Here is a 57,671-nt window from a genome sequence, read left to right on the forward strand (position 1 = left end):
GGTATTATCGGCCATGCCGGATGAAACTGTACCTCCGGTTACTTCTATCTGAGGAACAAGCCCCTGATCTACCATATCCGGATTAATATCCTGGATCAGTCTTTTCAGCATTGTAGCCACTGCTGTGTTGTCGTTATAATCACCGATGCGGATCGGACTCGATAGAAAATCTGGTAATTTAACCGGCAGCGTATTCTTACCTATGGCAATTGCATTTGCAATATCGTAACTCCACTGTGCAGTGTTCAGAGAAATACTGGCTCCGCCTACACCGGCAGAAACATTACTTCCTTCACCATAATTAGGCAACAACACCACACGGTAACTATATACAGCACCGGGGGATAACGGACCAGAGGTCACTTCATTGGTGAAATTACTGTTTGAATACACTTTTATTTCGGAAATAAAATCATCCGAAGAACTGATATTGTTTGTGATCAGTCTTTTGATCCGGTTCAGATTGATATTGGAAGCCGGATCCAGTTCTCCCAGTCCTCCCACCTTTTCGGCAAATACGGGGAATACCGTATTATCGATAGGTTTCTCTTTTACAACCAATTGTTTTGTAGAAATATAAGAACCGGTCTCTTGCTTTGTACAATTGGCCAAAGTCGGTTCATAAGCGAACTGACCGGTCGGTGGAAATGTCACGACCACGTCATACTTTCCGGCCTCCAACAGGTTACTTCCGGTATATTGGACAGAAGCACCGTCTTTAACCAGAAAAACCGAAGCATCATTAAATGAAACTCCGGGCATATCGAGCACCTGTATTTTGGTATACAGGTCGCTGACAGATGTACCATACACATAATTTCCCCAGTTAGCCGGGAACTTCAAATTACCGACAGCCTGACGAGCTTTGATCTCGATCGCCAAGGGCACGGTAACAGTCACAGCCCCTCCTGTAGGTCCATCGACCCGATTGGGAGTTATAGGATTCTGGTCGATCGCCCGGAAAAAGTTAAATGTTCCGGAAGATGCGGTTATATTAAAGGTATAATTATAACTGCCGGCAACCAGATCGCCGGTATGTGCACTTCCGCCACCTCTGACGGTGACATCTGAAACAGTTGCCGATTCGCCACTCTGGTCTACGACATCCTGTATTAAACTTTGGATATGGGATTTTAGCTGTTCTGCATTTGCCTCACTGGTTCCTTCATAATAAGACAAGACATCTTTCACGGGGACATAAATGTCTGCTGCAATCGCCTGTGTAATATACCCTCCCAACAGAAGCACGAATATAAGTAGTCGCCTACTCACATCGATCAAGTATACTTTTTTCATACGCCATTATTTTATTTTGTTTATACTTCAATCAATAGATAGTAAGTGCTTATAATCAAGTTAATTAAAATAATACAAACCCTGACAAATAAACTCCGCCAGGGTTTGTATCCGCTTTCATTCTTCACAGAGCTAAGGCGGAAGAATTTATATTTCATTACTTTAGTATTAATACCCGCATTTTCGCCTTCGCAGGTTAGTTGGTGTCAGGTAGAGACGTTGCAAGCAACGCCTCTACATCCGCCACGCGGCTATTAGAAATTAAATTATTGATTATAAACTTCTTTATATCAATAGTTATTCATTCTTTTACTTAACGACTGCTTTCACAATTGTTCCGTCTTCAAGAGCTACAACCACGATTCCGGAAGGAGCGTTGAATGTAACATTGTCAGAAGTAATGGTCGTGTTAGCAATAGTCTGACCCAATACATTGCTGATAACAACTTTCTTGTTAGTAGCATTCAGGATCGTTACCTTACCCTGGCCACCCAGAACTGTTACGTCAGTTGTATTGATAGATTCGTTAGAAACCGGATTATGTTCTTCTGCTTCATCGAAGTAGATGTCACCAGTAGAGGTAGCAGTCTTAGATGTAGCGAAGTCATAGAAGTCTTCCGACGGAATCATTTCCTCACCACCTACACACTCATTGAATGCACGTACACGTGCAGTGTAAGCAGTCTGCGGGATCAGGTTATGAACAGCTATCGACGTGGATGTTGCAGTAACCTTGAACGATTCTTCACCGTCGAAGTTGACATCATCCTGCCATTCGTAATAAGCTGTAGGCAATGAACCTACTTCAGTTCTCCAGTCACCAGTGTTGAACTCACCACCGTTGATAGGCATACCCTGAACCGGCTTTCTTACCATCCATGTTGCAGGAGTATCGAACAGATAAATGTCGATCTGGTGTTCGTCAGTCTGGAATCCTTCCATCAAACGGATAGTATATTTAACCGGCTTCGTGATGTCTGTAGTCAGTTCCATGTTGTCCATCTGGTGGGCAATCGGAGCATAACCCCAGTTTCTGTCGATCGGTTGCGTATTACCTTGCAGTTCGAAGTTGTCTACACTTACCTTAGTTATCTCTTTCTGAGGTTTACCTGCAGCATCAGTATATTCTTTAGTTACTTCCAACCAGTAGTTAACTTTATTATCACGGTGGATAACATCGCCTGTTGCGTTGAACAATTCAACCCAGATAGTCTTGCTTGCATCGTCAGCACGTACTTCAGACATGAATACATCTTCTGAAGTGAACTTCGGAGTGAAGCGACCTACAGCTACCTGATAGTACTGAGCACCCGGAGTTGCTGTCCATTTGATGCGAGCATCGCTACCACCAACATCACCCGGTTCCATATCTTTGATATACGGCATTTCAAGACCGGCAGTGAATGCCAGCGGCAGATTCTGCTGAACGTCACATACAGCTGCCAGAGACAGTGCATTTTCTACGTCACACAGATCTTCTACATTCGGAGTAGCACGAACAGCGATCTGAGCAGCTACGTCACCACGAAGAACATTCTTAACCAGTTCGCCTGCAGCACCCTTATAGATATAAGGAGCATCTTCTACCGTACCAGCCAGTTCCATGGATTTCTCACGGATGAACAGTTTCACTTCTTTAGCTTTGTTTGTTCCGAATGTGAACAAGTCAGAAGCGCTCAACAAGTTGATTTCCTGTTCTACCTTAGGATCTGTATCTTTTACAGTAGTACCGTAATGAGGCAGGTCACGACCCTGGATATAGAATACAGAATCTTTAGATGCGCCACCATTGACAACACCGAACTGGAATGCATTGATCTTGTTCTTACCTGCAGCATCCGAGCTGAACCATACTTCAGGAACTTTCACGTCACCCTTGATAGTTGCAGTCAATGTATCGTTGATATTGATTCCGTAAGGAGCCCAAATACCGAAGTGTTTCCACTTTTCATCTTCAAATGACAGATTATGTTTGTAATCATCCAAATCGAAGAAGTATACACGGTTCCATCTTTCAACATCAGCACCATGCTGTTGCGGAGCCAGACGGATAGAGTCTTTCGCATAGTAGCGAGCCCACATACCCTTTTCTGAACCACTTGTGATTGTATCGATAGTCATTGCAATACCATCGCGATCTTTCGGATCGAACTTAGCAGAAACAAGAGCCAATACTTCACCGTATTTGTTCGGAGAGATCTGAACTGTAGTACCAACTGTATCAACTTTACCATAAGGTATACCATTCAGGTCGGCAAGAACTGTTACTTCATAATCGAAAGCACCTTTCTTGTTAGAGAATACATCCATATCAACCGGTTCAACAATGTTCAAACCAGAGATAATGAACTGACCGTCGCGTACCGGATAGCAAGTATTTACATAACGAGTTTTGTAATCCTTACGGAACATTTCGTTATAGATCAAGTTAGGAGCAGGAACCCAGTTAGTTCCGGATTCTGATACATATCCACCGTAACCACTATAGTTAGGAATGTTACCGCCACCGCAGTCGTTGCAAGAACCGAACTGCTGAGTCAGGAATGAATAGAAGCTTGTATATGAACCGATGATCTTATCAGCGTTCATTGTAGTAGTCAAACCTCTGTCAGTAGTACCGAATGTATAGAACTCGTTCCAACCCTTCTTGTTGGATGTAGTTACACCGAACTGAGCTACGTGGTTGAATACGTTAGGCGTACCTTCGAAGCAGCAATAATCCCAATATTCTTTAGCGATCGGAAGCAGGTTCACGTCGTTGTAAGGTACATATTTAACAGTCATATCAAGACCGTTTTCTTCCAAGTACTGTACAGCGTAGTCGTTATCCAGGTCAACTTTGTAAATCAAAGTATCACCTGTGCTCATACCGATAAATTTACCCCACTGGTATCCGTCGTATTCTTCGATCGGTTTTTCCTGATTACCTTTCTTCACATATACTTTTGCGAAATCAAGGCTTTCACCAGTGAACATGAACGCATTTGTATGATAAACTGCATCGTCAAAGCTTTCAGTTTTAGAGAACTTTTCTTTGAAGACCTTGATAGAAGCAACTGTACCACCAGCAACATCAGGTTTCAAACCTGTTGCGAAGATCTTAACAGTGTGAGGTCTTGACTCATATTTGTAGTTATCCCATTCGTCGTAAGGAGCGAAGAAGAAGTCTTTACGGTCGATACGTTCGAAATATTTCAGGAATTCAGAGCTAAGAACGCCCATAGCGTGGCTTAACAGAGACTGGTCAGTATCCTGGAACCATACGAATGTATTGTTACCGAAGATCTTGATCGGGCCTGAATAAACTGCACCACCAACCTTATCCATCAGATCCTGTCCGGTGTAAGTATAAGTTGTACCTTTCAATACATCTTCATTTTCAAAATATCTTGCGATAGAAGCATCGTAAGTCAGAGCCGGATTAATAGTATATGTTTCATTTACATACTTAGACTCGTCGTCACCAATATTCACATCACCACGATGATATTTAAAGATAGCATTTACGCTAACGATGTTCGGATAGATATTACCTGAACAGTCGATTACAGGAAGATTTTCAACATAAGAACCGATTTCTTCCGGTTCATCTTCGATACAGCATTCCGGACAACCATGTTCTTCCAACCATGCAGCATAGTCAGTATAGCTATGTCCGTAAACAGACATCGGCAAGTAACGACCCGGCACATAAGTAGAGTCTTTCTTATTCTGATCATTAATGAAGACGATCTTCCAACCCTTGATATTTACATCGTCATCATAACGATCGGTTGAATGCTTCGGCGCTTTTGTGCGGTTAACCAGCAATAATTCACCATAATGCTGTTCATCCATTGTACGACCGTTGTCGAATGAGTTGAAATAAGGCAGATTCTTGAAGCTAACTTTTGCAGTCTTGAAATCCAGATATTCGTCGAAGAACAGATCGTTCAATTCGTTATATTCAGGAACAGAAGTAGCCTGAAGTGCATAACGAGCTGTATCTGAAGCTTCAGCTGTGATAGTAGACCAGATATAGTTAGATTTTTCAAATGCTTTTACTTCCTGCGGAGCGAAGTAATAAGTGAAACGAGCGCTTGATTTGCAATCGCGATCGTCAGTAGCATCTGTCTGAACGAAGAATTCACGAGGGATCAGATAAGTAACTTTCTTATCTTTGCCCGGTGTACCTTTTATAACAACTTTGTAAGCTGGACCAGCTGTCAGTTCATCCATAGATACCCAACCCTGAACTTTCGACATATCGTCTTTCTGGGAGATTTCCATCTTATCAACGATAAACGGATACTCCACGTTCAATTCGTAATATGCCAATTCTTCTTTTGAGTTCTGAGCCTGAGTTTGATCAATAAGAGCCAGAACATCACGATCTGCACCACCGAAAGTTGCAGTATACTCATTATTTGACTTGCTGTTCTCATACAATGTATTCCACAGATCTACTGTTGTTGTCAATGTATCGGTAGCGCAAGAAGTATTACGTCCGGCACCAGCTTCAAATATCTTTGTATTTGCAGCACCGAAAGCAACATCCGGACGATTGAACGCCAATCTTGCATTTGTGAATACTGTCAACGGTTCTGTGTTCTTTGAACCTGTAGATTCAACAGCATCATCAGCAAGTGATTTAGCACCTCTGAACATAACAATAATCATCTTGTTGTCCAAAGAGCCCTGCTGCCATGAATTAGGATTCGTATTATCGGCATCAGAAACATGCGCTTTAATATGATGCGTATGGGCTGTTGCTATTTCATGGTTATTAGCTGTGAAAACTGCACGGTCGCTAACCATCTGACCGATAAATTTACCTGACAAATCATAAACATATACATCATATGTCCAGTCGATCTTACGGTTTACCAGGTCCGTATTACCAAAAGCACGAATATCCATTTCAACGCTTTCAACACCAGTCAAGCCTTTTGTGCTATACAGGAAGTCTACACGTGAACTGGCAGTCTGGTTCTGATAAATACCTAATCCGGTATTGCCTTTGTCATCTGTAAATTTCAGATATTCGGCCGTATTCATTTCTTCGTGATTCTTAATATCCGAATAAGCCATCTCCAGATACTTTCCGGTGAAAGGCTTCAGATAGTTAGGAGCATCACTTGCATCCAGATTGAAGAAGGTTACAAAAACACCGTTCATCAAACCTGCATTCATCTTTGTGAAGTCGATCAACGACTCATAGTTGCCATAAGAAGTCGAATTTGCTTCCCAATGATCGTGAACGTTCACCTTGTCGATCGGTTTCAAATGAGTCGGGCCACTTACCAGACCAGCCTCATTTTCCCACGCACTTTCAGAGTCCACTGTTTCATACCACTTAGCCTTAATATTGGCATAGTCCGGGTCTGCTGCATTCAGCATCGGAGACAAGCCATAAAAAGCCATAGCACATAAAAGAGCGGCCGACCCGCCTTTTACCAAAGTACTTTTTCTCATACGTAAAACATTTAATTAATAAAATTATAATCTATAATCATTTCGATAAAATCTCTCTCATTTAGCTCATTTCAGCTACCTAACCCCGTAGGACACAAGAAAAAGCATTTTAGGGGAACTGCTAAATGCCTGTATCAGGGCATCTTTTTTACCCGTCGATTACCGATTTGACGAGTTTAAACGTTCCTTTTTTCTAGTCATGCGTTTAGGATTCTTTTACTTTTGTAACAGGAAGCGGGTATTTTGTCCCTGTTTTCGTATTGTACTGATAAGAAAGCAGATAGAAAAGTGAAAAAAGTTCTGAAAAGAATTGCAGGTTCAAAAGGAATGCGTATTTTTGCTGCAAGAAAAAAAGGAACGTTTTTTTTAGTCATTGAAAATCAGACCTCACGCCCTGCAATTCATTACATACAAAGAATTCAGATCATTTATTAAATAAGTATTTTGCATTAAACTCCCAAGGGTTGGAAGACCATAAAACTAACGTACGTGTACTTTAATATTAATAAATATATATCCAAAATTATCCATACTTCCAAACTGCATAATTAAAAATTTTCAGCTTTTATATAAATGTAGTACTCACACGTGTCCTCCACTCCCCGATTATCATTTTGTCACTACTATACCGGGTAAATCAGATTAGTATGCCGTATAAATTGAATTACCCTAGCGACTAATATTTTTTAACGTATCATTTAGCTAATCAAAGACGCATATCTTTTTACAATTTGTAAACAGGGAAAACTCCATTTTAAAACTTACCTGTTGTTTAATACAAATCCCTTTCGTATTTTTGTAAGCTACTAGAGAGATAAAAATGAAACAATACTTAGAATTGCTGGATCGCGTATTAGCCGAAGGTGTCAGGAAGGAAGACCGTACCGGGACCGGTACACAAAGTGTTTTCGGCCATCAAATGCGATTCAATATGGAAGAGGGATTTCCTCTGCTTACAACGAAGAAGCTGCATCTGAAGTCGATCATATACGAACTGCTCTGGTTCCTGCAGGGAGATACCAATGCGAAGTATTTACAGGAACATGGCGTGCGTATCTGGAACGAATGGGCGGACCCTGACGGAAACCTGGGACATATCTATGGATTCCAATGGCGCTCGTGGCCGGATTACAAAGGAGGTTCCATCGATCAGATCAGTGAAGCAGTCGAAACGATCAAACATAATCCGGATTCCCGACGGATCATTGTCAGTGCCTGGAATGTGGGTGACCTTGAAAACATGAACCTTCCTCCGTGTCATGCATTTTTTCAGTTTTATGTGGCGAACGGACGCCTGAGCCTACAATTGTATCAGCGCAGTGCCGACATATTCCTGGGTGTACCTTTCAATATAGCTTCTTACGCACTGCTATTGCAGATGATGGCACAGGTTACAGGACTGAAAGCCGGAGATTTCGTTCATACGCTGGGCGATGCCCATATTTACAGCAATCATATTGAACAGGTAAAACTACAGCTTACCCGCGAACCGCGTCCTCTCCCCCGGATGGAGATTAATCCGGATGTAAAAAGCATCTTCGATTTCAAATACGAAGATTTCAACCTGACCGGTTATGACCCGCATCCCCATATAAAAGGAGAAGTGGCCGTATAAACGGTGATACTTATTTAATTCGGAATATAAACATGACTAATAAATCGATAAGTTTATGAGTACAATTTCAATCATTGCCGCAATTGCAGAGAACAACGCGATTGGTAAAAACAACAAGTTGTTATGGCGTCTGCCTGCCGATATGAGACGTTTCAAAGATTTGACCACCGGCCATGCCGTGATCATGGGACGTAAAACATTCGAATCTCTGCCCAAAGGACCGCTTCCCAACCGGAAGAATGTAGTCCTGACAACCTTGCCGGAAGCAGGTTTTGTAAACTGCTTTGCCTGCGAATCAATGGGCGCTGCATTGGATATCTGCGAAAAAGAAGATGAAATATTCATCCTCGGCGGCGCTTTGGTTTACCGCCAGGCATTACGCATCGCAGACAGGATGTACATCACACGCGTACATGGAGAGTTTAAGGATGCCGACACATTTTTCCCTGTCGTAAACTGGGATATGTGGGAAGAAGTGGAACGCCAGGAATTTCCTGCCGACGCTAAACATGCTTATCCATATACCTTCCTGACTTACGTCCGTAAAAAATAATTTTATCCCGTATTTCGGGTTCATGGATTCATATAGTAGCATAATCTTTGATAATATGCATTGTACTATATGAATCCATGTTCTTTTTTAACCTCCACCTGACAGCCTCCATTATTACACCTTATTAACAATAGGTTTACATCTTTTCACCCTTTCTTTGTATCTATATAGCAAAGGACGTTGTTTAACATGTAAACCCATTACAGATATGAAGATAAAAGCTATTATTGTTTCCGCATTGATACTCTGCTGTTTGTCAGCAGCTATCATGTATACAACAGCGGCACAATCGAAAAATGAAAGCAAAATGATTACCGAAGCCATTCAAGGTAAGAATACACCGCAACTGATCAAAGCATTGATCAGCCGGATGAAAGAACAGCTGGACGTGAATGAAGATGATTTCCCGGAACTGATCAAGGAAGTAGAAAACTATGCTGCCGGATGCAAAGATCCCGCCTCGACAGCCGTACTCCATTCGATGATTGCCGAAATGTATAATCATTATTATACCATGAACCGCTGGAAGATCAGTCAACGTACCGACCTGGCAGGTTATGCCCCGGAAGATATCCACGAATGGACTTCCAATCTTTTCACCCAAAAGATAAAAGAAGAACTGATTGCTTCACTCGAACCAGCCAAGCTATTACAGGATACACCGGTCTCGGCATTCGATGCTATTCTGGAAACCGGAAAGGACACGCCCGTCCTACGCCCGACATTATATGATTTTCTCGCATTCCGGGCACTGGATATCGCTCCTTCCACCGATATATATAAAGAACTTATCACGTATCTGAATACACAGCCGGACAAAAAAGCAGCTATGCTCGCCAATCTGGATTATCTGCGTTTTCAGTACACTTCCCGCTATTCGGAAAAAGCAAGAGAAGAATATAGCGCTTCGCTGGATAGCCTGCTGGCTATTTATGGAAACAAAGACTATTCCGTAGAAATTGTCGAAGCCAAGCTAAACAGCGGATTGTTCGGGTTCACAGCCGGTATTAATATGGATTCCGTGAGAACTATCGAATATAAACTTTGTAAAGAGACAATCGCCCGTTTTCCCAATTACGAACGGATAGGCCTGATCAAAAACAGGCTGGCAGATATGCAAAATCCGATCTTACAGGTAAATACGGCCAATACCGTATATCCGGGAAAAGACCTGACACTCAAATTGAATTTCCGGAACATCCCGCAGATCACCGCCCGTATATACAAAAGTCTGAAAACTCCGCAACAGACCCTTTTTTATAACGACAGAGATACCGCCAACAAGCCCGGAGCACTGGTTAAAGAAGTGACATTCTCCTTAACGGCTCCCAATACGTATACGCAGCTGGATACCAGCCTTGTGATCCCGATGGATCAAATAGGATTATATGAATGCATCATTACCGTACCAGAAAGCAATATAAAAACAAACAATCTGTTTGAAGTCAGCCGCCTGGCATCCATCTCACGCAACATGCAAAATGGGAATACGGAAGTATTGGTCACCGACTATTTAAGCGGAAAACCGGTAACTGACGCCACTGTTACTTATTATTCAGGCAAACGCCGTGAAATGCAACAGCAAGGAACCGTAAAAACGGATAAAGACGGTATCGCCGTATTCTCACGCAAAGGTGACCTGATGGCTTACCGGGTGAGCCGCCAGGGAGATGCCCAAACTATGTTGACAATGGTTTATCCGAACGGGGAACGGCAAGTCAACCGGACCATCCGCCCGCAACTGGCTTTATTCACAGACCGCGGACTTTACCGTCCGGGACAAACCCTTTATTTCAAAGGTATTGCATATACAAACGAAACAAGCAAACCTCACGCTCTTGAAGGCGAGACGTTCAAAGTAATCCTTCGGGATGCCAACTGGAAAGAAGTGGCGACCAAAGAATTCAAGACAAATAAGTTCGGCTCTTTCAACGGTGAATTTACCTTACCGCAGCAAACACTGAATGGCACATTCACGCTATCTACCGATTATGCCAGTACGAATATCCGTGTCGAAGAATATAAACGTCCGACATTCCTGGTAAATATACTTCCCGTCAAAGGTGAAATATCTTTCGGCGACCTGGTAACCATCCGGGGAAAAGCTGAAACATTCTCGGGCGTTTCGCTGCAAAGCGGTGAAGTGACCTATCGAATCACCAAGCAGCCTCTGTTATTGCGCGGTTACTTCCCCATCAATAATTCATACGAACAGGTGGCGGAAGGCCGAACAACAATGAACAGTGACGGCACATTCTCATTCGACTTCCGACCGGAAGAATCCGGTAACTACCAACCCTACCTGATCTCGGTTACATTGACCGACAGCAATGGAGAGACTCAAGAAGCAAGTTCGACAATAACAGTCGGAAAAACAAGCATCATCCTGACAACTAATATTCAAGGAGAGTTCGATAAAGATTCGGCAGATGTTGTTATCTCTGCCCAAACCCTGAACAGAGAACAGGTTACGCTAGATGGTACTTACACAATAAACAAACTGCAAGATGAGAACAAGGAAACATATTCCGATTATGAATTCGTAGATTACAAAGTCGGGAAACAGGTTACCAGCGGAAATTTCACCTCCGGCAAGCAGATAGATAGAGATGTATTCCGGAAACTGGAATCCGGACGTTACCGCATCAAGATAGAAGCAAAAGACTCGAAAGGACGTCCGGCAACAACAGAGCAGGATTTCATCCTGTATAGCTTGCGCGACAAAAAGCCGCCGGTATTCAAGCATGTCTGGTTGCTGAACGAGAAGACCAGTTGTCTGCCGGGTGAGGAGGCAAAGATACTGTTCGGCACTTCCGATAAGGATGTGCATGTACTATACGAATTATTCCGGAACGGTCAATGTCTCTCACGTAAGTATGTGGTATTGAGTAACGAGAACCACCTCTTCCGTATCCCATTCAATGAAAGTTACGGAGATGGTATCGTGGCTACTTTTACCTTTATCAAAAAAGGTAAGTTATACAGAACCCAGTCAGAGATAAAGCGTCAGCAACCTGATCTCCGGTTAACGATCAAACCGATCACTTTCCGTGACCGCCTGCTGCCCGGCAACCGGGAAACATGGAAATTCAGAATACTGGATACCGACTCCGTACCAGCTATGGCAGAAATGCTTGCCAGCATGTATGATGCTTCCCTGGATAAGATATTACCGTACGGCACATTCAAATGGAACTTCGACCCGCAAAGGTCCGTTTATCTGAATGCCCCGGTATTCAACAATGGTATCAGCCTGGACGATAAATCGTCGTACAAATCAGGAGAACCTGACTTCATTTCAGTTCCGGACTATCAGTATGACCGCCTGGACTGGCAGGGTGTATTGAGTTACAGACAGCAGAGAGCTTACGGATCAGGTATAATGATGAAGTCGGCAGCCGCCCCAATGGCCGCCGAGGCACAAGTTGTCGGCTACAGAAGCAATGATGCAGCGTCCATTACCGGAAATGCAAACATCGTAGACGATGAAGTTGAAGAATCCGGCGAAATGTTATTCAGTTTATCTGACGCTGCATGGGACAAAGCGGAAGCGAAACCCGTACAAGCACAGCCTCAACTCCCGGTACGTGAAAACTTCAACGAAACAGCCTTCTTCTATCCGTCATTACTGACCAATGAAGAAGGAGACGTCATGGTACAGTTCACATTGCCGGAAAGCAATACGACCTGGAAATTCCAGGCATTGGCCAATACGGTAGATATGAAATACGGCCTGCTGACAAAAGAAGTAATCAGCAGTAAACCGTTGATGGTCGTTCCGAACCTACCCCGTTTCATGCGACAGGGAGATGAAGTATCTGTCAGTACGCAGGTGATCAACAATTCCAAGGCATCCATCTCCGGACGTGTCAGCCTCGAGCTGTTCGATCCTGCCACAGACCAGCCGGTTATCTGCCTGACCAAATCGCAGAGGCCGTTCACATTGTCTGCTGACAGTATTACGACCGCCTCATGGACCTTCCGCGTACCGGAGACAACCAATCTGATCGGTTGCCGTATCGTAGCTGATTCCGAATCAGGAAGTGACGGGGAACAACATCTGATCCCGGTTCTGTCCAACCAGATACTGGTAACGGAAAGTACTCCGTTCTATCTGATGGAAAACGGGGAAAAACAAATCCGCCTGTCCGGATCAAAAGCAACAGGCAGCCGTAACCCGTTCAGAATGACACTGGAGTTGACCGGTAATCCGATATGGTACGCCGTACAGGCATTACCAACGCTTACACAACCGGCAAACGATAACATTATTTCCTGGTTTGCCTCCTATTACAGCAATACGCTGGCTAACTATATTGCCACAGCCAATCCGCGCATTCAAAAAGTGATCAGCCAATGGAAAGCACAAGGCGGAACAGCCTCCACGCTTTATTCAAACCTGCAGAAAAACCAGGAACTGAAGAATATCCTATTGGAAGAAACACCATGGGTATTGGCTGCAGAAAATGAAACGGAACAAAAACAACGTCTGTCACTCCTGTTCGACATGAACCGTGCCGCCCAGCAACGTGAAGTAGCATTGCAACAACTGTTGAAACTACAGAACGAAGACGGCGGATGGAGTTGGTTCAAAGGTTTCCCGGCAAGCCGGGAGATCACGCTTTCTATCCTGAAAGGAATGTCTCAACTGGTCGAGATGAGTGCCGTACAATATGGACAACAGGAGAAAGAAATGCAGATGAAGGCTCTTAAATATCTGGACAAACAGATGCAATCCGACTATGAGTCCTTGCAAAAGAACAACAAGAAATGGCAGAGCAGCGTGCCGAACGCTTTACAACTGGAATTCCTGTACGTCCGTAGCTCTTACCGCGATATTCCAGAATTGGGAGATGCCCGTGAAGCGATCCGTTTCTACACGGCACAGGCCGAAAAGACCTGGAACGAACAATCACTCTACGGAAAGGGAGAAATAGCCCTGCTGATGTACCGCAACGGTAAAAAAGAGGTCGCAAATACCATCCTGGCCTGGTTGCGTAAAACAGCAACCACTACAACCGAACAGGGTATGTATTGGGCTAACAACCGGAGAGGAAACAACTATTTCATCTCTCCGATCGAAACACATTGTTTACTGATGAAGGTATTCAATACATTATCACCCGATTCCAAAGACACCGACCGTATGAAACAATGGTTGCTGAACCAGAAACGTACCCAAAACTGGGAATCTGTTCCTGCTACGCTGAATGCCATCTACGCATTGGTACTGACCGGAAGTGACTGGCTGAACGATAACAATACCTGCACCGTTACCTGGGGCGATAAAACATACAGTACTGCCGAAGGAGAAACAGCAACAGGTTATCTGAAGGTTGTACTGGATGAAAAAGAAATTTCATCCGAAAGAAATTCCATTTCCATTCGGAAGGAAGGAAATGCACCTGCCTGGGGAGCTGTCTATGAACAATACTTTGAAAACATCGACAAAGTAGAAAAACAGACAGGTGTACTCAACGTTGAAAAGAAATTATTCATTGAAAGCAACAGCGGTAGCGGTCTGCAGATCACTCCGGTGGAGAACGGAAAACTCCAGCCGGGTGACAAGGTGGTCGTACGCCTGACCATTCGTACCGACCGTGAAATGGATTATATCTTCCTGAAAGACCTGCGAGCCGGTTGTTTCGAACCTGCCAGCCAGGTTTCCGGTACAAAGTTCAGAGACGGAGTGGCTTATTACCAGTCACCGACAGATGTTTCCGAAAATTTCTTTTTCAACCGTTTACCGGCCGGAACCTTCGTGATCGAATATCCGGTTTACGTTTCCCGTACAGGTGAATATGCCGGAGGAATCAGTACAATCCAATGTCTGTACGCACCCGAATTCATATCTCATACGGAAGGGAAAAAACTGACGGTTAATTGAAAATGGAAAATGGAGAATTGAAAATCAGAGGAAGAATATCAAGGGGAAAAGTAGTTTAGATTTCGCCCGTTAACAATTTTCAATTTTCAATTCTCCATTTTCAATTCTAAATCCCTATCTTTGTGACATAAACAATAGCTAAATAAGATGTAAAATGAAACAGATTATTTTTATTTTTATGGCGATCCTGCTTGCAACAGGAATGGCTTCAGCTCAGAAAAAAGCTGTTATTACAGCTGAAGAAACCTCTCATGACTTTGGACAGATAAAAGAAGCAGACGGAAAAGTCACTGCGACATTTGCCGTTAAAAACACGGGAGATGCTCCGTTGGTTATTACCCGCGTTATCGCTTCCTGCGGATGTACGACTCCGGAATGGACAAAAGAACCGATCGCTCCGGGACAGAGCGGAGATATCAAGATAACATACGATCCGAAAGGACGTCCGGGACCGTTCTCTAAAACGATTTCTGTTTACAGCAACGGAAAGACCGGAAGTTTTATCCTGACGATCAGAGGAGAGGTTATTTGATTTTCAACAAGCTAAACTAAAAACAAAGAATGCTGAATATGAAAAGACTGAGCTTTATTCTTTGCAGCATATTCCTGTTCACGGCGCATATAGCTGCACAGAATGGAGCCCAGATAAGTGCAGACGAGCTGACGTACAACTTCGGAACAATCGCCGAAGCTGACGGACCGGCAAGTCATACTTTTGAAATAAAGAACACGGGAGATGGCCCGCTCGTCATCACCCGTGTTACTGCTTCTTGCGGTTGTACACAGCCTGAATGGACAAAAGAGCCGATCGCTCCGGGAAAAACCGGAAATGTCAAGGTTACCTACAATCCCAAAGGCCGCCCCGGTCCGTTCTACAAGACGGTATCCATATTCAGCAATGGAAAGAAAGGCAGCTACACGCTGGCAATCAAAGGAAACGTGACACCGAAACCGCTTATACCGCTTATGATCTTCCCTTATTCGATAGGCGACCTGAAGATGCAGACTAAAACAATACTGTACAGCAGCGTCCGTCCCGACGAAACACTGGGAGAAAAGATCAATGTCAAGAATGAAGGAAAGACTACTCTGACGATCCGTCAGGGCAAAGTGCCTCATTACCTGACCGTCGAGATTCGCCCGACCCAACTGGCTCCGGACGAAGTGGGGGAAATTACTCTGTTATTCGATGCTAAAGCAGTAAAAAGAAAAGGTAGGGTTACGACAGAAATACCTTTGACAATCGAAAGTATCGGACAGAAAAAAGAAGTCGACGGAAAGATACACGTAGCGGCCAATATTATCGACAACTTCGGTAAACTCACTGCTGCAGAAAAGGCACAGGCTCCGGTTGCCCAATTGTCAGGTACATTGCTCGATTTCGGTAAGCTACCGGAAAAAGGTGGGTTCATTCCACTGATCGGAGGCAAAGTGACCGGCACTGTAGAGGTAACGAATACCGGAAAATCCCCGCTTATCATACATAGTTTCACTTGCGATGATGAACGGATCGATATTTCAGGAGGAAAGAAAGAATTAAAACCGGGAACAACGGCTACATTCAAAATATCAGTTCGTCCGAAAGAGATAAAGACGAAACTGGAAGCACTGGTAAATATAGTATGTAATGACCCGAACGGTCCTGTTCGCCTCGTAAAGGTAACAGCAGAAAAATAAAAAGATATGGAACATCCCGAAAACGACGATCTTTACAGAGGATTAAAGGTAAACAAGGGAGTAGCCGATGTACCGACTGTAAACCCCTACCTCAAAAAAAGACTTCAACGTAAAGAATATACCCCTTCCGAGTTTGTCGAAGGGATACTGAAAGGAAATATAACAATCCTCAGCCAGGCGGTTACGCTGGTCGAGAGTGCTAAATATGAACACCAGCAACTGGCACAGGAGATTATAGAAAAATGTCTTCCGTTTGCAGGCAAATCGGTCCGTATCGGTATTACCGGTGTTCCTGGTGCCGGAAAAAGTACCTCTATCGATGTTTTTGGTATGCACCTTATCAAGGAAGGGCGCAAACTGGCTGTACTGGCTATCGATCCGAGCAGCGAACGTTCCAAAGGCAGTATCCTGGGGGACAAGACCCGCATGGAGGCTTTATCACGCGAAAAGAATGCTTTTATCCGTCCTTCTCCATCCGCAGGATCCTTGGGGGGTGTGGCACGTAAAACACGTGAAACGATCGTGCTGTGTGAAGCTGCCGGTTTCGACACTGTATTTGTGGAAACAGTCGGTGTCGGACAAAGCGAAACGGCCGTTCATTCGATGGTCGATTTCTTCCTTCTTATTCAGCTGGCAGGAACAGGAGACGAGTTACAAGGGATTAAACGCGGTATCATGGAAATGGCTGACGGCATTATTATCAATAAGGCTGACGGCGATAATATCGAAAAAGCCAAACTGGCCGCTGCCCAGTTCAGGAATGCGCTACATCTTTTTCCACCTGCCGATTCAGGATGGTTCCCCAAAGTATTGACTTATTCGGGTTACTACAACTTAGGCATCAAGGAGATCTGGGATATGGTCGGCGAGTACATGGAGTTCACCAAAAAGAACGGTTATTTCAACTTCAAACGAAATGAACAGGCCAAGTATTGGATGTACGAAAGTATCAACGATACATTACGGGAAACATTCTATCATAATCCGGCTGTAGAAGGCATGCTGGTACAGACGGAACAGCAGGTGTTGAATAACGAGATCAGCTCGTTCGTTGCAGCCAAAAGGATGATGGATCTGTTCCTCGAAAACTTATCGAAGAAATAAGACCTACCGAATAATAAAAAGAAAGCCCGTCAAATCAAACGATTCGACGGGCTTTTCATATTCTTTCGTCAGTCCGGATCAAATAGAAGACACACGCAGTGTATTCAGCAAATCACGGTTAATCGGTTTGTCATTCTTGATAGCTTTCGAGAATGGAACATATACGATCTGGTCATTCTGGATACCCATCATAACATTACGCTGGTCATCCAGCAAAGCATCGACCGCACCGACTCCCATACGGGTTGCCAGGATACGATCCTGAGCCGTAGGAGAACCACCACGCTGCAAGTGCCCCAAGATAGATACACGTACATCGAATTGCGGATATTCTGTTTTCACACGTTCGGCAACTCCCATAGCTCCGCCGGTCACTTCACTTTCTGCAACCAATACGATACTACTGTTCTTTGATTTACGGAATCCATTTTCGATCATCTCCGCCAACTGGTCTTTTTCCATAGAAATCTCCGGAATGATAGCCGCTTCTGCGCCTGAAGCAATAGCACCGTTCAGTGCAAGGAAACCGGCATCACGTCCCATCACTTCAATAAAGAAAAGGCGATCGTGGGAAGTGGCCGTATCGCGGATCTTATCCACACATTCCATAATTGTGTTCAGGGCCGTGTCATAACCGATCGTTACATCCGTACCATACAGGTCATTATCGATCGTACCCGGAACTCCGACGATCGGGTAATTGAATTCCTGTGCAAAAATACGTGCACCGGTCAATGTTCCGTCACCACCGATAGCGATCAGGGCGTCGATCCCCTCTTCCACCAACTTGTCGTATGCCTGCTTACGGCCTTCGGGAGTTTTGAACTCCATACAACGAGCGGTTTTCAATATTGTTCCACCACGCTGGATGATGTTACTTACATTCTGTGTTTTGAATTCTTCAATCTCACCTGTAATCAACCCTCTGTATCCTCGGAAAATACCTTTAACTCTCATCCCGTTATAGATAGCGGAACGCGTCACTGCACGGATGGCAGCGTTCATTCCGGGAGCATCACCTCCGGACGTTAAAATGCCAATACATTTAATAGTAGACATATCGTCTTTATTTTAAATTATTCGCGGCAAAAATAATAATTATTTGCCAACAATCTTTCATTTTTCCTTAAACTTCATGAAATCTTAACCGTCTGATCAACGGTCTGCATTCAGTTCCCGGATACGGATTGCCACCTCTTCCATTAACCATTTCGGGGTCGATGTAGCTCCGCAAACCCCTACACGGCGGACACCGGCAGGGAGCGGCTCAGTGATCTCTTTCACCTCCGAAATGAAAATGGTATTTGGATTCGCTTTCCGGCATTCTTCTAACAGCATCTTACCGTTTGAACTCTTTTTGCCTGCTACAAAATAGACCCAGTCATGGCTGGATGCAAATGCTTTTATATTCGGTAAACGGTTTGCCACCTGGCGACAAATCGTATCGTAATATTCAAAACGGGTACCTTCCGCCTTTCGCTGATATATCTCTTCCACGATCTTACGGAATCCGTCCAACGACTTCGTTGTCTGGGAAAAGAGACAGATATCACGGCTGAAATCCAGGCGGTCCAGATCTTCAATCTTTTCGATCACGATGGCTGTACCCTCCGTCTGTCCGACCAACCCATTCACCTCTGCATGACCTTTTTTACCATATATCACCAGCTGGGTATTATTCTCACGGGTTGCCTGATAACATTTATGTATCTTTTTCTGCAACTGAAGCACCACCGGACAGGTAGCATCTACAATCGTTATATTATTCTGCTTTGCAATCTCATAAGTGGAGGGAGGTTCGCCATGTGCACGAAGCAAGACTTTCTTTCCTTTCAGTGTAGAAAATTCATCATGTCCGATAGTCCGCAATCCTTGTTCCCGAAGCCGTTCCACCTCCAGGCTGTTATGCACGATATCTCCCAGACAATACAATATATCGGTATTGTCCAATTCACGTTCAGCACTTTCGATAGCTGTAACCACTCCAAAACAAAACCCTGAACCTTTATCTATTTCGACTTCAATCATTCTTAAAAATAACCTATTGTTTCTACCTTCTTATTCGGCAGCAGCTTTATTATATTGAACAAGAAGCCATGCCTTTTGTTCAGCGATAGTCATGTCCGAGTTATCCAGTACGACAGCATCATCCGCCTGACGCAACGGACTCTCTTTACGGGTGGAATCTATATGGTCGCGTGTTTTCACATTATCCAGTACTTCTTCAAAAGAAGCCGCTTCGCCTTTGGCTTTCAATTCATCCAGACGACGTTGTGCACGTACTTCCGGACTGGCCGTTACGTAAATCTTCAATTCGGCATCTGGGAATACTACCGTACCGATATCCCGGCCATCCATGATAATCCCTTTTTCTTTCCCCATTTCCTGCTGCATGGCAACCAGTGCACGGCGGACAAATCCTAAAGTAGCCACCGGACTGACCCATTTGGCAACTTCCATCCCCCGGATTTCCTTTTCAACCTTTACCCCATTCAGGTAAGTGTCCGGACGGCCGGTTTCCGGATTAAAACGGAGTGATATATGGATATCCCCCATCGATGCCTGAAGTTTCTCTTCATCTATCCGACCGTCTTTAAACAAATTATGCTGGATACAATATAGTGTAACGGCGCGATACATGGCACCCGTATCGATATATGTATAACCTATTTCTTTTGCCAAATCTTTTGCCATAGTGCTTTTTCCCGTGGAAGAAACACCATCTATTGCAATTACTATCTTTTTCATGCTTATCGTTATTTATATTTCCTAAGGTTTAAAATCGGCCAATGTCGTCGAAACACTCACCATCATCGACATAGCCGACGGATGGTATTTTGCGAAAGAGACACCGACATCAAACATTTTTATTTTGACTCCGGCACCGGCGGAAAAACCGGCCAGACCGCTTCCGCCTCCCTGCAATTTCATATCCATCTTTGTCTTCGGATTGAAACCGACGCCAATCCAGAAATTTTCGCTAGGTATATAATCGATACCGATCACCAGATGCTTGAATAATGCTTTGGCAAAATTATCACCTTCGTAATCTTTATCGGCATTATCTATATAATCGAATTTCCAACGATTCAGATACATGGCTGTCAGCGACAAACGCAAAGGGGCGTGATTCATCTTTTTGGAAATACCCATCTGGATATCCCACGGCATTTTTTGCCGGTCCTCATAATAGGGCTTCAACTGGGCTCCGATATTTTTCAATACGACACCGAATGAAAATTCTTTTTCCGAATTATAGTAACTTAATCCGGCATCGAAGCATAATCCCAATGACGTATAGGTATCATAATTGGAATAAAGGAACTTCATGGAAATCCCCCCCCGCCAGCGTTCGGACAGATCATAGGAAAAGAAACCGTTCAATGCGATATCGTTCGCAGTAAAATCGCCTGTCGACTGATTGTTTTCATCCATCCCTTTAAATTTCCCGTTATGGAAATAATGGACTCCGGCCCCCCATGCACCACGTTCGCGGAATGCTTTGGTGAACAAAGCGCTTCCCACATTGATATCTGCGATATAGTTCATATAGTCCAGATTGATCATTCCGTCCATTTCACCGCCGAGCAGAGCCGGGTTATGAAAGATAAGGGACGGATCCCGCTCTACCAGCGACACGGTATGCCCTCCCAAAGCATTAGCCCGGGCAGAAGAAGGTAAAGTTAAAAATTCAAATACCTGATCTCCGGATTGAGCCGCGACCGATTGTAAAACGAAAGAAAAGAACAATATAATTAATGTATGTCTCATATTTTCTTAACAAAATGCGTACAAAGATAAAATGCAGTTATAATATATTCCATAAAGAGAAACGGAAAAAACCGAAAAAAGGTATATAAACACAGTTATTTTTATTTTGGTTCAAAAAAAAGTGAAAATATAGAAGTATTTTTCCCTTTTTCAACCAGGATATAAAATAATTTGTATTTTTGCAGCATAGGAAAACACATCTTTAAACATTATAGAAGTATGGAAGTTAAGAAATCACCGAAAGCGGACTTAGAAGGTGGCAAAACACTCGGTATCCTGATGGGTATGGTTGTTGGTTTGGCCGTTTTGTTCGTTGGGTTCGAATGGGGAACCCGTGATATTCAGGTAGTCAAAAATGAAGGCGTAGCTGATATCATCGCTGAAGAAGAAATTGAAATTACAAGACCGGAGGACACGCCTCCTCCTCCACCTCCTCCACCAGCACCGGCTACCGTAGAACAGCTGAACATTGTGGACGATGACGTGGAATTGGACCAAGTGGATATCATCTCATCTGAGGACGACCAGAGTTCTGCACAGGTAGAAGCCTATGTAGCTCCTGCAGTCGTTGAAGAAGAAGAAGAATCTGCTCAACAGATCTTTACCGTTGTAGAAACAATGCCGGAATTCCCGGGTGGACAGGGTGCTTTATTGCAGTTCCTTGCTAAATCCATCAAATATCCGGTTATTGCACAGGAAAACGGTATCCAAGGTCGTGTTACTTGTTCATTCGTTGTTAACAAAGACGGTTCAATCGTTGACGCAGAAGTAATCCGTGGTGTAGACCCTTCTTTGGATAAAGAAGCTCTCCGTGTGATCAACACCATGCCGAAATGGTCTCCTGGTAAGCAGAGAGGTAAACCTGTACGTGTTAAATATACCGTACCCGTTACTTTCAGATTGCAATAATTATTTTTAAACATACTAAAAAAGGCTGCTGTAGATTTGCAGCCTTTTTTATTTCGTCTCATTCCTAATTCAATATTTATATGTTATCCTTCAACGAGATCCTACAAAAAGTAGAACATGAGATTTCACAACTGAGTTTTGAATATCCTCCTAAAAGTTTATATGACCCGATTGAATATATCCTATCGTTGGGAGGAAAAAGGATCCGTCCGGCACTCGCTTTAATGGCCTGTAATCTGTATCAGGAAAATATTGACAATGTCATCTATCCTGCATTGGGTATTGAAGTGTTCCATAATTTCACACTGCTTCATGACGACCTGATGGATAGAGCTGACAAAAGAAGAAACAAGCCTACCGTCCACAAAGTATGGAATGACAATACGGCCATCCTTTCCGGAGATGCCATGCTGATCGCGGCTTATCAGTTGATAGGAAAAACAGAACCCTCCTGCTTAAAAGAAGTATTCGACCTGTTCACCGAGACTGCCCTTGAAATATGCGGAGGACAACAATATGACATGGAATTTGAATCACGGACAGACGTAACCGAACCGGAATACATTGAAATGATCCGGTTAAAAACAGCCGTTTTACTTGCCTGCAGCCTGAAAATCGGAGCTATCATAGGTGGTGCATCCAAAGAAGATGCCGACAATCTGTATGATTTCGGTATAAACATCGGACTCGCATTCCAACTGCAGGACGATTTATTGGATGTGTACGGAGATACTGCCACATTCGGTAAAAATATCGGCGGTGATATCACTTGCAACAAAAAGACTTTTTTATTGATACATGCGTTTGAATTGGCTTCACCTGAACAAAAAGCGACCCTCAACAACTGGATCGGCAAAACACAATTCATTCCTGCAGAGAAAATCGAAGCAGTCACAGCCATATATAATGAATTACATCTGAAAGATATCACCACTGTTAAAATGCAGGGATATTACGACAAGGCAATGGATCATTTATCGAGACTCAACGTAACCCCGGAGAAGTTGACCATTTTGAAAGATGTAAGTAACCGTTTAATGTACCGCCAGTCTTAAAAATGAAACTCATAGATACGCATAACCATCTGTACCTGGAAGAGTTCGACCCGGAACAGGAGGAGTTGGTTCATATTGCCCGGGAATCAGGCATCGACACCATCCTGCTCCCCAACGTAGATGTCGCCACCATTGAACGGATGCACGATTTGTGCGACCGTTTTCCGGATTTTGCCTATCCGATGATGGGCTTGCATCCGACCAGCGTGGACGAACATTACACAGAGAATCTAAAAATAACAGAATCTTATCTGGGAAAACGACCTTATTGTGGTATCGGAGAGATCGGGATCGACCTATACTGGGATAAAACCTACCTGAAAGAACAAAAAATAGTCTTTGAGGAGCAGCTAAAATGGAGCATCGACCTGGATCTGCCGGTAGCGATCCATACCCGTGAAGCTTATCCGGAGGTATTGGATAGCATCCATAAAGTCGGTGCAGACAAATTAAAAGGCGTTTTCCACAGTTTCACCGGTACCATAGATGATCTGGAAGAAATAAAAAAATTAGAACAATTCAAACTGGGAATTAACGGAGTCATTACATTCAAAAACTCCAAACTTTCAGATACGATCAAATGCAGTGACATCAATCACATCGTACTGGAAACCGACGCTCCATACCTGGCTCCGGTACCTTACAGAGGTAGACGAAACGAGCCTGTATACATATGGAAAACGGCTGAGAAGGTAGCGGACACATTCGGCCTTCCGCTTGATGAAACCGTAGAAATTACAAGAAAAAATGCATTGGATTTATTCAAAATTCCAAATAAAAAGGCTTAGTTTCAAAATTTCAGGTCGGAAGCAAAATTTATTACGTCAGATATTGTGTATATGTCAAGCAAAAACTTTAGATTTGTGCACTGAAACGTTTGCATATGGGATTTTTTTCGTATTTTGCGCTCGTTTTAGAGGAGACAAAGGCTGAAAATTGGAGAGATGCTCGAGTGGTTGAAGAGGCACGCCTGGAAAGCGTGTATACGCCTAAAGTGTATCGCGGGTTCGAATCCCGCTCTCTCCGCATAAGTACCATGGGGAATTTATTAACAACAAAAATAAAAACAAATAAGAGAATTATTAATCTTAAAAATTAAACACACAATGAAAAAGTATTTTGCAAAAACATTCTTGGGTATTTGCGCCCTTGGAACTTCTACTGTGGCATTCGCTCAGGACGCTACTGAACAAGTTGTTGAAGGTGGCATGTATCAGGCTTTAAAAGTTAAGTTTATTGAAGGTGGTGCCGACTTCATGAGTTTGGTTGCTATCGCTTTGATTTTCGGTTTGGCTTTCTGCCTTGAAAGAATTATTTATCTGAACTTAGCTGAAACTAATGCAAGCAAATTATTAAAAGGTATTGAAGATGCCCTTGATAAAGGTGATGTAGAAGGCGCAAAAGCTATCGCTCGTGATACTAGAGGTCCTATCGCATCTATCGCTTACCAGGGTTTGATGAGAATCGATCAGGGTATTGATGTTGTTGAAAAATCTATCGTTTCTTACGGTGGTGTACAGGGTGGTCTTTTGGAAAAGAACATGTCATGGATCACATTGTTTATCGCTATGGCTCCGTCATTAGGATTCTTGGGTACTGTAGTAGGTATGGTTATGGCGTTCGACAAAATCGAACAGGTTGGTGATATCAGCCCGACGGTTGTTGCCGGTGGTATGAAAGTGGCTTTGATCACAACTGTAGGTGGTCTTGTTGTAGCTTTGATCCTTCAGGTATTCTATAACTATTTGTTGAGCAAACTGGAAGCTATCCTGAACCAGATGGAAGATGCTTCTATTTCTTTGATCGACATGGTTATCAAATACAACCTTAAATTCAAAAAATAATTCAGACTTATGGCAGTTACTAAAATAAGAAAAGTATCCAGCTGGACATTACTGATTACCTCTATTATCAGTCTTGTTGTATTGGGTATGTTCTACGCAGGAGGCGTCGTTGACCCTTCTGTTGAAATGAAAGAGCCTATCTATACAGGCTTATTGCTTAACTGGACAACTGTATTGTTTTTCATTACAATTGTTAGTACAGTTATATTTGCTCTTTGGCAATTTACGTCATTATTGAAAACCAGTCCGAAATCAGCATTGGCATCATTCATTGTTATCATTTTCTTCGCTGCAATGATGTTCATTACTTATTCTATGGGTGACGCAACACCTTTGAAAGGTTTGAATGCTGACTCACAGGAATACAATATTCCTTTCTGGTTGAAAGTTACAGACATGTGGATTTATTCTTCAGCTATTTTGATGATTTTAATCATCATTGCTGTTGCTGCAGGTTCTGTAAAAAGAATGCTTAATAGATAATAGTAATAACGAATCCGATAAAACAAAAAAAGTGATATGGCAAAAAAGAAAAGAAAAGTGCCCGCAATGAATGCGACTTCTTCAGCCGATATTGCTTTCATGTTGCTTATCTTCTTCCTTATTACTACTTCAATGGACACAGATAAAGGTTTGGCAAGACGTTTGCCGCCTCCTGTACCCAAAGATCAGAAAAAAAATGAAGAGATGGATATCAAAAAGAGAAATATCCTGGTCGTACTGATCAACAGTAACAACCAGATTCTCTGTAATAATGAATTCATTGATATTAAGCAACTGAGAGAAAAGGTTAGAACTTTCATTGAAAATCCTTATAACGACGAGCATATGCCCGAAAAGACTGAAGTGGACGTACCTTACTTCGGAAAGCAGATGGTAACAAAAAATCATGTTATCTCTTTGCAGAACGACCGTGGTACCGAATATCAGGCTTACATCGACGTTCAGAACGAATTGGCTGGAGCCTATAACGAACTGAGAGACGAGGTTTCTAAAAAGAAATTTGGCAAAGCTTTCGCTGATTTGGATGAAGACCAACAAAAGGCTGTGCAGATGATTTATCCTCAAAAGATATCAGAAGCAGAACCTAAAAATTATGGAGGCAAAAAATAATGGGAAAATTTAGTAAAGCGGGCGGAAGAGAAATGCCCGAATTAAATACCTCATCATTACCTGACTTGGTATTTGCCTTCTTGTTCTTTATCATGATGGTAACATCTATGCGTGAAGTTACTCTAAAAGTAGTTTTCCAGGCACCTCAGGCTACTGAGCTTCAGAAACTGGAAAAGAAATCTTTGGTAACATTCATTTATGTAGGTAAACCAACACAGGAATTAAGAGCAAAGATGGGTTCTGAAACTCGTGTACAGTTAAACGATCAAATCGCGGACATTGACGAGATTCAAGATTACATCGCACAGGAAAAGTCAAGTATGAAAGAGGAAGATCAGCCATTTATGACTGTATCCATCAAAGCCGACAAAGAGACGAAGATGGGTGTTATCACAGACGTAAAACAGGCGCTTCGTGAAGCATACGCATTGAAGATTAGTTATTCAGCAAGACAAAGTGTTGACTAATTAATTCAATAATAAACAAAAAAGGCAGGACTAAACGTTCTGCCTTTTTTATTGGATTAAATTCACCTTCTATTCCTGAACACCATACACATACCGGTAAAGATTATCTTTCACCTCCTCAAACGACTTGCTCAAGTCGATCTGCCCGTGAGTCATTAACCGCATTTCCAACAAGGATTCTCCCGGGCGATACGGAGGTTGGAAATAAACATGGTTATCCAACACATACCCCAGACGCTCATAAAAGCCGATTCTGCGCTTACTCATCTCGTCGGCAGGTATTTCCACCTCCAAAACAACAGGAGCGCCGCAAAGCGCCATAAACTGCTTCATAGACTCCCCACCTATTCCACCGTTACGGGCGGAAGCATCGATAGCAAAATGTTCCACGTATATAAATGCCGCAAAACGCCAGGCTGTAATAAAACCGGCATATACCCCATCTTTAAATAATGTGTAAACGGTGAAGCGGGGTTCCTCCTTTACCAATTCTCTCACCAGGGAAAACGCCCGTCGCTCGGCTTCCGGAAAGGAATCATTATATGTTTTTTCTACTTTATCCAATAAAGGATCGGAAAAATCTTTCACCATCCTGCATTCGATTACTGCACTTGAACTCATACTCTTATAAATTGATAGATTAATAAAAGAAAACTTACGAAATAAAATAATTGAACGAATTATATCGTCTAATTATTATAGTTTGATTATATTTGTATGTAATTGTAATTATATAGAATAACAGAAATACAAATATACAGAAATTATGGCACACCATCAACTGGATGAATTGGACGAAAAAATATTGAAGCTAATCATAGGGAATGCTCGCATGCCTTTCCTTGAAGTTGCCAGAGAGTGCAATGTTTCAGGAGCCGCTATACACCAGAGAATACAAAAACTCACCAATCTCGGTGTTATCAAAGGGTCGGAATTCATCGTAGATAATACAAAAGTTGGTTACGAAACCTGTGCTTATATGGGGCTATTCCTAAAATCACCGGGACAATTTCCTACTGTAACAGAAGCATTGAAGAAAATACCGGAAGTAGTGGAATGCCACTATACAACCGGACAATATGATCTGTTCATCAAAATATATGCAAAGAACAACCAGCATCTGCTAAGCATTATCCACAACAAACTACAGCCGTTGGGCTTGGCACGGACAGAATCTCTGATCTCCTTTAAAGAAGCATTTAAGAGACAGATACCGATCGATCTGGATGACGAATAAATAGAAAAAGGCTTTTGAATCTGATTCAAAAGCCTTTTTCTATTTATGAAAGCTTCCGGCTACTGCCGGAATACTTTATTAGAACTCTGCATTCTTCGGAGTTCTCGGGAAAGGAATCACGTCACGAATGTTTGTCATACCTGTTACAAACAATAGCAGACGTTCAAACCCTAAGCCGAAACCAGAATGAGGCGCTGTACCGAAACGGCGGGTATCCAGATACCACCAGATATCTTTCTCAGGCACACCCATTTCTTTTGCACGACGTGTCAGTTTCTCATAATCCTCTTCACGCTGTGAACCACCGATAATCTCACCGATCTTCGGGAACAAAACGTCCATAGCACGAACAGTCTTTCCGTCATCATTCTGCTTCATATAGAAAGATTTGATTTCTTTCGGATAATCAGTCAGGATAACCGGACATTTGAAATGCTCTTCCACCAGATAACGTTCATGCTCTGAAGCCAGGTCTGCCCCCCAGAAAATAGGGAATTCGAACTTATGTCCTTTTGCAACAGCCTCTTCCAGAATCTTAACACCTTCCGTATAAGGCAGGCGGATAAAGTCATGTTTCAGGATAAACTGCAAACGTTCGATCAATTCCTTATCAAACATATTGTTCAGGAACTGGATATCTTCCATACAGTTATCCAAAGCCCACTGCACGCAATACTTGATAAAATCTTCAGCCAGTTGCATATTCTCTGCGATTTCATTGAAAGCAACCTCCGGCTCAATCATCCAGAACTCAGCCAAATGACGCGGAGTATTGGAGTTTTCGGCACGGAATGTCGGTCCGAAAGTATAAATCGAACCTAAAGACATGGCAGCCAATTCACCCTCCAGCTGACCTGAAACCGTCAGGCTCGCCTGTTTGCCAAAGAAATCATCCTCATAAATGATCGAACCGTTCTCGTCCTTCTTCAAATCATACAGATTCATTGTCGTTACCTGAAACATCTGTCCGGCACCTTCGCAATCGGAAGCTGTAATGATCGGCGTATGGAAATAGAAGAAACCTCTTTCATGAAAGAACTTGTGAATAGCAATCGCCATATTATGGCGAATACGGAACACAGCACCAAAGGTATTGGTACGCGGACGCAAATGAGCTATCTCACGAAGAAATTCCAGTGAATGGCCTTTCTTCTGCAACGGATAAGTAGCAGGATCGGCAGTACCGTAAATCTGAATTTCAGTTGCCTGGATCTCCACATTCTGGCCCTGTCCCTGTGACTTTACCAATTCACCGTTCACACTGATACAAGCACCGGTAGTAATCGGTTTAAGGAACTCTTCACCCAATTTTTCCACATCCACAACGATCTGAACATTATTTATTGTAGAACCGTCATTCAGCGCAATAAAGCTAACCTGTTTACTACCACGGCGGGTACGAACCCACCCCTTCACATTAACGGTCGTACCGTAAGCTTCGCTTTTCAGTACATCTACAATTTTTGTTCTAGTAATTGTTTCCATGTTTATATGTTTATTCTTAGATAATCAAAACAAGATAGCCGGTATTGACTACCGGCTAATCTTAATATTATTCAAAAGCACCCATCCGGAGTGCGTTAACTTCACGTTCGTTCAGATAACGCCATTTTCCACGTCCGAGCATCTTTTTAGTCAGTCCGGCAAAGTATACACGATCCAGTTTCGTTACATGATATCCCAGCGATTCGAAGATACGACGTACGATACGGTTACGTCCCGAGTGGATTTCAATACCCACCTGGCTCTTATCGTCTTCACTGGCATAGCTGATTGCATCTGCATGGATTTCACCGTCTTCCAGTTCCAACCCGTTAGCAATCTTTTCCATGTCTTCGATAGAAACGTTCTTATCCAACCAAACGTGATAGATCTTCTTTTTCTTGAATGACGGGTGAGTCAGCTTCGAAGCCAGGTCACCATCATTAGTAAGAAGCAATACACCGGTTGTGTTACGGTCCAGGCGGCCTACCGGGTAAATACGTTCCTGGCAAGCATTTTTCACCAGATCCATAACGGTAAGACGTTCCTGAGGATCATCAGATGTAGTCACACAGTTTTTCGGTTTATTCAGTACGATATATACCTTGCTTTCGATCTGCACAGGTTTACCGTTGAATTCAACCTTATCCTGACGGGTAATCTTTGTACCCAATTCAGTAACCGCTACATCATTTACTTTTACAGCACCAGCTGTAATAAATTCGTCAGCTTCACGACGTGAGCAAACACCTGCATTAGACAAGAATTTGTTCAGACGGATCGGTTCGTTAGGGTCAGCCAATACTTCCTTATACTTCAACTGTTTCTGGAAGTTGTATTTGGCATTCGGGTTGTAATCGTTCGTACGGCGTTGCGGGCCACCCGGACGTCTGTTTCCATATCCTCCGTTGTTTCCGTAACCACCTCCACGGTTATTATTACCGTATGAAGGACGGCCACCGCCACGATTATCACGAGAGTCGTAAGAATTGACACGTGTGTCTCCTACTCTCGGTCTTCTTTTCTTCATGCCGTCGCCTCCAGCTTCACCTTCCGGAGAAGCAGAATAGGCTCTGCCCGGTCTTTCGTCATAGTTAGGACGAGAAGGACGGTTAAAAGGACGATCGCCACCACCATACGAACGGTCATTACCGTAAGAAGGGCGATTGTTACCATAAGAAGGACGGCTGTTATAACCTCCTTCGCGATTTGAATTGTAACCTCCTTCACGATTTGAATTACCATAACCACCACGATTGTTGTCACGGTTGTTATAAGAAGGTCTGCTATTATAACCCCCTTCACGGTTGTCATACGTCCGAGGACGACTCGGACGGTCTCCGTAAGAAGAGCGGTTATCACCATAAGAATTATAACCACCGCGGTCATCCCGGCTTGATTGGTTATATGGTCTCCGTTCATAGTTGTTTCCCTCAGGTCTGCTGTAACCTTGATTGTAAGGTCTTCTTTCACCTTCCTGATCTGTGTTTTCCCGTCTGATACTTGGTATCACCTTTCTAGGACGCGGTTGAGATTCTTCTCTTTCTTCTGTGCTCATTGTTGTAAATTAATAAATAATTAACTAATTGGTAACCTCACGGCTACACTATTTTCTTCACACTAAATACCTGTATAATTATGCGGCGTAATCGCCTTTAATTCAGCTTTCACTACATCACTAACCTGCAGCGTTTCAATAAAGTCACTGATTGATTTTTCAGTGATTCCTTCATTTGTCCGGGTTAAGGCTTTCAAGGCTTCATACGGCTTCGGATATCCTTCGCGACGCAAAATCGTCTGAATACCTTCAGCAACGACAGCCCAGCAATTATCCAGATCCCGGTACAAGGCGTTCTCATTCAATAACAACTTACCCAACCCTTTTGTTAAGCTTTTGAATGCGATTTCGATATGGGCCAAAGGCACACCGACGTTACGCAATACGGTAGAATCTGTCAAATCCCTCTGCAAACGGGAGATCGGCAACTTCGTAGCCAGGTGTGCCAGGATTGCATTCGCCATTCCCAGGTTACCTTCTGCATTTTCAAAATCGATCGGATTCACCTTGTGAGGCATTGCCGATGAACCGACTTCACCCGCTTTGATCTTTTGCTTGAAGTATTCCATAGAGATATACTGCCAAAAGTCACGGTTCAGATCGATCAAAATAGTATTAACCCGTTTCAAACCATCAAAAATAGCTGCCAGATTATCATAATTGGAAATCTGTGTAGTCCATTCCTCACGGCTCAACCCCAGAACTTCATTCACGAACTTATTTCCGAATGCTTTCCAGTCGTACTGCGGATAAGCAACATGGTGTGCATTAAAGTTACCTGTCGCACCGCCAAACTTGGCAGAAACAGGAATTGCCTTCAATAAAGCCACCTGCTGTTCCAGACGATATACAAATACCATAATCTCTTTTCCCAAACGGGTAGGAGAAGCCGGTTGTCCGTGCGTCTTTGCCAGCATAGAAACATCGCTCCAGTCCTCAGCATACTTTTTCAACATGTCGATCACTTCTTGAATCCCTGGATAATAAACTTCATCCAAAGCATCTTTAATAGACAATGGAACGGAAGTATTATTAATATCCTGCGAAGTCAATCCGAAATGAATAAACTCTTTATAGTCCTGTAAAGCCAGCAGATCAAATTTTTCTTTGATAAAATATTCAACAGCTTTTACATCATGGTTAGTTACGCTCTCGATCTCCTTAATACGGGTTGCGTCCTCCAGACTGAACTCCTGATAAATTTTACGCAACGCTTCTTTATTCTCCACTGTAGCCAGGCTATTCAGCTGTGGAAGATACTCAGCCAGAGTAATAAAATACTCTATTTCTACTCGCACTCTATATTTGATAAGTGCATATTCTGAGAAGTAAGCCGCCAGGTTCTCGGCTTTATTTCTATACCGCCCATCTACGGGCGATATGGCAGTTAGTGTTGAAAATACCATACTCATTTAGTTTATACACCTATATCCCTTAGTGTCCGGGCGATATACCTACGATATCGAATACTTATATACATTAATAATATAGAGATGCAAAGTTACTACATTTCTTCAGATTAAATGGTAGTAATGAATTTTTTTTCAACTTTTTCATAGAAACATTTGGAGGTAATAAAAAAAGCCGTATCTTTGCAGCGCTTTAGAGAGATAAGGCGTACAAAACTTACTGAAGTAATGAAAGGGCGTTTAGCTCAGCTGGTTCAGAGCATCTGCCTTACAAGCAGAGGGTCGGCGGTTCGAATCCGTCAACGCCCACCTTTCATATCCAATTGATTTCAACTTGGGCGTTTAGCTCAGCTGGTTCAGAGCATCTGCCTTACAAGCAGAGGGTCGGCGGTTCGAATCCGTCAACGCCCACCTTTCATATCCAATTGATTTCAACTTGGGCGTTTAGCTCAGCTGGTTCAGAGCATCTGCCTTACAAGCAGAGGGTCGGCGGTTCGAATCCGTCAACGCCCACTAAAAGAGAAGTCCGTTAGTCAAATGATTAACGGACTTTTTTTATATCCATAGATGGTTTTGACACACTTCCTTTTAGATTATTTTATTTTCCGATAAATCATATCCAAAGCCGCTAATCTTGTCGTCTTCCCGGCTTCTATGCCCGGCAGGTCCGTTCCGCTCAGTTTTTTCCAGGAGGCCAGAGTCGCTGCATCCACCGGCTCCTGCAAACGTGCAGTCCATTCGGGGAGGTAGCCTCGCAGTCCCAAATACTGCACCATGCGAAAGTGAGGACTCGTGTAATCCACATCCTTGAAATACATAAGCGTCGCTTTCTGGTCGATTAGCTTGTCCTGCAGGCGGGAGAGGTCGATGTTCTGCACCTTTACCTTCCCGTCGATCGAAAGGGCTGAAGCGATACCGGCGGCCTGTCCCATCGCCATCCAGCAGGGCTCCATGCGCAGGGTGGAAAATCCGATGTGCGAACCCGAAACCGGGACGGGCAACAGAAGGTTGTCCACCTCTTTCGAGACCATCACGCCATAGGGGACTGTATATACTGCCGACGGATAGCTCAGGAAGCCATCCAGATGCACCCTTCCTTTTTCTCTTTTCCGCACCGCATGCGAATCCAGCGCATAATGGCTGGCCGTTATGCTACTTTCGTGGATGGGTGGGCGGCTACCGATCGTTACCGGAATGGCATCGTTGGCGGTAAAGAAATATGCGCCTTCGAAACGACGGCCCTCACGAACGTAGACCTGGCGTGGGAAATGCCCGTTGTCCACATATTCGTCTTTCGAAAGGCCCCATTCTTTTGCCGCTTTGCGGAAGTGGGTGGGCAGTTCGGGATCGTTTTGGACGAACCAGAAAAGACCTTCGGTATATTCACGCAGACGTTGGGCGAACTTGTCGCGCCATTCCCACGAAGAAGTGGGCCAGGGCCAGTTCTCCTCAGGCAGGTCGGTGGAAACGAACACGCCGTGCTGGTTATTGGCGTCCGTCTTCATATTCGGGACATGGACGATATTGGTAATCTTGGCGACCCCCCATTTGTCACCCGGAAGTTTGGAGGGGTTGCCGGCCTTGATATGCTTCCGGTTCTCTTCCATCATTTCGGATGTCACGCGTTGCATGGCGACATCCGTGTTGCGTCCGGTCCAGACATCCTCCACGATGGAGGCATAGTCTTCGCGATTGTAACGGGCCGGCTTGGTGAAGGCCACGCGATTCTCCGGATCGTTGGTCAGACAGAGGCGGTAATTGTAGGACTGCACGGCATTGTCTTTCTTGAACGTGCTACCATCCCCTTCCGGACCGCCCCAATATTTGTAGACGCGTCCGGCTCCAGGTTCGCCGAACTCGTCTTTCCCTTCGCGCCCTACGCGGAAAGGAACGCCGGCAGCGGCTCCGAGATCACCTTCGTAGGTGGCATCCAGGAATACCGAACCGGTGTATTCCTCCATCTCTCCGGTTTCCCGGTTCAGGATGCGGATCTTTTCGATGCGGTTATCGCGCATAACTATGTTTTCATCTTCGGCATCGAACTGACGCATGGTCAGGACCGTGATCTTGTCCTTCTGTCCGTCGAGCATCTTCTGGAAGATGCGTGCTCCGACGTAGGGTTCGAAATGGTAACCGTCGCTGCATACTTTCACCTGCTCGGAAGCAGGACCGTAGGTGTCGATATAGTGTTGCTTCACTGCGTCCACAAACTCACGGAACAGGCCGGTCGTTGCGGCACGGGTAGCGATGTCGGTTGCTCCGAGTCCGTTGGCGGGAAGTCCGCCGACATAGCGGGTACGTTCGAGTATCACTGATTTTTTCCCCATCCGGGCGGCAGAGATAGCTGCCATGATCCCTCCGGGATTACCCCCGACGATCACCAGGTCGTAGGACGACTGGCCAAAAGCGGTCGCACAGGCTAAAAGGAGGGAGAATACAAGTGTTTTCTTTCTCATAAAGTGCTATTTACTGTTTAATATTTCTTGTGCGTAACGTGCATAGTGGCCTTGCAGGCCGTTGGCATACCGGCGGAGTACTTCTTCCCCGATACCGTCCTGGTCGCCGCATAGGTAAAGGGCTCTTGCCAAATGCAATTCCTTCAACGCGAGGTTACGGGTGGACGTGTCGTTGAGGTCGGGAACGGCTTTGCTGCGCGCTTCGGTGTAGGAAAGGATCGAATGCCCCCGTACACCCGGTGTCGTCAGCATGGTTGCCAGTTGGGGAACCGCTTCTCGGCTGCCTATTGCTTCCGTGGCCATAGCGATGGCACGGAAATGAGAAAGATAGTCTTCCGGTTCCAACTTCTTTGCCTTTTCCAGTACGGTGGGAAGGACGGATGTTTCGCGAGAGTATCCCAACGCGGTGATAAGGGCATCCAAGCGGCTGAGACACATCCCGAATTGTCCCATCCCGGTGTAGTGCCAGCCCTCGTCCCAGTCTTTATATTGGCGGATAGCATCAGCCAATACCGGAGCGTGTTTCCCTTGTCCTAAGATACAGAGGATGCTGGCAAGGATCACTCTCTCTTCTGGCATAGTGGCTCCGGCGATTTGTTTGCCGGCGAGCTGTATGCAACGTTCGGGATCGGTCAACAATATTTCGAGCCCTTTATAATTATCCGTCACACTGGCGATGGCCTTCTTCATCTCGGAATTACTGAACCCTTTAAACTCCTTATCCGTCAGCACCCGTTGCGGCAGATTCCCGATCTCGACCAGGTGACGCTGCACCTTTTTGATATCTATCTTGCGCGGAGATTTATTTTCTTTGACACATAGGGCGGAAAGGTAGCCGACTGCATATCCCTGGTTTTGCAGGCAGGGCTGCATACGGATCACCGGCATGGCATCCCGGTGCGCACTTGCTCCCAGGCCGGTTGTCAAAATCCCTTCCAATCCCTTAGGCAGAAGACTGCGCAGCGGAACATCTGCGTCGTAGATCATATGCCGTTTTTCCGGTGGGTTCAGGATGAAGAGCGGGTCTATGATCATGCCATGTGTATCGAACGAGCTTTTGTGATAAGAAATCGTGTCGGGATAACGGCGATGGTTTATCACGTCGTATACCGATATGATGTAGTCTCCGATCACCCGCCGACGTTCGCGTGTTTGGGGGATTTTGACCAGATCGTATTGTCCTTGCAGTTTTGTCTTGGCTTGGACGAAAGCGCGTGAGACATCCAGGATATCTGTGTCGTCAACGAATAGCCAATCGTTATTGTTGTAATAGTCACCCGGTGCCCATTTGCCGGTTCCCGCACCTTGTACGGCGATTGTTTTTTTACCTGTATAATCGAATGATGCACCGGCTGCAATAGCTATGTCTGCACTTCCTGTGCTGTCTATCAATATTTTGGATAGGATGACACCTCTCCCGAATGGGGTGGCGACTACGACTCCTTTTACCTGGTTTCCTTCTGTCAAAGCCCCGCATCCCATCACTCCGAACCAGAGTTTGCCTCCTGCCTGTAGCAGTTCTTTACGATGCCATTCCATCTTCCAGTCGGCGGGGAAGCGGCCTTCCCCTTTGGGTTGTCTTGGGTGGTCTTTGGGTGCCATTGCCAGGACACTCTTGTCTATATGAGCGGTATATCCGCCCCGGAACCCGTCCCAATAGACTCCGATCATACCCAGTGTGCTTAATCCTCCAAGCCCGTGCAGGTATTCCAATACCAATGTATTGGCTCCCTGTTTGGCTGCGGATATTCCTGCGGAAGCACCTGCTGTGCCGCCTCCCATCACAATAACGTCGTAGCTGCCTAAAATCGGGAGTGCGCCTGACGGAGAGTCGACGAATCCCTTTTGCAGAGACGGACGGAGCGGGGAAAGCAGTTCGCCCATTTGTCCGTAGTTCGAAGCATTTACTTTGAGTTGACGGACAGTGGCCTGAGCCGGCACGGGTATATCCTTTATCTGTCCGGCAACCATTTCTCCCATCATCTCTCCTATGAATAAAGCTGGAACGGGACGCATCACTTGGGTTGCCAGTTCTCTTGGTATTTCGGCACAGGGACCGAGTACCCACAGGTTTGCTATATTTTTTGATTTAAACGCTTGCATTGGTAACTTGCGCAAGGAAACCGGATTCCCGTTATATGCTTTCTCGCTGTCAATCGTTTGTTTCGGAATATACCAGAGCAGATCCGAGCTATCGACCTGCTCGATATCCCATGTCCGGCTGCGGATGATCTGTTCGACCTCGGCCAGTGATGCATACGAGTCGTCTTTGAGCGGTAAACGGAATGTATAGCGGGTGACTGGATAGCTTTTCTCGCCAACCTTAATGGGCTGGGATAATCCTTCGGCCAGGATAATTTCCGGTGCTTCTTTTTTGATATTTCCTACTACGGTATAGCAGAATTCCTGCGTACCTGCGGTAAAAGGTTTACGTTCCGCTCCTAATAGTCCTGCAACGGAAGCATTGTGTGTCGCATCGATAATCGCTTTACAACGGATGGCCTGTCTGCCCGAACGGTTCGCGATCACGACTCCCGCAGGTTTTCCGGATGGGTCCGTCAGCACATTCGTTACATAACTGCTGTAAAGGAACTGGACATTGTTGTCGATCAATTCGTCTTCCAATGTTTTCTTTATATGCAGCGGGGTCGGGAAATTTTTCCCCGGAAAGAGCTTGCGTGCAAGTGCTGTCTGCAATTTTTCTCCTGCTTCCCGTTCGTAGAGATGTGAGCCGCAGATGTCTTCACCCAAATAAGGCATGTAACCAACTAAATAAACCCGGCTACCCGTTTTCGCAGCGGCAGCAGCCGCGGCAATTGCTCGCGAACTTCCGCCCGCGACCACAAGGTCTACCTCTGCAATTACCGGAATCTTACGCGCCCCTTCATGGCAGAATCCTTCGTCGGGAACGGCTGATTGTATTGTTGACTTTGCTTCTACAATTTGTCCGACAGAAGCTAAAGCTCCACTTGCTGCTGCTATTTTAAAAAAATCTCTACGTGTAATCATGGTTTTATTATTTAAGAATTAAAATGGAAGAATTGCATAAAAGAGATGAAGACGAATGAATCGTTTCTTAAATTAATTGCCCTACTTCTTGTAAACGTTTTCTTAATCGCTGAATATCTACATTATGAACATCTGGTGATTGCGACTTGCAAATTTGTCCTGCTGCAATTCCGGCGGCTTCACCTGTTACTAATGAAGGCGGCATCACACGCAGGCTGCCGTGTGCGTATGAATCTGTTGAAATGCACCGACCTGCTACCATAACGTTTTTAAGACCGATCGGAGTCAAGCAGCGGAATGGAATTCCATGTGATTCACCTTTTTTGTAACGAGGGTAGTGATTCGCATTTTCTTTATGTACATCGATATAGTAACAATTCCTACCGATTCCATCTTCAAATTCACGACGAGCCAGCCAATCATCTACGGTGAATGTATAATCGCATTTGATTCGGCGACTTTCTCTGATTCCCATTAAGTTGGCTGTACTTGCTAAAAATGAAGCAGCGAAAGGTTTAGGAGCAAACTCTACTAATCCTTCATGCAGTTGACGGACTAATTTTCGTCCTTTTATCATAGCATCACTCAGAGAGCGTGGATCAGTACTGTCGACTGTTACATGACCGGCATTGAATCCTAAAAATCCCGGTCCAATGATCTTGTCGTTCATGTGTTTATCCTTTACCAATGGATATTTCGGATTCCCCAAAATTGAATGGATCGGACTTTTCTTGTTTGTGCTGAGGACATTGTTACCGATCAAAGAAAATTCATATGGGTCAACATTCCCGACTGTAAAACATAGCGTTCCTTCTTGTACAGCACCAGCTTTATCTCCCATTACAAAATCAGCACCAGCTCGTGCTGCCAGATCTCCATCTCCTGTACAATCGATAAAAACGTTTGCCTTATACGCTGATAAACCGGATTTATTAGCCACAAAGATCGCATCGACGACTCCTTTTCGTTTCATTTCAACGGCGGCCATACTGGAGAAGAACAGAACTGTAACACCAGCAGAAGTTACTAAATCATCATACACTATTTTCAGATATTCTCCGTTGATGGGAACCCAATCGTTGTAACGGATATGAGGTACCCCTTTTTTTGATTCGGTAAAAACTTTTTCTGCGATACCTTTATAGATTATTTGTTTGCCATCAGTAAAGGGACACCAAGCATTTAACAATCCAGAAGTTCCCATACCGCCGAGGGCTCCAGTTCCCTCTATCAATAACGTTTTAGCACCTTCGCGTGCAGCAGCAGTGGCAGCAGCACATCCAGAAGGACCACCTCCGACAACAATGACCTCATATTCATTGGAACAGGGAATTTTAAGTTTACCGAATGAATAATGTTCTTTCGGTGTTTCCATTGCTTTTGCAGTGACGGAAGCTCCAAAAGTGACAGAGGCTAATCCTAAAGAGCTTAGATTATGGATAAAATTTCTTCTTTTCATGAGTGATGAATATATGATAGTGTTTTACTGTGTGCAGAATAAAATTAAAAATTAAATACCTCGGCTATAATCTGAACAATATCTTTTGTAAAGATTGCTATTATAGCCAAGGTATAAAAATAGTTCGAATGTATTGATTAATAACCCTCGTTCTGTGTTAATTTGTCATTAACTAAAATATCGTTGGCAGGGATAGGCCATAGATAATTTTTTTTCGGATCAAATGACATTTTATAGAATGTAGTGATATATCCAGCTGTTTCCATAGGAGAGAGATCGGGTAGACCGTCTTTGTCAATTACAGGTATACCGCCGATTGGATAATTACCTTCATCCCAATTTTTTAGTAAAACCATGAAATCAGCAGACAACTCAATATTCGACTCGCTGCCAGTCAAACCATTCCAATTGGCAGAGTTGGACCAAGCACGTGAAAGATAGTACATTGGTTTGTTATGTGATTTTTCGGCGATACGCCAACGGAGCAAATCACGATAACGAATTCCTTCGAATGCAAATTCTGAACGACGTTCCATACAAATGATTTTTCGTAAGACTTCTTGTGATGCAACTTTAACACGGGGATAAGTAATTCCACTACCCCGATAGGCACGTTCACGTATTAAATTGATAGTCTTATCCAAATCTTCTTGTGTACATTCACCTAATTCATTTTTAGCTTCGATATAGGTCATTAATACTTCTGCATAGCGTAGGTAAGGATAACAGTTATCCGAGACTCTACCGTAATTTTTAAAATCTTTCCAATTGTCTTTTACAAATTTACGCAGGAGTAATCCATTGTATGCTGAATGTTGGTTGGATGCCTTCGAATCTGTGCTGATTACCATCTGTCCAGATGAGACTTCGTATACTTTATTTGCATAAGGATTAGGGTTGTATTCATAACCTAACGTAATGTAGTCTGGATATTTTTCTTTAAATGTTCCGTCTACTTTTGATTGCTCATATTCAACATAATCAGCAGAATATTTAGTTTTAAATGGTTGAATAGTCATCGCTAGACGTGGGTCACGATTTGCAAAAGGATCTTTTGAATTATAGAGTGGGGATTTATCTATAGGTAGACCATCTATGCATGTATAGGAACAGAATAGTTCCAGAGACGGACTTCTGCTTGTAGTGCCACCTATTTTACGGATAACATAGCTACCAACATCACCAAAAAAGCCATATCCTTTTTTTAAAGTTAAATCTCCTTTAAAATAGAACATAAGTTCAGGGGAACTGTTTGCTTTAAAAAGTTCACTGTAATTGTCATGTAGTTGATAAACTTCTAAATTCATACATTCTTCAGCTGCCTGAATAGCTGTTTTCCAATCTTCATGAAAAAGTGCAAAGCGAGCTTTAAAACCGAGGGCAGCTCCTTTGGTTGGCCTTTGTTGCCCCGTATAAGATGTTGGCAAATATTCAACGGCTTTATCTAAACATTCAAAAGCATAGGCTAACACTTCACTTTTAGGTGAGCGAACAGCTTTATATGCTTCTTCTAATGTCATGCCTTTATTTAAAACGCAATCTCCATAATAAGTAGCTAATGCACAATAAGCAAATCCAGTCATGAAGTATGCTTCTCCTTTGTATTGATTGATTTTCTCTTCCGTCAATCCGTTTGCAGTTCCATCATCTAATGCTTGGATTATTTTTAAAGCACGTACAATCGATTTGTAATGAGATGTCCAACGAGTAGAGGATGTTCCCCATTGGGATGTTACTGTTCCTAATGTGATTTCGTTAGAGCCATCACGATTTAGAATGTCATCGTCCCATTCCATTCCATCGATAGGAAAGAAATCAGGTCGCCATAAGTCATTGAGTGCCATTTCTATTTCGGTTTCATCGTGATACCAATTTTCACTAGCTCCCTCTGATAATGGATTTAGATCGAGGTCGGCACAAGAGGCCATATTTAGTGCTATTATTCCGGTAAATATATATTTACTTATTCTATTCATAATAAGATTCTTTATTTAAAATGAGACATTCAAACCAAAAATATAAGAAGATAAGAGCAAATCACCGCTACGATTCCATTCTGGATCATATCCTTCGGGATATTTAGAGAAAGCAGGTAAATCGTTTGCGCTGAAATAGACTCGCAATTTATTGACAAAGAACTTCTTTGTGATTTCAGACGGAAGTGTGTACCCTAATGTAATGTTTTTGATACGCATATAAGCTCCGTTGAAAAGATAAAAGTCGCTTTTGGCATAAATATTAGCACTATTGGTTGTTAACTTTGGATATTTCGCATTAGCGTTTTCTGCGTCTGTAGCTGTTGGGTTCCAATGGCTTTCGATTAGATTCAGCGGGCAGGCGTATGCTTGGTAATTGAATGGTGTACCAGGCCATGACCAATAAGATAATTGATGCCCGATACCTTGGAATGATAAATTGAAATCAATTCCTTTCCATTCAGCCCAAAGAGAGCCGCCGTATTGCATTTCTGGCAGAGAGTTACCTAAACGTACACGGTCGTTAGATGCAGTAATTTTACCATCACCATCAATGTCTTGGTAACGAATATTACCGGCTTTATCATTGTTGGTCAGAACGGGAATCTTATTACCATTTTCGTCTAACATGGCTGCTTCGTTTAAAATAATTCCCATACTTTTGTAACCATACCATTCATTATAGTAGGAACCTTCTTCTATAATCTTGTTATCGTCGATTTTCTGTCTATCTGCCATGTATCCCATTTTTGAACGATAATCGGATAGGTTGAAACTTACGCCATAACGGAAGTCGTTAATTTGGTCACTCCATGATAGTTCAAGATCCCAACCTCGTGTGTTCATGTCGGCTGCATTGTTTTGTGGTGCATTATAACCGAAATAGGAAGGAAATCCTACTTCCATTAACATATCTGTTGTCTTTTTGTAATAGTAATCAATTGAACCACGTAGTCTGTTGTTCAACAAAGTTATATCTGCACCAATACCATAAGTAGTAGTTGTTTCCCATGTCAGGTTTTTGAATGCGTAATCTGTCTGGTACGCTGTCTGTACAACATCGGAAACTCCAGTAGAAGCATTAGGTATAAAACCTGTACCGAATGTCAATTTGGCTTGATATGGGAATTCTGAACCAATACGTTCATTTCCTAATTGTCCGATAGAACCACGTAGTTTTAGTAAATCGATAACACTCTTATTAAACCAGGGCTCTTCAGAGATGACCCATCCAGCGCTGACAGATGGGAACGTACCCCAACGATGACCATCAGCAAAACGGGAGGAGCCATCGGAACGGATATTAGCTTGTAGTATATAGCGATCCGCCCATGAGTACATGATACGACCGAAGAACGAACGATAGGCATTATGTCCAGCTTTTCCACTATTAAATTGATAATCTTCAGGACCTAAATTCAAATAAGGGAAATTTACCAAACTATAGTTAGTACGTGAAGCACCTTCTTCTTCCCATTTGTAAGAATAATCTTCGTAACCGGCCATTAGTCCGATAGAATGGCGTTTTAATTGTAGTTTATAGTTTGCGTAAAACTGCTTTGTTAAACTATGATTATCGTTACGACTTTCGCTAAGACTGGTTGAAGAATAAAAGGTTCCGGGAATCGGATCACCAGTAATCCGGTAGACCTCATACCTTTTTTTATGATCTTTTCCCTTATAGAAAGAGTATTGAGGGGCAACGATTGCTGTTAGAGTCAGTCCTTCTATAGGAGTAAGATCTAATTGCAATTTTCCACCAACCCGATAGTTTTGCTTTTTCATTGATCCACTTAATTCACGCTGAGCAATAGGGTTATCACCATCTTTACCATCGGCAAAGCGTCCGTCTGACCAGTAAGCATTATAGATTGGTGCACGCTCCATCAGTTCACCGATACTAGCATGTGGTTCAGTTGCATTAGAATAAAGCAGGTTCAAGTCTACATTTGCATGGATCCAGCTATTGATTGTATAGTCATTATTAGTTCGGATGTTAAAACGTTCATAGTTTTTTGTATTAATAAGAGCTTCTGAATCATAATAGTTAAAGCTGAAGTTCGTTTTCAACTTATCGGTACCACCACTAAGTGAGAGAGAATGACGTTGGTGATGTGTGCTACTTTTTAGGCCTAAATCCATAAAATCTGTGTCTGCATAGCGATCAGGATCCTCGGCGCGCAGTTGTGCATAGTTGTTGATTACATCTTCCGAATACAATGAATGAGGAGAAGAAGCTCCATCATTGAATGCTAATTCGTTAAGTCCTTTCATCCATTGTACTGCATTGGCAAATTTAGGTTTGGTTGTTGGTGTATTGATGCCATATTCTCCATTATATGAAAGATGGAATTCCTTATTTTTGGCACGTTTGGTTGTAACCAAAATAACACCGGCAGCTGCACGTGAACCATAAATAGCTGCTGAAGCAGCGTCTTTCAATACTTGGATGTCTTTTACATCTTCAGGAGCGATATCTGTAAGAGTTCCTGGTACACCGTCCACGATTACCAATGGATCATTAGTTGACATGGTCGTAATACCGCGCACACGGATGGTTGCTCCGGCTGATGGGTCACCGCTGGAACGTGTGATCTGTACACCGGCCATTTGTCCTTGTAGCTGGCTGGAAAGTTGGGGTGTACTTTTCATTCTAAGTTTATCACCACCTAAAGAAGATGTTGAACCGGTCAAGTCAATCTTGCGCGCTGTACCGTAGCCAATTACAACAATTTCGTCCAATGCTTCAGAGTCTTCGTTAAGTATGATCTCATATGAACTGCGTGTGTCTATTTTTATATCTGTTGATTTATATCCAATATACGATATAGATAGTGTGGCATTTGATGCCACACTGATCTTGAAGGTACCTTCAAGATCAGTGATAGATCCATTAGTAGTACCTTTCTCCACCACATTAGCTCCGATAATTGGTTCGCCATTACTGTCAATAACTTTACCTGTAATGCGTTTGGTTTGTTGTTGGATAGCATAGTTTTTGCGGATAATGTTGATGTTACGATCATTGATCTTATAAGTCAAATCTGTTTTGGCCAAAGCCAGTGTTAAAACATCGTCGATTGAACGACTTTTTACTTGGACGCTAACCTGTACGTTTTTAACTTCTTCATCCACATAAAAGAAAAGAAATTCGCTTTGCTTTTCTATTTGGGTGAATAGATCCGTAAGGGATATTTGCTCTGCTTTGAGTGATATAGTTGCAGACTGGGAATAAGACGATTCCACAGCTACGGTTTGAAACAGAGCCACGAATAGTAAGATGATCGTGATTCTCATAATTATAAAAAGTTTTTTTAAACCTTTGGGTAAGAAAGACTTGTAATACGAAACATTTTCCATATTTTTGTACTGATTTAAAGATTGATAATTCGCTTCATCCACAATGTTTGGTCGCGGAGCGGACGAAGCGGAAAATTAAATTTAATGATTTTAAACCGGTTGTATTCTTAGGTATGACCGGTTTATTAAGGTTAACACTGGTGCTACTTCATAGGCATTATCTTTTTAGTGTTGCATATTGTATGTAATAAACTCCGTCGCTATTGTGCCACCGGATAGGTAGGCTACGGGAAATGACTTTTAGGATCTGCTCGATGCTTTGTTCTTGACTGAAAGTCCCGGAGACGGTCACGGCTGGTTTTTTCAGTTCCTGACTGTCGATCTGGATTTCTACTTTATAAGTGCTCTGCAGCTCTTTGATAAGTTCGATGAACGGAATCGATTTATATTTCAACAGACCGTCTTTCCAAGAAGTAAAAGAATCTGTATCAACATGTTTGACATCAACCTTGTTTGTCGACCGGCTAAAAGTTAGTTGCTGGTTCGGAGTCATCACGATATTTTGTTTTGCACCTTCGAAACGGATGGAACCTTCCACAAGGGTTGCTGTGATATCGTCGGATTCCGCATCTGCTTTCACATTGAAGTGCGTGCCCAATACGGTGATAGAGGCTCCGTTCATCTCTATTTGGAAGGGCTTGCCTGAATCTTTTGCCACTTCGAAATAGGCTTCACCTTCCAATTTGACGTTGCGGCTGTCTTTTCCGTATTTGTCGGAATAACTTAGGCGGCTGTTCTTGTTCAATGTGATGACAGTTCCGTCTTCCATCGTGAAATTAGACTTATGTTCGTCCGTCAGCAAGGTGTAGTATTCGGATGTACGGTCATTTGTATTATAAAGGAAAAAGCCTGTTGAGAAAATGAAAAGCAAACAGGCAGCGGCAATTAGTGGAATGGCGTTTCTCCATAATTGCCGCCGGAAAGTCTGCCTCTTTTGTACATTGATCTTTTGTTGCAGTTTGTCGGCCGAGAAAGCAGGGGCGACGGAATGTTTGAAAGCGACATCCGCATCCCAATAATTCTTGAGCCGTCGGAATTCGTCCCGGTTCTTTTCGTTTTCGTTCAGCCATTCGCTTAGCGAAAGGATGTCATCCGAAGAACTTTCTCCACTCAGGACACGTGCGATTATATGGTTTATTCTGTTTTCCATTCTGTGTGTTTCTATATGTATAGTCGCAGGGAAATGAGAATCCCCTTAGTCGAAATGAGAAAAAGATGGAAAATTTCACTTAATGGAACTTTTGTTTCCTGCCGGAGTGTTGCTTTTCAGATGCAATCGTCGGCAAGTGTTTCCCGCAGTTTGCGGACGGCATTCGCCAAGTGTGCTTCCAGTGTTTTGACGGAGATGTCGAGGATGGCAGCCACTTCTTTATATTTGAGCTTGTCTTCGCGGACGAGTTTGAAAGCCATCTTGCATTTGGCGGGCAGCGAGTCGATCGCCAGGTTCAGGCGGCGGATCCCTTCCTGGCTGATAAGCTCTTCTTCGGGAGTCGTTTCGGTCGAGGTGAAAAGGTCGATGGAGATTTCGTCCAGCGATACCTGCTCCATGTGCTGTTTGCGATAATAGCTGATCGCTTTGTGGCGGGCTACCGTATAAATGTAAGAATCGAAATTGGAGATACCGGGAAGTTGCTTGCGGTTGTCCCAGATAGCTAAGAAGGTATCGGAAACAATCTCTTCGGCTTCTGCCGGCGATGAGACATACATGCCCGTAAATCGCATTAGCGGACCGAAATAGGCCATGTAAAGCGATTTTAGAGCGGTCTGCGAATTCGATAAGGCCATTTCACAAACCCACTGTATGATATCGTCCCGATTCTCTCCCAAGTGTGAGCAAGATTAACAATGTTCTTATAATAAGAGTCGCGAATATAAAGAAAATCCCTTAGTTCGATAACATTATTTTTTTATTCAACTGTTTCTGTGTGGGTATAGTTCGACTTGTAACATCTATGTCCTTATTGCGTAATATTTGTTTCAGACCTTTGCAACCAAATACATAACAAGCAATTATGGAGACATTCTATCTCTTTCTGATCATTTTTCTCTTTGTGCCGGCTGTGTTCGACCTCTCAGTCGGAGTTAGTAACGATGCGGTCAATTTCATGAATTCGGCAGTTTGTATGCGGCTGCATGCTTGCCTCCTTTTTTGCCTTGTCGCTTGTAGTGATGACCTGGACGTTCAGCAGGTTTACCAAAACAATCTATACAGGCTCATTATCAGCATCTTTCATCACCCCAACATAAAGCCTATCTTTTATCCCTTAAAACTTCTTGCAACATCGCAACCTTTTCCTTTTCTGCTTCCAGAAGTTTATCATAAAGTTCGACTATTTTATCGATAGGGTTGAAAGTTGGACACCAATTAACAGCAGAGGATTGATTATCAAATGTATTTGCAACAATATTAATAGATGCACCTTCTTCCATCTCTGTAATTGCTTCAACTGGAATGTTTAAAGCCTCAGCTATCTTTGCTAAAATATCAGGCTCCAATTTATCCCTTTTCTCATAACCGGATAATGTAGCCTGTGATACACCAATCTGCTCAGCCAATACATCTTGATTGATATTGCGCCATTCTCTCCAACGACGTGCATTCGCTCCATGATTGCTCCTTTTTGCTGTTGCCTCCATAATTTAATTAATTGTATATGATTTACCTATTGCAAAAGTAAGTATTAATCCGGATAATATTTTATTTAATGGAATAATATCATCAGACAAAACCTCGAAATAATATCAATCCAATATTTGATAAAAGATAGGATTACTTAATAGACCATTGGACTTGTATTTTATTCCTTTGCCTATCATTTTTAAACAGACAATAAAATGACTCAAAAGAACAATAGGAATTATGCAGAGCAAATAACTCTGGGATGCCTCGCAATCAATAAACCCCTTAGTTTTGTAAAAACGGTTTTTGTTGACAGAGAGCAGAATGAAAAACATTATATATTTAAAGCCCAAAAAGAAACCAGCCTGGAAGTCCGGTTTGAGTCTTCCACACTGACTTGTTTATTTGATCGCAACAAGATATGCAAAGGAGCATTTCTTTTTCTCGACGATACAACGGAACTTATTCATTATATCGATTATTGCAGTAAAACTTATCCGTGTGATCGGCTCCTTGAAGGATGGATCACACAGAATACCATAATCCAGATACATACAAACGCAAAAGAATGTAGTCTACTAATATTACCTATCCGGCAAAACAAGGGATCGTAACCCTAATCTGCATCGTCTGATTTTCACCTTCTCTTCTTCGATAGCGGTATCGATATCATCCGGTCTATCGAAAATTTACCCGGACCGGTAATATACATCAATATAAAGACAACCAGATAAATGAATGCCAACTCTTTTACAGCAAACGCATCATTGCCATGAATAACGAAGAAGGCCATACACATGGTAAAAATCATCGGGATCATCGCCAAACGATACAGCGCACCGAAGATGAAACCAATCGAACAAGCCAACTCTCCAAAAATAGCCAGTCCTAACGACACCTGACTACCAACCCCCAGCGGATCGGGAAAAACAGCAGACATCTCTGTAAAGTTAGTCCATTTCTGGATACCATGAGACAACAATAACCCTCCGAAAAGGATACGTAATGCTAATAACAACAGTGAAATAGCTGTGCCGTCCGGTTTAGACGGGAATAAAAATCTGTATATCGCCAACATATTATTTTGTTTTTACATAGATTAATAACTATATATAAAACAAAAGGAATTAAGAAATGTTCATTGCTTCCACTCCTTGTAACCCAATAGCCTTCTAACTACAAAACAACTGGTTCCTAATTCAAAGATGCCTTTATTTCATATTTTTGACCTAGGTCAAAAACGTTTATCACCTAGGTAGAAAACGTTTACCACCTAGGTCAAAAAGCTTTACTACCTAGGTCAAAAAATTAAAAGATAGGTAGCTTTGTATTAGTAAACAGGTATTTTACGATTACAAATAAAGGAGTTTATAACTAAGAAAATGCAGAAGTTAACGATGCTGCCAGTATCATAAAGATTATATATGATCTTTGCTACTTCAAAACAACATTTCAGAGGTTAGGTGGGAAGGATGGGAATTAACTCTATATTACTTTAGCTGGACAAAAGATGTTCAGTCGCTCAATTAAACTTTGAGGTATATAACATCTTGATACACATATAAAAAATAAAAGCCGATATCCCTTTGCGAGGTATCGACTTTTACAAAAATACTTTAATCGTGACCCGGGAGGGATTCAAACCCTCGACCTTCAGAACCGGAATCTGACGCTCTATTCACTAAGCTACCAGGCCAAAGACGGGGCAAAAGTAAATATAATATCGGAAGAAACCAAACGAACGGCCGAAGAGTTTTATCTATCTTTCTTTTTTCTGCCCTACAACATAAGTTTTGATATTTTGCAACAAACTTCAGCATATATACTGCCATTTTGCAAATAAAAAAGGCATAAACATTGCTATTTTGCCATTAATCATTATCTTTGCGACTCATATTTAACAAACACAAAGCACAACAAGTATATGAGCTATTTAATTAAACCTGCGGGATATAAGGCTTTGCTAAACCTGTCTCAAACAGAAATGGGAATCAAGAAGATCAAAGACTTTTTCCAGCAAAACCTGTCTTCGGAGTTACGCCTGCGTCGTGTCACGGCACCTTTGTTCGTTCTTAAAGGGATGGGTATCAATGATGACCTGAACGGAACGGAGCGAGCTGTTACATTTCCCATCAAAGATCTGAATGATTCCAAAGCCGAGATCGTACATTCACTGGCTAAATGGAAACGACTCACTTTAGCCGATTATAATATAGAAGAAGGATACGGTATTTATACAGATATGAATGCTATCCGTTCCGATGAAGAACTGGGTAACCTGCATTCATTATATGTTGACCAGTGGGACTGGGAACGGGTAATGAGTCCTAAAGAACGCAATATCGAATTTCTGAAAGAGACGGTACGCCGCATTTATGCCGCCATGGTGCGCACTGAATATCTCGTATACGAAATGTTCCCACAGATAAGACCGACACTTCCACAGCAGATTCATTTCATACATTCCGAGGATTTGTTGCAAAAATATCCTACCTTTACACCGAAAGAACGGGAAGACGCTATTGCCAAAGAATACGGAGCAGTATTCATCATCGGCATCGGATGTCAGTTAAGCAACGGGGAGAAACATGACGGACGTGCTCCGGACTACGACGACTGGTCTACTGTTGCAGAAAACGGACAGACCGGATTGAACGGTGACCTGCTTGTCTGGGACGATGTCCTGAACCGCTCGATGGAACTATCTTCAATGGGTATCCGCGTAGATAAAGAAGCGTTGCTACGCCAATTGAAGACATGTAATGCAGAAGAGAAAAAAGAACTCTACTTCCACAAACGCCTCTTAAACGGCGAACTGCCTCAAAGTATCGGAGGCGGTATCGGCCAAAGTCGGTTGTGTATGTTTTATCTGCGTAAAGCCCATATCGGCGAAATCCAGGCAAGTATCTGGCCGGAAGAAATGCGTCAGGAAGCCCGTGCTGCAGGAATGTATTTAATTTAAAGTTATGGACGTAAAGATCGAACAAAGCTGGAAAGAACGGTTAGCCCCTGAATTTGAAAAAGATTATTTCAAAGAGTTGATCAACTTTGTAAAACAGGAATACAGTCACGGAACTGTATATCCCCCGGGACCATACATCTTTAATGCTTTCGAGCATTGTCCTTTCGATAAAGTAAAAGTTGTCATACTGGGACAAGACCCTTATCACGAGCCGGGACAGGCACACGGGCTTTGCTTTTCCGTGCAGGACGGAACACCTTATCCGCCTTCCCTGATCAATATTTTCAAAGAGATAGAAAGCGACCTGGGCAAACCGATGCCCCCAAGCGGTAATCTTTTACGCTGGGCAGACCAGGGTGTCCTGTTATTGAACGCCACCCTGACGGTCCGTGCACATCAGGCAGGCTCACATCAAAACCGGGGATGGGAAACATTCACTGATGCCGTGATCCGGAACCTGGCGGAAGAACGCAGCCATATCGTTTACATTCTCTGGGGATCATATGCTCAACGCAAAGGGGCCGTGATCAATGCTTCACGCAATCTGATTCTGAAATCGGCACATCCTTCTCCCCTCTCCGCTTACCGGGGATTCTTCGGAAACAAACATTTCAGCAAAGCGAATGATTATCTGATAGCCACAGGACAAGGTCCGATAGAATGGTAATAAAATAACAAAAAAAGGCAGGTTGAAGAACTTGCCTTTTTTATTTCTTTTTGCACTACCGATCAATACCAATCCTGTCCTTCACGGGCGCTGCTGCTCTGGTTGTACTTCAAGTCTTTCAGCAGTGAAGAGCTTACCGCAACAGAGAATGTATATGATTTATAGGGGCCTACCGGCACAAAACTTGCAGACATCTGGAAACAGTGCAGGTTACGTGTCACGTTACAGGTCATGAACGAAATCTTCTTATTATCAAAATCGTATGTCGCATTGAAGTTAAAACTCCAGTTCTTCGTCGGCTGAATATTTCCGTTAAAGCTCAGCGCATGGGTCAGCTTATACTTATACTCCAACCGGTTCGGATCGAAATCGCCATAACGCAGCTGCATACTGTAATTAAAGGAAAGGCTCCAGGGGATCTTGGAGATCAGATAACCATCGGCATCGTACTCGCCGGTATCTTTTTTCTTTCCGCGTAAACGTCCGCCTTCCTGTGTTCCCTCAGCATCGGCATTCTCTCCATCCTGATTTTCCGCTGTCAGGTTTTCCAGTTCGCCGTCACCTGCATTTTCCTCGGGAATATTACTGTCCGTCTTTCCACCGAACCACTTCTTGAACGTATCGTTATTAAATGTATAGGAGAAGCTGGTTCCTGTCGAACGCAAACGGCCGATCCCTTTACCTGCTTTCCAACGGGGGATATCCAATCTGACCGGCTTACCGTTTTTATCCGCACCATAGGTATAGGTATCAAATGTTCCGTTCAGATTCAATGTATAACTTTTTGAGAACTTCAAACGTAATCCGACAGATAAGTCACTCCATTTGAAAGAGTCCGCCGCCATATTATAGCTCATGCCTAATGACAATTTATCGATCAGGCTGATCTTTTTAAAACCGGTACTGTCTGCATCCGACTTGACCTTCATTTCGACGTTATTATCCAGCGAGAAATTCAAACTTCCCTGCTTTCCGCTCGGGATAGAACCATTATGAGCAAAAGGTGAATAAACATAATCGATCGGATCGCCATTGGAATCGATATACTGATAATGATCATAGAAGCCGAAGATACTGCCACCGAAGTCGGGTGCCGCACTGATACTGACGGAAGGCTCGAAACGATGACGGATCATCTGTACTTTATCGCCCAGGAAAGGAAGCGGTTTATAAAAACCATACAAAGTCGTAGAGGCAGATAAAGAGGCATTATAATTGTAAATACGATAAAATCCGTAAGTTGTATCGCGGTTTACCAATGTATTCAACTGCGGATCGAATTGCTTTGTGATCTTGCTGGTATACCAACTTTCCTTATAATTGAACGAAGGAGAGATATTGATATACTTGAATGCTGTAAATGTCGCACTGACCGGAATGCTATGCTCCATCGAGTTCTTCCAGTCCTTTATTATATTCGATTTGAACAACAGGTTTTCTTTTGTCGTAATACTATTCCTGAAATATCCGGAATAACTCATGGATATCTTTTCATACCAACGTTCTCTACCTACCGGATTCTTCCGCTTAAACGGGAATATACGGCTCAAAGTAATGGTCAGGTCAGGCAAGGTCACAGAGATCATCGAGTCTTTGGAATTCTGGTTTACGTTCATGGTTGCCGAAAGAGTCAGCGGATTATTCGGGAAACGTTGCGTGATATTGATACTGGAACCTTTTGTATTGTTCGTCGTGTTCGGGTTATAGATACCCATTGCACTGTTACGGTCGAAGCTGGAAGTCGCAAAATTGACACTTGCGGAGAATGTCCGGTACGGATTCGCCTTAGGGTCCTGGCTGTGCGTCCAGTTTATCCGGAAGTCCTTCGTCAAACTATAGTCGGCCAGCCCTTTATCTCCGAACTTACTAACCTGATAAGCGGCATTGAAATTACCGGAGAAAAGATATCTCTTTTTATAGGAAGACTGCGCCTGAAGCCCCCAGGAACCTTTCGTATAGATTTCTCCGGTTACCGCCAGATCGATATAGTCGCTCAATGCAAAATAATATCCACCGTCCCTTAAACCGAAACCACGCTGGGAATCATCCTGATAGGTCGGCATGATCACACCTGAGGAATAGGTACTGGAGAAAGGGAAGAAACAGAACGGCAAACCGATAGGATACAACGGAACATCTTCGATCACCATATAAACAGGCCCGGTCACGATATTCTTTTTGGGGCGGACCTTTGCCTTGGTCATTTGGATATAAAAGTGAGGATGATCGTGTTCGTCGCAAGTGGTATATTTCCCCCCCACCATATTCAGGACATCGTCATCCATCTTCTTGGTGCGTCCGGCAGTAACAAAGCCTTCTCCCTGCTGGGTAATCACATCGGTAATATATCCCTTCTTGGTATTGAAGTTATAACGCATCGTTTTGGATTCGTACTCCTGATCGCCGTCTTTAAACAAGGGATAACCGAACTCATCGCCAATGGAGTCGAGACCGAACTTGGCAAATACCAGACTGCTGTCCAGGCTCATTTCGATATTCTCAGCCTGCAACCCGATCTGTTGATATTTGACATCTCCTTCGCCGTACAGATATGCCCAGTTTCCGGCAGTCATGACCATAGAGTCTTTTGCCTGATAAACTACCGGAGCATCGAGCCCGACCTTTTTGGACTGAGTAGAATCGGCGGCAAGGACCGTACTGTCCGTGACGGCTGGAACTATCGTATCCCCATTTAAAGGCAATACGGTATCCCGCGGGGCAACCAGCTCCTGCGAATACATCATCAAAGCCCCGGCGAGGAAATATAATAGGATAAATAGCCCTCTGTGTCTCATTAATTAAGTTGACAGTTGACAGATGACAGTTGACAGGTGAAAACGAAGTCATCTGTCAACTGTCAACTGAATCGTTACAGCGTGCAAATGTATAATAAATTAATGAGCCCTTTAGCTTTTATTCCCCTAAAAAGAGTTTACACCAGTTATCAAAACGTATAACGGTCTCCTCTCCATACTTCGAAAGGCTCTGTTTTACTTTTTCAACCGGCTTTTCTTTATCCAGTTTTGTCTTACTGTAAAACTTATCGGCAAAACAGATGAGTTGTTCTTCCAACGATACCGGAACCATTACACGTGAAGGAAGCGGAAGATGCCTCTCTTCTATCATTGCAGCGGTAATACCGGTCCCGGTATGCCGTTCACAAACCAGGGCATGCCGCGGAAAACCTTCCTTACGCATCAGATCGGCGCCCAGATAACCATGACAGATATATTCGGCCTTGCCAAAGCAACCTATTTCCGGTGCATTGCACAAAAAGATACCTATATCATGAAGCATAGCCGCTTCTTCAATAAAAGGAATATCCAGGTTCATTTCCGGATGCATGTGTGCCAGGCTCAATGCTTTATCCGTCACACTCCGGCTATGGGTAACCAATATATGATAAGCATCCGATCCGACCGGATAATATTTTGAGATAATATCAATAGGATTCATTTTATCTACGCTTTATTCTTAATCCGACTGCGAAGATACAGATATTTTATATTGACTATCATTATCCGACGAATAAAAACTATCCTCTGCTGCCCAGACTATTCAAATCGGGATTGATCTCCTTCACCGCCTCTTTCACCTCTTTTTTTGTCACTTTACCATCCGTTGCCACCTGTTGCACAGGATACCGTTCATCTTTATGATCTAACACTAAAGCTTCGGTTTTCGCTTTTTCTTTGATTTTTGGAAGTCTTGTTGCCATATGATTATTCTTTTTGTTTGTAATTATCCAACATAAAAAGAAGCGTGATAGTTCAAGGCAAACATGTTAAATATAAACACATTTAATCGTTTCATAGCTTTAATAAGACGAACATTTGCTACTTTTGCATGCAATAAAACAGTAGGATACGGATTATGAAAACAGTTTTCAGGCTTACACTTTGGTTTATCGGCATACTGCTCATGCCACAACTACAGGCTACAACCACCCAGGGGGCTTTGGTTCTGGGTGCCGAGCGTATGGATGTGGTCACCCGCTTATTGAAAGATAAACAAGTCGGATTGGTTGTGAACCAGACATCTATCCTGGAAAAACAGCAAAAACACTTACTGGATGCTTTGATGGAACGGGGTATCCATGTAAAAAAAGTATTTGCCCCCGAACATGGTTTCCGTGGCACTGCCGATGCCGGAGAAGAGGTAAAAGACAGCCGCGACCTGAAAACGGGTGTCCCAATCGTCTCTATCTATGGAAAAAATAAAAAGCCGACAGCCGAGCAATTAAGCGGACTGGACGTTATCGTCTTCGATATTCAGGATGTAGGTGCCCGTTTTTATACTTATATAAGTACGATGCATTATGTCATGGAGGCTTGTGCTGAAAATGGCGTCGAGTTTATCGTGCTCGACCGTCCGAACCCGAATGATTTTGTAGACGGGCCGGTCCGTCAGAAAGGTTTTGAGTCGTTTGTAGGTGTCGATCCTATTCCATTATTACACGGCTTAACAGTCGGAGAACTGGCTTGGATGATAAACAGCGAAGGCTGGTTGAAAAGTTCGCCGGACAGCTGTAAACTTCATATCGTTAAAATGGAAAACTGGCAGCATGGCGATCCTTACTGGCTTCCTGTCAAGCCTTCTCCCAATCTGCCGAACGACCAGTCAATCCGGCTGTACCCGTCTTTATGTTTTTTCGAAGCGACCAATATCAGTATCGGGCGCGGAACTTATTATCCGTTCCAGGTTATCGGATTTCCGGACAGAAAATATGGTGATTTTGCATTCACCCCTGTTTCATTACCCGGCTTTGATACCAATCCATTACAAAAGGACAAAGAATGTTATGGCGTCGATCTCCGGGAATACCCTTTTGAAGGAGGGTTGACACTCCATTTCTTCCTCGATTTCTATAATAAGGCAGGGAATGAACAGGCTTTCTTTTTCTCCCGCCCGCAATGGTTCGACTTGCTCGCCGGAACCAAGGAACTCCGCTATCAGATTGTCAGGGGATTATCAGAGCAAGAGATCCGGGACAGCTGGCAACCGGAATTGGATAAGTATAAAGAAATGCGAAAAAAGTACTTGTTGTATCCGGATTACCCACAAAAAGCAACAAAGAATCGATAAGCGTTGATTCTATTAGGTTTTTAATTATCTTTGCCAACTCATAACAAGAAATAGAACAGCAGTGTTATGTCCTATATTATTGCAGGCATAGCACTGTTTGTTGTAATGTTATCATATTAATCAGTTATCAGGGCTAATAATAGAAGATTTCTTGAAACGTTTTTGGCACATATTGCTGTTCCTTCTTTTATTCTCCGTTGGAATAAAGGATTATATAGAGGCTGCCGGTAGCAACTCCCCCTATAAAGTACTCATCCTCCATTCTTATACGGAGGATCTCATTACATATTCCAGTTTTAGCGACCTGATTGCCGAAAAACTGGAGAAAAAGAATATCCCGACAAACACACAGACTTTTTATCTGGACTGCGAGCGTTACAATGAGGAAGAAGAAAATGATCGTATGTATCATTATTTAGATTCTATCAAAAGCTGGAATCCCGATATCATTCTGGTCAACGACGACCAGGCTACCTATACATTAATGGCTTGCAACCACCCGCTGGGAAAGACTACGCCTGTTGTCTTTTCGGGAGTAAACTTTCCTAACTGGTCCTTGCTGAAACAACATCCTAACTTCACCGGCTTCTGGGATAAACCCAACTACATGAAGACCATTGAACTGATAGAGAAATTATACGGTCCTTCCAATATTCTGTTTTTCAAGAATACCCGTTTTATGAGCAGAGAGTCGTTCAGAGCTATCCAGGAAGATATCAAAGATACCGGCAGAACCCTGCGAATAGGCTTATTTCATCAAAAGAGAAATGAATATCCCGACGATATTTGCCCTGGTGAACCTGGCAAATCTGTTCTATATACTACTGAAACAGCCTATCTTTCGGCCCAGAGTTTGTTATCCATTTTTCAGAATAAGCCTTATACGGCATGTCTGCAGATCATCCTCGACTTTGATGTCCTGACTATAGGCCGCCTGGCGAATGTTCCCAATTTCACTGTCATCAATAATGGATTTAATGATGACAGAGGTATTACCGGAGGGTATTTTACAACGTTGGATATACAAACAGATATCGTTTCGGAAAGAGCCGCCGATATTTTACAAGGCGCGTCACCTACCAACTATTCCATTATTGAAAGTCCCAAAACCTATGCTTTCGACTGGAACGAAATGGGACGTTTCAATATAAAAAAAAGAGATTTACCGGAAGGCAGCGTCATCTATAATCTTCCGTTCTATGAACGTTATCATAAAGCGATGATCATCGGGGGTAGTTTATTCATACTACTGATCATATATATTATCGCCCAATTAATTCTCATGTATAAACGGGAGTTCAACCGCAAAAAGCAAATACAAACAAACCTGTTCAAGGAAAGGCGTTTCCTCCGATTGGCTTTGGAAGGAGGTAATACATACGCCTGGAAACTGGAAAAAGGACGTTTTATCTTTGAAGATGATTTCTTTATAGACAATAAGATCGATCCCAGGGAAATGTCTCTTACGGATTTATTAGCTATAACACATCCGGACGACCGGGAACATTTACGTAGCCACATCCGGGATATTTATGCCGGGATATGGGAAGAAACGACCATCCAATGTCGGTTCAATTTTAATAGTAAAGAGTATTGCTGGTGGGAATTACGCTATAATCATGGAGAAGATAAGGCTGACGCTGAAC

40 protein-coding genes and 5 tRNA genes (2 of these 45 cut by a window edge) are annotated in these 57,671 nt (G+C 43.2%); 22 read left to right on the plus strand and 23 right to left on the minus strand.

Translation table 11 applies throughout. The annotated features are described in order from the left end of the window. Positions 1 to 1,296: the start of an MBG domain-containing protein gene (locus DWX23_RS03985; RefSeq protein WP_122373528.1), read on the minus strand. It extends 5,382 nt beyond the left edge of the window; only the first 1,296 of its 6,678 coding nucleotides appear in the window; it begins with the start codon at positions 1,294 to 1,296; the stop codon falls past the left edge of the window. A 309-nt stretch (positions 1,297 to 1,605) separates the two neighbouring features. Continuing rightward, positions 1,606 to 6,750, minus strand: coding sequence for a DUF6383 domain-containing protein (locus DWX23_RS03990; protein ID WP_122373529.1), 5,145 nt, complete (start codon positions 6,748 to 6,750; stop codon positions 1,606 to 1,608). Between the two features lie 820 nt (positions 6,751 to 7,570). Here DWX23_RS03990 and DWX23_RS03995 point away from each other — a divergent pair. The 6 genes from DWX23_RS03995 (at position 7,571) to meaB (ending at position 17,586) form a co-directional block, all read left to right on the plus strand. Next, positions 7,571 to 8,365, plus strand: a complete 795-nt coding sequence (locus DWX23_RS03995) for a thymidylate synthase (protein ID WP_122354807.1) — start codon at positions 7,571 to 7,573, stop codon at positions 8,363 to 8,365. A gap of 55 nt (positions 8,366 to 8,420) precedes the next feature. Next, positions 8,421 to 8,918 (plus strand): dihydrofolate reductase, encoded by a 498-nt coding sequence (locus DWX23_RS04000; protein WP_122373530.1) that lies wholly within the window; start codon positions 8,421 to 8,423, stop codon positions 8,916 to 8,918. A gap of 208 nt (positions 8,919 to 9,126) precedes the next feature. Continuing rightward, entirely contained in the window at positions 9,127 to 14,805 is a 5,679-nt protein-coding gene (locus DWX23_RS04005) for an alpha-2-macroglobulin (protein ID WP_122373531.1), read from the plus strand. A gap of 154 nt (positions 14,806 to 14,959) precedes the next feature. Further along, positions 14,960 to 15,337 carry a DUF1573 domain-containing protein gene (locus DWX23_RS04010; RefSeq protein WP_122354801.1) on the plus strand — a complete coding sequence of 126 codons (378 nt, stop codon included), beginning with the start codon at positions 14,960 to 14,962 and terminating at the stop codon, positions 15,335 to 15,337. Positions 15,338 to 15,366: 29 nt separating this feature from the next. Next, positions 15,367 to 16,482, plus strand: coding sequence for a DUF1573 domain-containing protein (locus DWX23_RS04015; protein ID WP_122373532.1), 1,116 nt, complete (start codon positions 15,367 to 15,369; stop codon positions 16,480 to 16,482). Positions 16,483 to 16,488: 6 nt separating this feature from the next. Continuing rightward, positions 16,489 to 17,586: a methylmalonyl Co-A mutase-associated GTPase MeaB gene (gene meaB, locus DWX23_RS04020; protein ID WP_122373533.1), complete on the plus strand. Its 1,098-nt coding sequence runs from the start codon at positions 16,489 to 16,491 to the stop codon at positions 17,584 to 17,586. 78 nt (positions 17,587 to 17,664) lie between these two features. On the opposite strand, the gene pfkA is transcribed toward meaB, so the two are convergent. The 4 genes from pfkA to porQ all read right to left on the minus strand — a co-directional run bounded on the left by pfkA (position 17,665) and on the right by porQ (position 21,357). Further along, positions 17,665 to 18,645, minus strand: a complete 981-nt coding sequence (gene pfkA, locus DWX23_RS04025) for a 6-phosphofructokinase (protein WP_122354795.1) — start codon at positions 18,643 to 18,645, stop codon at positions 17,665 to 17,667. Positions 18,646 to 18,741: 96 nt separating this feature from the next. Then, positions 18,742 to 19,614 (minus strand): 4-hydroxy-3-methylbut-2-enyl diphosphate reductase, encoded by an 873-nt coding sequence (locus DWX23_RS04030; protein ID WP_122354793.1) that lies wholly within the window; start codon positions 19,612 to 19,614, stop codon positions 18,742 to 18,744. Between the two features lie 30 nt (positions 19,615 to 19,644). After that, on the minus strand, positions 19,645 to 20,334 hold the full coding sequence (gene cmk / locus DWX23_RS04035; protein WP_122373534.1) for a (d)CMP kinase: 690 nt from the start codon (positions 20,332 to 20,334) through the stop codon (positions 19,645 to 19,647). A 21-nt stretch (positions 20,335 to 20,355) separates the two neighbouring features. Then, on the minus strand, positions 20,356 to 21,357 hold the full coding sequence (gene porQ, locus DWX23_RS04040; protein ID WP_122373535.1) for a type IX secretion system protein PorQ: 1,002 nt from the start codon (positions 21,355 to 21,357) through the stop codon (positions 20,356 to 20,358). 219 nt (positions 21,358 to 21,576) lie between these two features. Between porQ and DWX23_RS04045 the strand changes: the two genes are divergently transcribed. The 8 genes from DWX23_RS04045 (at position 21,577) to DWX23_RS04080 (ending at position 26,745) form a co-directional block, all read left to right on the plus strand. Next, a complete protein-coding gene (locus DWX23_RS04045; RefSeq protein WP_122373536.1) occupies positions 21,577 to 22,266 on the plus strand; it encodes an energy transducer TonB in 690 nt (229 codons plus the stop codon). A gap of 80 nt (positions 22,267 to 22,346) precedes the next feature. Then, positions 22,347 to 23,321 carry a polyprenyl synthetase family protein gene (locus DWX23_RS04050; protein WP_122373537.1) on the plus strand — a complete coding sequence of 325 codons (975 nt, stop codon included), beginning with the start codon at positions 22,347 to 22,349 and terminating at the stop codon, positions 23,319 to 23,321. A 2-nt stretch (positions 23,322 to 23,323) separates the two neighbouring features. After that, on the plus strand, positions 23,324 to 24,109 hold the full coding sequence (locus DWX23_RS04055; protein WP_122373538.1) for a TatD family hydrolase: 786 nt from the start codon (positions 23,324 to 23,326) through the stop codon (positions 24,107 to 24,109). A gap of 150 nt (positions 24,110 to 24,259) precedes the next feature. Further along, positions 24,260 to 24,347: transfer RNA gene (locus DWX23_RS04060), tRNA-Ser, on the plus strand. Between the two features lie 80 nt (positions 24,348 to 24,427). Further along, entirely contained in the window at positions 24,428 to 25,165 is a 738-nt protein-coding gene (locus DWX23_RS04065) for a MotA/TolQ/ExbB proton channel family protein (protein ID WP_122373539.1), read from the plus strand. A gap of 9 nt (positions 25,166 to 25,174) precedes the next feature. Further along, positions 25,175 to 25,648 carry a hypothetical protein gene (locus DWX23_RS04070; protein WP_122373540.1) on the plus strand — a complete coding sequence of 158 codons (474 nt, stop codon included), beginning with the start codon at positions 25,175 to 25,177 and terminating at the stop codon, positions 25,646 to 25,648. Positions 25,649 to 25,684: 36 nt separating this feature from the next. Continuing rightward, entirely contained in the window at positions 25,685 to 26,278 is a 594-nt protein-coding gene (locus tag DWX23_RS04075; protein WP_122373541.1) for a biopolymer transporter ExbD, read from the plus strand. Next, on the plus strand, positions 26,278 to 26,745 hold the full coding sequence (locus DWX23_RS04080) for a biopolymer transporter ExbD (protein ID WP_122373542.1): 468 nt from the start codon (positions 26,278 to 26,280) through the stop codon (positions 26,743 to 26,745). The genes DWX23_RS04075 and DWX23_RS04080 overlap by 1 nt, the downstream gene beginning before the upstream one ends. Before the next feature lie 69 nt (positions 26,746 to 26,814). On the opposite strand, the gene DWX23_RS04085 is transcribed toward DWX23_RS04080, so the two are convergent. After that, a complete protein-coding gene (locus DWX23_RS04085) occupies positions 26,815 to 27,366 on the minus strand; it encodes a GNAT family N-acetyltransferase (RefSeq protein ID WP_122373543.1) in 552 nt (183 codons plus the stop codon). Positions 27,367 to 27,511: 145 nt separating this feature from the next. Between DWX23_RS04085 and DWX23_RS04090 the strand changes: the two genes are divergently transcribed. After that, the gene (locus DWX23_RS04090) at positions 27,512 to 27,982 is read left to right on the plus strand and encodes an Lrp/AsnC family transcriptional regulator (protein ID WP_122354771.1); all 471 of its coding nucleotides are present in this window, start codon (positions 27,512 to 27,514) and stop codon (positions 27,980 to 27,982) included. A 78-nt stretch (positions 27,983 to 28,060) separates the two neighbouring features. Here DWX23_RS04090 and asnS read toward each other — a convergent pair whose 3' ends face one another. The 3 genes from asnS to purB all read right to left on the minus strand — a co-directional run bounded on the left by asnS (position 28,061) and on the right by purB (position 32,428). Next, the gene (asnS, locus tag DWX23_RS04095) at positions 28,061 to 29,467 is read right to left on the minus strand and encodes an asparagine--tRNA ligase (protein ID WP_122373544.1); all 1,407 of its coding nucleotides are present in this window, start codon (positions 29,465 to 29,467) and stop codon (positions 28,061 to 28,063) included. 67 nt (positions 29,468 to 29,534) lie between these two features. Then, complete coding sequence (locus DWX23_RS04100; RefSeq protein WP_122354767.1) at positions 29,535 to 31,022, minus strand: pseudouridine synthase; 1,488 nt, start codon at positions 31,020 to 31,022, stop codon at positions 29,535 to 29,537. A 62-nt stretch (positions 31,023 to 31,084) separates the two neighbouring features. Continuing rightward, complete coding sequence (gene purB / locus DWX23_RS04105) at positions 31,085 to 32,428, minus strand: adenylosuccinate lyase (RefSeq protein ID WP_122373913.1); 1,344 nt, start codon at positions 32,426 to 32,428, stop codon at positions 31,085 to 31,087. A gap of 237 nt (positions 32,429 to 32,665) precedes the next feature. Here purB and DWX23_RS04110 point away from each other — a divergent pair. From DWX23_RS04110 to DWX23_RS04120, 3 genes are all read left to right on the plus strand, one after another. Continuing rightward, positions 32,666 to 32,740: transfer RNA gene (locus DWX23_RS04110), tRNA-Val, on the plus strand. A 27-nt stretch (positions 32,741 to 32,767) separates the two neighbouring features. Further along, positions 32,768 to 32,842: transfer RNA gene (locus tag DWX23_RS04115), tRNA-Val, on the plus strand. Positions 32,843 to 32,869: 27 nt separating this feature from the next. Further along, positions 32,870 to 32,944: transfer RNA gene (locus tag DWX23_RS04120), tRNA-Val, on the plus strand. Between the two features lie 80 nt (positions 32,945 to 33,024). Here the strand turns inward: DWX23_RS04120 and DWX23_RS04125 are convergent. From DWX23_RS04125 to DWX23_RS04180, 10 genes are all read right to left on the minus strand, one after another. Continuing rightward, positions 33,025 to 34,887 (minus strand): FAD-dependent oxidoreductase, encoded by a 1,863-nt coding sequence (locus DWX23_RS04125; RefSeq protein WP_122373545.1) that lies wholly within the window; start codon positions 34,885 to 34,887, stop codon positions 33,025 to 33,027. 6 nt (positions 34,888 to 34,893) lie between these two features. Next, a complete protein-coding gene (locus DWX23_RS04130; protein WP_122373546.1) occupies positions 34,894 to 37,896 on the minus strand; it encodes an FAD-dependent oxidoreductase in 3,003 nt (1,000 codons plus the stop codon). A 67-nt stretch (positions 37,897 to 37,963) separates the two neighbouring features. Beyond that, on the minus strand, positions 37,964 to 39,355 hold the full coding sequence (locus tag DWX23_RS04135) for an FAD-dependent oxidoreductase (protein WP_122373547.1): 1,392 nt from the start codon (positions 39,353 to 39,355) through the stop codon (positions 37,964 to 37,966). 137 nt (positions 39,356 to 39,492) lie between these two features. Then, positions 39,493 to 41,331, minus strand: a complete 1,839-nt coding sequence (locus tag DWX23_RS04140; protein WP_122373548.1) for a RagB/SusD family nutrient uptake outer membrane protein — start codon at positions 41,329 to 41,331, stop codon at positions 39,493 to 39,495. Positions 41,332 to 41,346: 15 nt separating this feature from the next. Continuing rightward, positions 41,347 to 44,691, minus strand: coding sequence for a TonB-dependent receptor (locus DWX23_RS04145; protein WP_183669108.1), 3,345 nt, complete (start codon positions 44,689 to 44,691; stop codon positions 41,347 to 41,349). A 157-nt stretch (positions 44,692 to 44,848) separates the two neighbouring features. Next, positions 44,849 to 45,841 (minus strand): FecR family protein, encoded by a 993-nt coding sequence (locus DWX23_RS04150; RefSeq protein WP_122373549.1) that lies wholly within the window; start codon positions 45,839 to 45,841, stop codon positions 44,849 to 44,851. 116 nt (positions 45,842 to 45,957) lie between these two features. Further along, the gene (locus DWX23_RS04155) at positions 45,958 to 46,476 is read right to left on the minus strand and encodes an RNA polymerase sigma-70 factor (protein ID WP_229800976.1); all 519 of its coding nucleotides are present in this window, start codon (positions 46,474 to 46,476) and stop codon (positions 45,958 to 45,960) included. Positions 46,477 to 46,941: 465 nt separating this feature from the next. Further along, on the minus strand, positions 46,942 to 47,328 hold the full coding sequence (locus tag DWX23_RS04165; protein ID WP_122373552.1) for a helix-turn-helix domain-containing protein: 387 nt from the start codon (positions 47,326 to 47,328) through the stop codon (positions 46,942 to 46,944). Between the two features lie 620 nt (positions 47,329 to 47,948). Further along, entirely contained in the window at positions 47,949 to 48,389 is a 441-nt protein-coding gene (locus tag DWX23_RS04175) for a DoxX family protein (RefSeq protein ID WP_122354745.1), read from the minus strand. A 545-nt stretch (positions 48,390 to 48,934) separates the two neighbouring features. Then, positions 48,935 to 49,007, minus strand: a tRNA-Arg gene (locus DWX23_RS04180). 228 nt (positions 49,008 to 49,235) lie between these two features. On the opposite strand from DWX23_RS04180, the gene asnA reads away from it, so the two are divergent. Both asnA and ung read left to right on the plus strand, forming a co-directional pair. Continuing rightward, entirely contained in the window at positions 49,236 to 50,273 is a 1,038-nt protein-coding gene (asnA, locus tag DWX23_RS04185) for an aspartate--ammonia ligase (protein WP_122373553.1), read from the plus strand. Between the two features lie 4 nt (positions 50,274 to 50,277). Continuing rightward, complete coding sequence (gene ung, locus DWX23_RS04190) at positions 50,278 to 50,940, plus strand: uracil-DNA glycosylase (protein ID WP_122373554.1); 663 nt, start codon at positions 50,278 to 50,280, stop codon at positions 50,938 to 50,940. Between the two features lie 62 nt (positions 50,941 to 51,002). Here ung and DWX23_RS04195 read toward each other — a convergent pair whose 3' ends face one another. From DWX23_RS04195 to DWX23_RS04205, 3 genes are all read right to left on the minus strand, one after another. Then, a complete protein-coding gene (locus tag DWX23_RS04195) occupies positions 51,003 to 53,735 on the minus strand; it encodes a putative LPS assembly protein LptD (RefSeq protein ID WP_122373555.1) in 2,733 nt (910 codons plus the stop codon). Between the two features lie 118 nt (positions 53,736 to 53,853). Then, a complete protein-coding gene (locus tag DWX23_RS04200; protein ID WP_122373556.1) occupies positions 53,854 to 54,396 on the minus strand; it encodes an HDIG domain-containing metalloprotein in 543 nt (180 codons plus the stop codon). A gap of 79 nt (positions 54,397 to 54,475) precedes the next feature. Next, positions 54,476 to 54,658 carry a hypothetical protein gene (locus DWX23_RS04205; RefSeq protein WP_122354735.1) on the minus strand — a complete coding sequence of 61 codons (183 nt, stop codon included), beginning with the start codon at positions 54,656 to 54,658 and terminating at the stop codon, positions 54,476 to 54,478. A gap of 155 nt (positions 54,659 to 54,813) precedes the next feature. Between DWX23_RS04205 and DWX23_RS04210 the strand changes: the two genes are divergently transcribed. Together DWX23_RS04210 and DWX23_RS04215 are read left to right on the plus strand one after the other, a co-directional pair. After that, the gene (locus DWX23_RS04210; protein WP_122354732.1) at positions 54,814 to 56,025 is read left to right on the plus strand and encodes an exo-beta-N-acetylmuramidase NamZ domain-containing protein; all 1,212 of its coding nucleotides are present in this window, start codon (positions 54,814 to 54,816) and stop codon (positions 56,023 to 56,025) included. Positions 56,026 to 56,176: 151 nt separating this feature from the next. After that, positions 56,177 to 57,671, plus strand: partial view of a HAMP domain-containing sensor histidine kinase gene (locus tag DWX23_RS04215; protein WP_122373557.1) — the 5' portion only. 764 nt of this gene lie beyond the right edge of the window; only the first 1,495 of its 2,259 coding nucleotides appear in the window; the start codon lies at positions 56,177 to 56,179; the stop codon falls past the right edge of the window.

The sequence above is a fragment of the Parabacteroides sp. AF18-52 genome (genome assembly GCF_003479145.1).
Taxonomy (GTDB): domain Bacteria; phylum Bacteroidota; class Bacteroidia; order Bacteroidales; family Tannerellaceae; genus Parabacteroides; species Parabacteroides faecis.

Coding starts and splice junctions, on each gene's coding strand:
- DWX23_RS04165 (WP_122373552.1), bottom strand. CDS start 47,328: ATGGAGGCAACAGCAAAAAGGAGCAATCATGGAGCGAATGCACGTCGT.
- asnS (WP_122373544.1), bottom strand. CDS start 29,467: ATGGAAACAATTACTAGAACAAAAATTGTAGATGTACTGAAAAGCGAA.
- DWX23_RS04085 (WP_122373543.1), bottom strand. CDS start 27,366: ATGAGTTCAAGTGCAGTAATCGAATGCAGGATGGTGAAAGATTTTTCC.
- DWX23_RS04175 (WP_122354745.1), bottom strand. CDS start 48,389: ATGTTGGCGATATACAGATTTTTATTCCCGTCTAAACCGGACGGCACA.
- DWX23_RS04065 (WP_122373539.1), top strand. CDS start 24,428: ATGAAAAAGTATTTTGCAAAAACATTCTTGGGTATTTGCGCCCTTGGA.
- purB (WP_122373913.1), bottom strand. CDS start 32,428: ATGGTATTTTCAACACTAACTGCCATATCGCCCGTAGATGGGCGGTAT.
- DWX23_RS04010 (WP_122354801.1), top strand. CDS start 14,960: ATGAAACAGATTATTTTTATTTTTATGGCGATCCTGCTTGCAACAGGA.
- DWX23_RS04080 (WP_122373542.1), top strand. CDS start 26,278: ATGGGAAAATTTAGTAAAGCGGGCGGAAGAGAAATGCCCGAATTAAAT.
- ung (WP_122373554.1), top strand. CDS start 50,278: ATGGACGTAAAGATCGAACAAAGCTGGAAAGAACGGTTAGCCCCTGAA.
- cmk (WP_122373534.1), bottom strand. CDS start 20,334: ATGAAAAAGATAGTAATTGCAATAGATGGTGTTTCTTCCACGGGAAAA.
- porQ (WP_122373535.1), bottom strand. CDS start 21,357: ATGAGACATACATTAATTATATTGTTCTTTTCTTTCGTTTTACAATCG.
- DWX23_RS04070 (WP_122373540.1), top strand. CDS start 25,175: ATGGCAGTTACTAAAATAAGAAAAGTATCCAGCTGGACATTACTGATT.
- DWX23_RS04090 (WP_122354771.1), top strand. CDS start 27,512: ATGGCACACCATCAACTGGATGAATTGGACGAAAAAATATTGAAGCTA.
- DWX23_RS04195 (WP_122373555.1), bottom strand. CDS start 53,735: ATGAGACACAGAGGGCTATTTATCCTATTATATTTCCTCGCCGGGGCT.
- DWX23_RS04200 (WP_122373556.1), bottom strand. CDS start 54,396: ATGAATCCTATTGATATTATCTCAAAATATTATCCGGTCGGATCGGAT.
- DWX23_RS04075 (WP_122373541.1), top strand. CDS start 25,685: ATGGCAAAAAAGAAAAGAAAAGTGCCCGCAATGAATGCGACTTCTTCA.
- DWX23_RS03990 (WP_122373529.1), bottom strand. CDS start 6,750: ATGAGAAAAAGTACTTTGGTAAAAGGCGGGTCGGCCGCTCTTTTATGT.
- DWX23_RS04130 (WP_122373546.1), bottom strand. CDS start 37,896: ATGATTACACGTAGAGATTTTTTTAAAATAGCAGCAGCAAGTGGAGCT.
- DWX23_RS04125 (WP_122373545.1), bottom strand. CDS start 34,887: ATGAGAAAGAAAACACTTGTATTCTCCCTCCTTTTAGCCTGTGCGACC.
- DWX23_RS04030 (WP_122354793.1), bottom strand. CDS start 19,614: ATGATTGAAGTCGAAATAGATAAAGGTTCAGGGTTTTGTTTTGGAGTG.
- DWX23_RS04045 (WP_122373536.1), top strand. CDS start 21,577: ATGGAAGTTAAGAAATCACCGAAAGCGGACTTAGAAGGTGGCAAAACA.
- DWX23_RS04055 (WP_122373538.1), top strand. CDS start 23,324: ATGAAACTCATAGATACGCATAACCATCTGTACCTGGAAGAGTTCGAC.
- DWX23_RS04135 (WP_122373547.1), bottom strand. CDS start 39,355: ATGAAAAGAAGAAATTTTATCCATAATCTAAGCTCTTTAGGATTAGCC.
- DWX23_RS04050 (WP_122373537.1), top strand. CDS start 22,347: ATGTTATCCTTCAACGAGATCCTACAAAAAGTAGAACATGAGATTTCA.
- DWX23_RS04210 (WP_122354732.1), top strand. CDS start 54,814: ATGAAAACAGTTTTCAGGCTTACACTTTGGTTTATCGGCATACTGCTC.
- DWX23_RS04140 (WP_122373548.1), bottom strand. CDS start 41,331: ATGAATAGAATAAGTAAATATATATTTACCGGAATAATAGCACTAAAT.
- DWX23_RS04155 (WP_229800976.1), bottom strand. CDS start 46,476: ATGGCCTTATCGAATTCGCAGACCGCTCTAAAATCGCTTTACATGGCC.
- DWX23_RS03995 (WP_122354807.1), top strand. CDS start 7,571: ATGAAACAATACTTAGAATTGCTGGATCGCGTATTAGCCGAAGGTGTC.
- DWX23_RS04145 (WP_183669108.1), bottom strand. CDS start 44,691: ATGGAAAATGTTTCGTATTACAAGTCTTTCTTACCCAAAGGTTTAAAA.
- pfkA (WP_122354795.1), bottom strand. CDS start 18,645: ATGTCTACTATTAAATGTATTGGCATTTTAACGTCCGGAGGTGATGCT.
- DWX23_RS04005 (WP_122373531.1), top strand. CDS start 9,127: ATGAAGATAAAAGCTATTATTGTTTCCGCATTGATACTCTGCTGTTTG.
- DWX23_RS04000 (WP_122373530.1), top strand. CDS start 8,421: ATGAGTACAATTTCAATCATTGCCGCAATTGCAGAGAACAACGCGATT.
- DWX23_RS04015 (WP_122373532.1), top strand. CDS start 15,367: ATGCTGAATATGAAAAGACTGAGCTTTATTCTTTGCAGCATATTCCTG.
- asnA (WP_122373553.1), top strand. CDS start 49,236: ATGAGCTATTTAATTAAACCTGCGGGATATAAGGCTTTGCTAAACCTG.
- DWX23_RS04100 (WP_122354767.1), bottom strand. CDS start 31,022: ATGAGCACAGAAGAAAGAGAAGAATCTCAACCGCGTCCTAGAAAGGTG.
- DWX23_RS04205 (WP_122354735.1), bottom strand. CDS start 54,658: ATGGCAACAAGACTTCCAAAAATCAAAGAAAAAGCGAAAACCGAAGCT.
- DWX23_RS04150 (WP_122373549.1), bottom strand. CDS start 45,841: ATGGAAAACAGAATAAACCATATAATCGCACGTGTCCTGAGTGGAGAA.
- meaB (WP_122373533.1), top strand. CDS start 16,489: ATGGAACATCCCGAAAACGACGATCTTTACAGAGGATTAAAGGTAAAC.